The 57671-nt window shown below is 64.4% G+C and carries 54 protein-coding genes (2 of these 54 only partly in view); 22 read left to right on the top strand and 32 right to left on the bottom strand.

What is annotated here, in order from left to right; genetic code table 11:
• The 8 genes from G6P88_RS02150 to G6P88_RS02115 form a co-directional block, all read right to left on the bottom strand.
• Positions 1-480: the 5' end (the start) of a carboxylesterase/lipase family protein gene (locus tag G6P88_RS02150; RefSeq protein WP_165321622.1), read on the bottom strand. Its footprint begins 1071 nt before the window's first position; the window shows 480 of its 1551 coding nt (coding positions 1-480); its start codon is at positions 478-480; its stop codon lies beyond the left edge, outside the window.
• 90 nt (positions 481-570) lie between these two features.
• Entirely contained in the window at positions 571-3063 is a 2493-nt protein-coding gene (locus G6P88_RS02145; RefSeq protein ID WP_165321621.1) for a TonB-dependent receptor, read from the bottom strand.
• Positions 3064-3207: 144 nt separating this feature from the next.
• Positions 3208-4143 (bottom strand): DUF1838 family protein, encoded by a 936-nt coding sequence (locus G6P88_RS02140; RefSeq protein WP_165321620.1) that lies wholly within the window; start codon positions 4141-4143, stop codon positions 3208-3210.
• A 141-nt stretch (positions 4144-4284) separates the two neighbouring features.
• Entirely contained in the window at positions 4285-5046 is a 762-nt protein-coding gene (locus tag G6P88_RS02135; RefSeq protein WP_165321619.1) for an SDR family NAD(P)-dependent oxidoreductase, read from the bottom strand.
• Complete coding sequence (locus G6P88_RS02130; RefSeq protein WP_165321618.1) at positions 5046-5681, bottom strand: isochorismatase family protein; 636 nt, start codon at positions 5679-5681, stop codon at positions 5046-5048. The genes G6P88_RS02135 and G6P88_RS02130 overlap by 1 nt, the downstream gene beginning before the upstream one ends.
• A complete protein-coding gene (leuD, locus tag G6P88_RS02125) occupies positions 5678-6301 on the bottom strand; it encodes a 3-isopropylmalate dehydratase small subunit (RefSeq protein WP_165321617.1) in 624 nt (207 codons plus the stop codon). Before leuD (G6P88_RS02125) ends, G6P88_RS02130 begins: the two co-directional genes overlap by 4 nt.
• Entirely contained in the window at positions 6298-7701 is a 1404-nt protein-coding gene (leuC, locus tag G6P88_RS02120) for a 3-isopropylmalate dehydratase large subunit (RefSeq protein WP_165321616.1), read from the bottom strand. Before leuC ends, leuD (G6P88_RS02125) begins: the two co-directional genes overlap by 4 nt.
• Positions 7698-8702: an alpha/beta fold hydrolase gene (locus G6P88_RS02115; RefSeq protein ID WP_165321615.1), complete on the bottom strand. Its 1005-nt coding sequence runs from the start codon at positions 8700-8702 to the stop codon at positions 7698-7700. The genes leuC and G6P88_RS02115 overlap by 4 nt, the downstream gene beginning before the upstream one ends.
• A 201-nt stretch (positions 8703-8903) precedes the next feature.
• On the opposite strand from G6P88_RS02115, the gene G6P88_RS02110 reads away from it, so the two are divergent.
• From G6P88_RS02110 to G6P88_RS02090, 5 genes are read left to right on the top strand one after another with little or no spacing between them, the layout of a single operon-like run.
• Positions 8904-10370 carry a flavin monoamine oxidase family protein gene (locus G6P88_RS02110; protein WP_165321614.1) on the top strand — a complete coding sequence of 489 codons (1467 nt, stop codon included), beginning with the start codon at positions 8904-8906 and terminating at the stop codon, positions 10368-10370.
• 56 nt (positions 10371-10426) lie between these two features.
• A complete protein-coding gene (locus G6P88_RS02105) occupies positions 10427-11353 on the top strand; it encodes a polysaccharide deacetylase family protein (protein WP_165321613.1) in 927 nt (308 codons plus the stop codon).
• Positions 11350-12501: an FAD-dependent monooxygenase gene (locus G6P88_RS02100; RefSeq protein ID WP_165321612.1), complete on the top strand. Its 1152-nt coding sequence runs from the start codon at positions 11350-11352 to the stop codon at positions 12499-12501. Before G6P88_RS02105 ends, G6P88_RS02100 begins: the two co-directional genes overlap by 4 nt.
• Positions 12498-14006 (top strand): aldehyde dehydrogenase family protein, encoded by a 1509-nt coding sequence (locus G6P88_RS02095; protein WP_165321611.1) that lies wholly within the window; start codon positions 12498-12500, stop codon positions 14004-14006. The genes G6P88_RS02100 and G6P88_RS02095 overlap by 4 nt, the downstream gene beginning before the upstream one ends.
• Positions 14007-14041: 35 nt before the next feature.
• Positions 14042-14377 carry a hypothetical protein gene (locus G6P88_RS02090; protein ID WP_165321610.1) on the top strand — a complete coding sequence of 112 codons (336 nt, stop codon included), beginning with the start codon at positions 14042-14044 and terminating at the stop codon, positions 14375-14377.
• Here the strand turns inward: G6P88_RS02090 and G6P88_RS02085 are convergent, their stop codons facing one another.
• From G6P88_RS02085 to G6P88_RS02065, 5 genes are all read right to left on the bottom strand, one after another.
• Positions 14378-15169, bottom strand: a complete 792-nt coding sequence (locus G6P88_RS02085; RefSeq protein ID WP_165321609.1) for an IclR family transcriptional regulator — start codon at positions 15167-15169, stop codon at positions 14378-14380.
• Between the two features lie 133 nt (positions 15170-15302).
• Complete coding sequence (locus G6P88_RS02080) at positions 15303-16436, bottom strand: zinc-binding dehydrogenase (protein ID WP_165321608.1); 1134 nt, start codon at positions 16434-16436, stop codon at positions 15303-15305.
• Positions 16436-17296 carry an isocitrate lyase/PEP mutase family protein gene (locus G6P88_RS02075; protein WP_165321607.1) on the bottom strand — a complete coding sequence of 287 codons (861 nt, stop codon included), beginning with the start codon at positions 17294-17296 and terminating at the stop codon, positions 16436-16438. The genes G6P88_RS02080 and G6P88_RS02075 overlap by 1 nt, the downstream gene beginning before the upstream one ends.
• A gap of 13 nt (positions 17297-17309) precedes the next feature.
• Complete coding sequence (locus tag G6P88_RS02070) at positions 17310-19169, bottom strand: hydantoinase B/oxoprolinase family protein (RefSeq protein WP_165321606.1); 1860 nt, start codon at positions 19167-19169, stop codon at positions 17310-17312.
• Between the two features lie 11 nt (positions 19170-19180).
• Complete coding sequence (locus G6P88_RS02065) at positions 19181-21229, bottom strand: hydantoinase/oxoprolinase family protein (RefSeq protein ID WP_165321605.1); 2049 nt, start codon at positions 21227-21229, stop codon at positions 19181-19183.
• Positions 21230-21547: 318 nt separating this feature from the next.
• Between G6P88_RS02065 and G6P88_RS02060 the strand changes: the two genes are divergently transcribed.
• From G6P88_RS02060 to G6P88_RS02045, 4 genes are all read left to right on the top strand, one after another.
• Positions 21548-21841, top strand: a complete 294-nt coding sequence (locus G6P88_RS02060; RefSeq protein WP_165321604.1) for a DUF1330 domain-containing protein — start codon at positions 21548-21550, stop codon at positions 21839-21841.
• A gap of 182 nt (positions 21842-22023) precedes the next feature.
• A complete protein-coding gene (locus G6P88_RS02055; protein WP_165321603.1) occupies positions 22024-23256 on the top strand; it encodes a class I SAM-dependent methyltransferase in 1233 nt (410 codons plus the stop codon).
• A complete protein-coding gene (locus G6P88_RS02050; protein ID WP_165321602.1) occupies positions 23253-23612 on the top strand; it encodes a hypothetical protein in 360 nt (119 codons plus the stop codon). The genes G6P88_RS02055 and G6P88_RS02050 overlap by 4 nt, the downstream gene beginning before the upstream one ends.
• Positions 23613-23657: 45 nt before the next feature.
• Entirely contained in the window at positions 23658-24335 is a 678-nt protein-coding gene (locus G6P88_RS02045) for a hypothetical protein (protein ID WP_206335839.1), read from the top strand.
• A gap of 62 nt (positions 24336-24397) precedes the next feature.
• Here G6P88_RS02045 and G6P88_RS02040 read toward each other — a convergent pair whose 3' ends face one another.
• The 10 genes from G6P88_RS02040 to G6P88_RS01995 form a co-directional block, all read right to left on the bottom strand.
• Positions 24398-25294: an MBL fold metallo-hydrolase gene (locus tag G6P88_RS02040; protein WP_165321601.1), complete on the bottom strand. Its 897-nt coding sequence runs from the start codon at positions 25292-25294 to the stop codon at positions 24398-24400.
• Entirely contained in the window at positions 25291-26202 is a 912-nt protein-coding gene (locus G6P88_RS02035) for a DUF1838 family protein (RefSeq protein WP_165321600.1), read from the bottom strand. The genes G6P88_RS02040 and G6P88_RS02035 overlap by 4 nt, the downstream gene beginning before the upstream one ends.
• Before the next feature lie 29 nt (positions 26203-26231).
• Positions 26232-27419 (bottom strand): CaiB/BaiF CoA transferase family protein, encoded by a 1188-nt coding sequence (locus G6P88_RS02030; RefSeq protein WP_226946689.1) that lies wholly within the window; start codon positions 27417-27419, stop codon positions 26232-26234.
• Positions 27416-28336 carry a hydroxymethylglutaryl-CoA lyase gene (locus G6P88_RS02025; protein ID WP_206335838.1) on the bottom strand — a complete coding sequence of 307 codons (921 nt, stop codon included), beginning with the start codon at positions 28334-28336 and terminating at the stop codon, positions 27416-27418. The genes G6P88_RS02030 and G6P88_RS02025 overlap by 4 nt, the downstream gene beginning before the upstream one ends.
• A complete protein-coding gene (leuD, locus tag G6P88_RS02020; RefSeq protein WP_165321599.1) occupies positions 28333-28938 on the bottom strand; it encodes a 3-isopropylmalate dehydratase small subunit in 606 nt (201 codons plus the stop codon). Before leuD (G6P88_RS02020) ends, G6P88_RS02025 begins: the two co-directional genes overlap by 4 nt.
• Positions 28935-30308 carry a 3-isopropylmalate dehydratase large subunit gene (locus tag G6P88_RS02015; RefSeq protein ID WP_206335837.1) on the bottom strand — a complete coding sequence of 458 codons (1374 nt, stop codon included), beginning with the start codon at positions 30306-30308 and terminating at the stop codon, positions 28935-28937. Before G6P88_RS02015 ends, leuD (G6P88_RS02020) begins: the two co-directional genes overlap by 4 nt.
• A 45-nt stretch (positions 30309-30353) precedes the next feature.
• Entirely contained in the window at positions 30354-31376 is a 1023-nt protein-coding gene (locus G6P88_RS02010; protein WP_226946688.1) for a zinc-binding dehydrogenase, read from the bottom strand.
• Between the two features lie 4 nt (positions 31377-31380).
• Positions 31381-32997, bottom strand: coding sequence for an FAD-binding oxidoreductase (locus G6P88_RS02005; protein ID WP_226946687.1), 1617 nt, complete (start codon positions 32995-32997; stop codon positions 31381-31383).
• Between the two features lie 162 nt (positions 32998-33159).
• Entirely contained in the window at positions 33160-33519 is a 360-nt protein-coding gene (locus tag G6P88_RS02000) for a hypothetical protein (protein WP_165321597.1), read from the bottom strand.
• A complete protein-coding gene (locus tag G6P88_RS01995) occupies positions 33516-34781 on the bottom strand; it encodes a class I SAM-dependent methyltransferase (RefSeq protein WP_165321596.1) in 1266 nt (421 codons plus the stop codon). The genes G6P88_RS02000 and G6P88_RS01995 overlap by 4 nt, the downstream gene beginning before the upstream one ends.
• 88 nt (positions 34782-34869) lie before the next feature.
• Here G6P88_RS01995 and G6P88_RS01990 point away from each other — a divergent pair, with 88 nt between their 5' ends.
• Genes G6P88_RS01990 through G6P88_RS01960 form a run of 7 tightly spaced genes read left to right on the top strand, consistent with a single transcriptional unit; the run spans position 34870 to position 40598 of the window.
• Positions 34870-35178 carry an REDY-like protein HapK gene (locus G6P88_RS01990; RefSeq protein WP_165321595.1) on the top strand — a complete coding sequence of 103 codons (309 nt, stop codon included), beginning with the start codon at positions 34870-34872 and terminating at the stop codon, positions 35176-35178.
• The gene (locus G6P88_RS01985) at positions 35175-35996 is read left to right on the top strand and encodes an SDR family NAD(P)-dependent oxidoreductase (RefSeq protein ID WP_165321594.1); all 822 of its coding nucleotides are present in this window, start codon (positions 35175-35177) and stop codon (positions 35994-35996) included. The genes G6P88_RS01990 and G6P88_RS01985 overlap by 4 nt, the downstream gene beginning before the upstream one ends.
• 2 nt (positions 35997-35998) lie before the next feature.
• Positions 35999-37375 carry an MmgE/PrpD family protein gene (locus G6P88_RS01980; protein WP_165321593.1) on the top strand — a complete coding sequence of 459 codons (1377 nt, stop codon included), beginning with the start codon at positions 35999-36001 and terminating at the stop codon, positions 37373-37375.
• A 58-nt stretch (positions 37376-37433) separates the two neighbouring features.
• Entirely contained in the window at positions 37434-38324 is an 891-nt protein-coding gene (locus G6P88_RS01975; protein ID WP_165321592.1) for a VOC family protein, read from the top strand.
• A complete protein-coding gene (locus tag G6P88_RS01970; protein ID WP_165321591.1) occupies positions 38324-39166 on the top strand; it encodes an alpha/beta fold hydrolase in 843 nt (280 codons plus the stop codon). Before G6P88_RS01975 ends, G6P88_RS01970 begins: the two co-directional genes overlap by 1 nt.
• A gap of 3 nt (positions 39167-39169) precedes the next feature.
• Positions 39170-39832: a hypothetical protein gene (locus tag G6P88_RS01965; RefSeq protein WP_165321590.1), complete on the top strand. Its 663-nt coding sequence runs from the start codon at positions 39170-39172 to the stop codon at positions 39830-39832.
• A 37-nt stretch (positions 39833-39869) separates the two neighbouring features.
• Positions 39870-40598: a DUF3108 domain-containing protein gene (locus G6P88_RS01960; RefSeq protein WP_165321589.1), complete on the top strand. Its 729-nt coding sequence runs from the start codon at positions 39870-39872 to the stop codon at positions 40596-40598.
• Positions 40599-40660: 62 nt separating this feature from the next.
• Here the strand turns inward: G6P88_RS01960 and G6P88_RS01955 are convergent, their stop codons facing one another.
• From G6P88_RS01955 to G6P88_RS01945, 3 genes are read right to left on the bottom strand one after another with little or no spacing between them, the layout of a single operon-like run.
• Positions 40661-41485 carry a cupin domain-containing protein gene (locus G6P88_RS01955; RefSeq protein ID WP_165321588.1) on the bottom strand — a complete coding sequence of 275 codons (825 nt, stop codon included), beginning with the start codon at positions 41483-41485 and terminating at the stop codon, positions 40661-40663.
• 17 nt (positions 41486-41502) lie between these two features.
• Positions 41503-42846, bottom strand: coding sequence for an MFS transporter (locus G6P88_RS01950; RefSeq protein ID WP_226946686.1), 1344 nt, complete (start codon positions 42844-42846; stop codon positions 41503-41505).
• Positions 42846-44561, bottom strand: a complete 1716-nt coding sequence (locus G6P88_RS01945; protein ID WP_165321586.1) for an alpha/beta fold hydrolase — start codon at positions 44559-44561, stop codon at positions 42846-42848. The genes G6P88_RS01950 and G6P88_RS01945 overlap by 1 nt, the downstream gene beginning before the upstream one ends.
• A gap of 103 nt (positions 44562-44664) precedes the next feature.
• Here G6P88_RS01945 and G6P88_RS01940 point away from each other — a divergent pair, with 103 nt between their 5' ends.
• Together G6P88_RS01940 and G6P88_RS01935 are read left to right on the top strand one after the other, a co-directional pair.
• The gene (locus G6P88_RS01940; RefSeq protein WP_165321585.1) at positions 44665-45930 is read left to right on the top strand and encodes an MFS transporter; all 1266 of its coding nucleotides are present in this window, start codon (positions 44665-44667) and stop codon (positions 45928-45930) included.
• Complete coding sequence (locus tag G6P88_RS01935) at positions 45927-46817, top strand: GntR family transcriptional regulator (protein WP_226946685.1); 891 nt, start codon at positions 45927-45929, stop codon at positions 46815-46817. The genes G6P88_RS01940 and G6P88_RS01935 overlap by 4 nt, the downstream gene beginning before the upstream one ends.
• Before the next feature lie 99 nt (positions 46818-46916).
• Here G6P88_RS01935 and G6P88_RS01930 read toward each other — a convergent pair whose 3' ends face one another.
• From G6P88_RS01930 to G6P88_RS01905, 6 genes are all read right to left on the bottom strand, one after another.
• The gene (locus G6P88_RS01930) at positions 46917-47930 is read right to left on the bottom strand and encodes a zinc-dependent alcohol dehydrogenase family protein (protein WP_165321584.1); all 1014 of its coding nucleotides are present in this window, start codon (positions 47928-47930) and stop codon (positions 46917-46919) included.
• The gene (locus G6P88_RS01925) at positions 47927-48844 is read right to left on the bottom strand and encodes a polysaccharide deacetylase family protein (RefSeq protein ID WP_165321583.1); all 918 of its coding nucleotides are present in this window, start codon (positions 48842-48844) and stop codon (positions 47927-47929) included. Before G6P88_RS01925 ends, G6P88_RS01930 begins: the two co-directional genes overlap by 4 nt.
• Complete coding sequence (locus tag G6P88_RS01920; protein ID WP_165321582.1) at positions 48841-49728, bottom strand: polysaccharide deacetylase family protein; 888 nt, start codon at positions 49726-49728, stop codon at positions 48841-48843. Before G6P88_RS01920 ends, G6P88_RS01925 begins: the two co-directional genes overlap by 4 nt.
• Positions 49728-50408, bottom strand: a complete 681-nt coding sequence (locus G6P88_RS01915) for an isochorismatase family protein (RefSeq protein ID WP_165324838.1) — start codon at positions 50406-50408, stop codon at positions 49728-49730. Before G6P88_RS01915 ends, G6P88_RS01920 begins: the two co-directional genes overlap by 1 nt.
• A gap of 131 nt (positions 50409-50539) precedes the next feature.
• Positions 50540-52762, bottom strand: a complete 2223-nt coding sequence (locus tag G6P88_RS01910; RefSeq protein ID WP_165321581.1) for a TonB-dependent receptor — start codon at positions 52760-52762, stop codon at positions 50540-50542.
• Between the two features lie 86 nt (positions 52763-52848).
• Positions 52849-54135 (bottom strand): MFS transporter, encoded by a 1287-nt coding sequence (locus G6P88_RS01905; RefSeq protein WP_165321580.1) that lies wholly within the window; start codon positions 54133-54135, stop codon positions 52849-52851.
• A gap of 138 nt (positions 54136-54273) precedes the next feature.
• On the opposite strand from G6P88_RS01905, the gene G6P88_RS01900 reads away from it, so the two are divergent.
• From G6P88_RS01900 to G6P88_RS01885, 4 genes are all read left to right on the top strand, one after another.
• Entirely contained in the window at positions 54274-54927 is a 654-nt protein-coding gene (locus tag G6P88_RS01900; protein ID WP_165321579.1) for a cytochrome b, read from the top strand.
• A 47-nt stretch (positions 54928-54974) separates the two neighbouring features.
• On the top strand, positions 54975-55931 hold the full coding sequence (locus G6P88_RS01895) for a hypothetical protein (protein WP_165321578.1): 957 nt from the start codon (positions 54975-54977) through the stop codon (positions 55929-55931).
• 141 nt (positions 55932-56072) lie between these two features.
• Entirely contained in the window at positions 56073-57578 is a 1506-nt protein-coding gene (locus tag G6P88_RS01890; RefSeq protein ID WP_165321577.1) for an aldehyde dehydrogenase family protein, read from the top strand.
• Between the two features lie 48 nt (positions 57579-57626).
• Positions 57627-57671, top strand: the 5' portion of a protein-coding gene (locus G6P88_RS01885) for an MFS transporter (RefSeq protein ID WP_165321576.1). 1341 nt of this gene lie beyond the right edge of the window; 45 of the gene's 1386 nt are visible here — the first part of the coding sequence; its start codon is at positions 57627-57629; the stop codon falls past the right edge of the window.

Genomic DNA, 57671 nt, shown 5'->3' with positions numbered 1-57671 from the left:
GCCAAAACGGCCAAGGCGATAGTTGAAGCTGACAAACACCACGCCATCCCGTGCGAAGGCCGAACCGTCGTAGATGGCTGGCGAGGTACCGCCGGTGACGAAGGCGCCGCCATGGATCCAAACAAGAACCGGCAGCTTGGCACCGGCCTTTACGGCGGCGGGCTTCCAGACGTTGAGATAGAGGCAGTCCTCGGCGGGCGTCGTGCGCAACGGAGCCTCATCGCGGGCGAAGGGGTTCTGCATGCAATCGTGCCCGAAGGCGGTCGCCTCGCGAACGCCCTGCCACGGCACCACTGGCTGGGGACTGCGCCAGCGCTTCTCGCCGAGCGGCGGCGCGGCATAGGGAATACCTCGGAAAATGACCACATCGCCTTCGAGCGAGCCTGCGACCTTTCCGCTCGTGGTAGGCGCCTCGGCTGATCGGGCATCGAGATTGGCGGGCAGGCCGAGCGCAGCGAGTGCGAGGACAAGTGTTTTCATCCGGAAATGCTCCCTTGCTGAAACGAAAGAGGGCCGGGCGCTTGCACGCCCGGCCCCATATTCTTCTGATCGATGGGCTGACCCTTTGGATCAGAAGGCCACCTTCATCTGAATGCCCGCCGTGCGCAGTTCCGGCAGGCCGACGAGGACTGCGGAGAAATTGCCGAGGCGCGACAGCGTCTGGTCGATGACGTAATTGTCGGCGATGCTCGTGTAGGTCTTGTTGTTGAACACGTTGTTTACGAAGACCTCGAAGCTGACCTTGCCCTTGCTGACGCCGGTGCGCAGGTTGAACAGGTGCAGGTCGGCGGTCCGCGTCGTGTTGGCTTGGTTCGACCACATGCCCGACTTGAAGTTCCAGTCGCCACGCAGGAACCAGCTGGCATCGTCGAACCCACGGAGATCGCCGGCAAACTGGACGCCGACATTGGCCGACCATTTCGAGGTGTTCGGCATTTCCTTGCCGGAATAGTCGAAGATACCCGTCAGCTTGCTGACCTGCGTGCTGCGGAAGTCCTTGATCTTGGTATCGGTATAGGCGCCTGCAGCGTCGATCGTGATGAGATCGCTCAGCTTGAGGCTGGTCTCGATCTCGAGACCCTTGATGTCGACGGTGCCCGAGTTCGAGAAACCGTTGACGAAGCTGGTCCCGGTCGCACTGCCTGCATCCGGAATGGTGAGCAGGATCGCGTTGATCTGGTTGCGCCACTGAGCAAAATAGGCGGCCGCGGTGTAGCGCAGCCTGCCGTCCAGTGCGCGGCCCTTGATGCCCGCCTCATAGTTGGTGATTTTCTCCGGGTCGACCGTCAGCGTCACGCCCGCGTCCACGGCGGCCTGCTGGACGCGCGCGGTCTGTGCGATGATGCTGCTGTTGAACTGCGACGGGTTCACGCCTTTCGAGAAGGAGGCGTAGATCATCGTGCTGGGCGTCGCCTGCCAGTTCGCGATCACGCGGGGCAGGAAGTTCTTGAACTTCTTCTTCGCGAGCAGCTGGCCTGGCGCATAGGTCCCAGCAGGAACGAACGCACTGCTCGCAACGACTTGGCCGGTCGGCGCCGCATGCGCCTCGAGCGTGTCGATCTGATAACGGCCTTCGACGCTGAGCGACAGTGTGTCGGTGAAGTCGTAGGTCAGGCCGTAGAAAGCGCCGATCGTCTTGTTGATGTTCTTGCCGCCTGGAGTAAGCACGGCTTGCGTCAACGCGCCGATACCGCCGCCCTGGCCCTGAATCAGATAGGCATTGAGATAGCTGACGCCGACGACGCCCCGAAGCGCGCCGGTGTCGAGCGAGAGGCGTCCTTCGGCCGAATAGTCGCGGGTGCGGCGCTCGATCAGGAAGGGGAAATCGAAATAGCCGCGAGGATTGGTCGTCGACGCGATGGCACTGGTGTCATTGCCGTCGAGGTCGATCATCGTCGTCCATTCCTCGTAATTGTAACCGGCGAGGACCGACGCGCTCAAAATGTCGCTGAGTTCATAATCGATGGCCGCGTGCAGATGATGATAGTTGCGCAGCAAGCCATAGCCGTCGACGCCATCCTTGGCAGGCACGGTGCGGCGCTGCGGGATGGCCAGGAAATTGCTCGTGATGGAATCGTTGACCGTGTTCGCCGACACAGGGTTAACGAGGCCGGGGAGCGTGCCGCAGATGAACGGGTTGCTGGTCGCCGTGCCGAAACCCTGCACGCCGACGCTGTTGCCGGTGAGCGTGCAGTTGGACTGGCTCTTGTACAACACATTGCCCGCCGCATCCTTGATGTCATAGGCGAGCAGGCGGGTCTGCGCGGATGGACCGTCCTTGTCCTGCGAGACGAGGCCGAACGCCTTGATCGTCAGCTTTTCGGTCGGTTTGGCGACGATCAGCAGCGAACCGCTGTTGGTCGACTGGTCGCCCAGCGTGCTGCCGTCCGCAGCGTTTTTCCAAGAACCGCTCTTCGAGAACCGCTCGCCGCTCAGGCGGAAAGTCAGCGCGTCGCCGATGATCGAACCCTCGACCTCGCCGCGCAGACGATAATTGTCACGCGTACCGACCATGCCGGTCAGTTCGCCCGCCCATTCGCCCGACGGGGTCTTGTTCACGACGTTGATCGCGCCGGCAAAGGTGTTGCGGCCGAAATAGGCGCTCTGCGGGCCCTTCAGTATCTCGATCCGCTCGGGAGCCGAGATGGCGGTGAAAGCCGAAGGGGACGATACCGCGACACCATCGATGAACAGCGACGTCGTGGTGGCCAGCGTCGTCGACGGCGTGAAGCCGCGCAGCACGATCTGCTGGAAAGAGCGGTCGGCATGGCCGGAGGAGTTGTTGTTGATGTTCAGCGCCGGGGTCGACGAAGCCAGGTCCTGCATCGAGACGACGCCGCGCTTCTCCAGCGTCTCCGACGTCAGTGCGGTCACGGTGACCGGGACCTTGAGCAGGTTTTCCTCGCGCTTACGCGCCGTAACCACGATCTCGCCCGCCACCTGCGGAGCGTCCGCTTCTGCGGCACCCTGGGCATGAGCCGGCATGGCGACGCTGAGCGCCGCCATCATCGAAATAGCCGAAACCGAAGCGACCGAACGCTTCAGGATAGCCTCCCTCATCATAATTCCCCTTCGTTGAAAGTCGGGCCGCGCCATCGCGCCCGGGTTCGTTCCTGCTGCGGCGCTTTCCGCGCTCTTGATCCGCTCGGGACGAGCGATGTCATCCGCTCGAGACGAACGGCTTCTTGTTCTCCAAAAAAGCAACGATTACTGTGGGTTGGTCGCCATATAGTCGAGCGTGTCGAAGCGCAGCTTCGTCCAGCTCTTCCGGTCGAATATCTCGGGGGTGTAGTCCTGCAGACCCTTGAGCGCCTTGACCGGTATGTCGTCCAGCGAGCGGACCTTTACACCGGCCGCTCGGCCATGCGTGCGGCCGGGCCGCGATCCCATGGCGAGCCATGGATGCCACGAGCCGAGATTCTGGAAATGGTGGAATGCGTCGGCCGAGCTCACGCTATCGTCGAACGCCTGGGCGACCGGGGCGCCCGTGGTCGAGACCGTGTCCCAATAGGCGATCGGGCCCGAGGAGAATTTCGGATATTTTTCCGGGCTGACCGGATTGGGTCGTGCCATGTCCGCCATGGCGCCCACGAACAACATGCCACCAAAAGCTTCCATCCGCATCGGCCTCGGGGTCAGCTCCGCACCCATGGCGACCATTCCATCAGGTCCATGGGTCACGGTGAAGGGGCCGCCGAGAAACTGGAACGGCTTGCGCACCTCACCCGTGATCGGGTTTTTCCATTCCTCGAGAACGTCATCCGTATCGAACGCGCAGTAGACGCCGCATTCGAAGGTCTTCGCCTGGTAGCGGTTGCCGGACAGCGGAGTCCATTCGTTAACGCTCAGATGGTTCAGCGTGAAGAAGGGCACCAGATTGCCGTCGCCGGTAAAACCATAGATGTTGAGCCGATAGAAGATGTTCACCGTCTCCTGCTCGCAGGATCCGGCGACGCGGGCCCGAACGCGGGCCCGGGTGGCGGGATCGGCCAGGCGCGCCATGGCCTCGGCATCCGAGATGGCTGGAGATACTGGTCGAGCCTGTTTGCCACCCGCAGCTTCGGCGAGCGAGGGAACGGCGGCCAGACCGGCCGCAAGCGGCAGAGCGGACATCAGGGAACGACGAGTCAGGTCAGCGGTCATCTGGCTAAGTCCCTCGATACGGCGCCGAAAAGCAGCTCTTATTTGTTATAGAATGACGACATTTGCGCGCCGGGGACTGACATAATGCGCCTCTGTCCGCCTGTCGGAACAGTTCGCCCTGATTCCGGCCGGCAGCGCGGTTCAGCGTCCGCCGGTAACGTCGAGCGTAGTCCCGGTGATATAGCTTGCCTCGTCGGATGACAGGAACAGCACGGCGTCCGCCACTTCGCGCGCCGTGCCCAGGCGGTGCAGGGGGGTCATCCGGATCGGCGAATATTCCAGACCGTCCTCATGCATCTTGCGGAGATAGGGGCCGGCCAGTTCGGTATCGATCGGTCCCGGCGCGACCGCATTGACGGTGATGCCGTCATCCGCGAGTTCGATCGCGAGCGCGCGTATAAAGCCGGTGACTCCCGCCTTCGCCGTCGAATAGGCGCTCGCCCCGACATGGAAGGCGTTCCACACGGTTCCGTTGCGCGCACCCGACGACAGACAGACGATGCGACCATAGCCCCGTTCCCGCATCCCGGGTACGAACGCTCGCGTGCACAGGAACATGGAACGCAGCGACAGGGTCATTGTGTGATCCCAGTCGGCGACCGTCAGGTCGGTGATCCGACCGCTGCGGCCGCCACCCACATTGTTCACGAGGATCGAGACCGGGCCGAGCGAGGCTGCCGCCTCGGCCAAATTCGCAACGCTCCGTTCGTCGGTGACATCGCACGCCACCGCCAGGCATGGGCGACCGGCATCGTGCAGCAGGGCATCGACGTCCGCCAGACGCGCTTCATCGCGCTCGGCAAGCACGACCTGCGCGCCTTCCTCGGCCAGGCGAAGCGCGGTTGCCTTGCCGATGCCCAGGCCAGCGCCCGTCACGACCGCCACCCGTCCGGCGAGCCTCATCAGGCCGCGAGCCCCCGGAGAAAGGCGATCGCCTCGTCTTCGCCGACGACATCGGCATATTTGGCGTTCATGTCGAACAGATTGGCCTCGTGCGGGGCCGCATGGCGGTCGCCGCAGGCCTCGGCAATCACGGCGGTCCGGAAACCGTGGCTCATCGCATCCACGCACGAGGCGCGGACGCAGCCGGACGTCGTCAGGCCGGTGAGCAGGACCGAGTCGACGCCCATTGCGGTGAGGGTGGAGGCGAGTGAGGTCCCAAAGAAGGCGCTGGGATATTGCTTCGATATGACGAGTTCGTCTTCGAACGGCTCCAGCCCGGGGCCCCAGGCTCCCATAGGATGGCCTTTGACGAAATTCTTGAGCGGCGCAGCCTTCTCGAAGAAGCGGCCGCCATCGATCGCCATGGGGTGATAGACTACGTTGGTCAGAATGACCGGAACGCCGGCCGCACGCGCTGCCGCGCGGACCCGCAGCGCCGAGGCGATCGCATCTTCGACACCCGCATAGAGCTCGCAGCCCGGGTCGAAATAGCCCATGCAGAAGTCGATCAGGATCAGGGCCGGGCGGCGCCCGAAACCCACGCGACGGTCATAGGCTTTCTTGTAATTCGCCAGCAGGTCGTCGTTGTCGCTCATGCTTCGCTCTCCTCGGGGTAGAGCCATGGCTGAAGGGCGCGCTGGCCCGCTTCGAAGCTTGCGATGTCGTCGGCGAAGCGGGCGAGGACGAGGTCTGTCTCGTCCCAGCCATTGAGCAGAGCGAGGCGCCTTTCGGGCGCGATCGCGAAGTCTATGGGCGCGCGGTCGCCGACGCTTACGGTCTGTGTCTCGAGATCGACGGTGAACCGGAGACCCGCCGCCGCAGAGGCGAGCATTTCACCGACAATCTCTGAAGGCAGGATTATCGGGACGATGCCGTTGCGCAGACAGTTATTGTGGAAAATCTCGCCGAGGGCGGGGGCGATAACCGCGCGAACACCGAGCCCATGGAGCGCCCAGACCGCCTGTTCGCGGCTCGAGCCGGAACCGAAATTCGCGCCGGCCACGATCACCGGCGGATTGCGGAAGGGGTCGCTGTTGAGAACATAGCCCGCAACCTCGCTGCCATCGGGATGATAGCGACGATCGTGGAAGGCGTGCTGGCCGAGCCCCTCTCTGGCGGTAAGCAGCAGGAAGCGGGCCGGAAAGATGATATCGGTGTCGATATTCTCTTCCGGCATCGCCGCGGCATGGCCGGTCACGGTCGTGAAGGGCGTCATGCGATATAATCCCGTGCATCGGCAATTCGGCCCGCGATGGCGGCAGCGGCGGCCATCGCGGGGCTCATGAGATGCGTCCGCCCGCCTGCGCCTTGGCGGCCTTCGAAGTTGCGATTGCTGGTGGAGGCGCAGCGGTCGCCCGGAGACAGACGGTCGTCGTTCATTGCGACGCACATCGAACAGCCGGCAAAGCGCCATTCGAATCCCGCATCCATCAGGATCCGGTCGAGCCCTTCGCGCTCGGCCGCGGCGCGCGTCGCCATGCTTCCCGGCACGACGATGGCCTTCACGCCGGGGGCGATCTTGCGGCCCAGCGCGATCGCGGCAGCGGCGCGGAGATCCTCGATCCGGCCATTGGTGCAGGATCCGATGAAGACATGGCTGATCGGGATTCCGAGCAGCGCCGCGCCAGGTTCGAGGCCCATATAGGCCAGCGCCTTTTCCGCCTCGCGTCGTTCGGCGGCATCCGCGATATGGGCGGGATCGGGCAGGCTGGCGTTGACCGGCAGGGTCTGGTTGGGGCTCGTACCCCAACTGACCTGGGGAATGATGGCGCCGAGGTCGAGGGTCACGACCCGGTCATAGGTCGCGCCCGGATCGCTGGGCAGCCTGTCCCAATAGGCGCAGGCCTGCGCGAAGCGCTCGCCCCGGGGCGCAAGCCGGCGCCCCTTGATGAAGGCATAGGTCGTCTCGTCGGGCGCGACGAGGCCGATGCGGCTGCCGGCCTCGATGGTCATGTTGCACAGGGTCATGCGCTCGGCCATCGACATGGCGGAAACAGCCGGGCCGACATATTCGACCGCATGGCCGACAGCGCCATTGGCGCCGATCCGGGCGATCAGGGCGAGGGCGATATCCTTGGCGAAGACCAGGGGATGGCGTTCGCCGACCAGTTCGACCTTCATCGTCTTCGCGCGGGTCTGGCGCAGCGCCTGTGCCGCCATCACGGTCGACTGCTCGCTCGCCCCAATGCCGAAGGCGAGCGCACCGAACGCACCATGGGTCGTGGTATGGCTGTCGCCGCAGACGATCGTCGTGCCGGGCAGGGTAAAGCCCGTTTCCGGCCCGATGACATGGACGATCCCCTGCTCGGGCCCGTCGACCGCTGCATAGGGCACACCAAATTCGCGGACATTGGCCTCGAGCTCGGCGATCTGCGATGCGGCCAGAGGGTCGTCGATGGAGTCCCGCTGGATGGTCGGTATCGCATGGTCGGCAACGGCCAGGTGCGTTTCCGGCCGCCGCAGTCTGCGCCCCTTGCTGCGCAGTGCGACGAAGGACTGCGGGCTCGACACTTCATGGACGATGTGGCGGTCGATATAGAGCAGGGCTTCGCCATCGCCGATCTCGGCGACGACATGGGAGTCCCACAACTTCTCGTAGAGCGTCCTGGCGGTCATCGCGCCTTGTCCCCGGCCAGCGGCACGCCCGCCTCCACATAGGTTTCGATCCAGCGCGCGAAGCGGTCGGGGACTTCGAGCGGCGGATAATGGCCGACGTCGGGCATCAACACCTTCGATATGGTGGCGTTCGACAGATAGCGGGTGATGGCTTTGACGGCGGCCTCGGGCAGCAACGGGTCGCCAGCGCCCCAGACGAGGAAGGTCGGCGTCTTGATCTTCGCCATTTCGATCGCGGCCTGCTTACCGTCACCGATCCGGGCGACCATCGCGATCGGATAGGGCTCGGGCGCGCGGCGGTTGAAGTCCCAATATTCCGCTCTCGTCCTTGCGCTGATCCGCGCGGGATCGCCCGAAAAAAAGGAGAGATATTGGTTCCAGAAGTCGAGGTCCTGATAGCCGGTTTTCCGCACGCGGTCCTGCGCGGCAAGGAAGGCCGGCGTCTGGACCATGTGGCTGGTGTCGACGGGGTCCGACGGCGTGTTGGACAGGATCAGCCGCTCGACCATTTCGGGGCGCTTGGCCGCGAGGTACATCGCCATCGTCCCGCCGCTCGATACACCCACGGCAGCGGCGAGGCGCTTCACGCCCAGCTGCTCGAGCAGACCCTCGGTAACCTCGACCGGCTTCACACTGCGCGCCGCCTCGTCTGTCGCCGGGGAGGACAGGCCGTAGCCGGGTATGTCGAAGCGGATGATCCGGTAGCGCTTCTTGAGCAGAACCGTGATCCGGTCCCAGGTGCGCAGGCTGCTTTGCGAACCGTGGATCAGCAGCAGGACCGGGGCGTTGCGTGGTCCTTCGTCCTTATAATGGATCTCCATGCCCTTTACCGTCATGTAGCGGCTCTGCCCGTCGCCATAGCGCGCGCGCAGTTGGTCAACCGTCAGCCGCGGCGTCTGCGGCGAATCGGGCGCGGTGGCGGCAAGCTGCGCCAGCCCCGGCGCGGCATGGGTCGATAGCGCTATGGCGGCCGCGCATATCAGCAGGTGCAGCGGTTTCATGACATCTCCGACGCAGGCGGTTAACATCAGGCAGTACCCCCCAGCTATCTGCCAATGGCGCATTTTCCGAAAGCCATGCATCTCTATCCGACTGGTGGTGAGCACCGGGCAGTGGATCGACAGGGCAGCGCAGCCTGTGGCGTCTGACAGGATGAACGGGCCTGAAGTGCGGCCACAATCCGGGGGTTAAGGGCAAGGCAGATGATGATCGACCGGCGCACATTCTCCCTGGGCGGGCTGGGCCTTGCAGCCCTCGCGGCTGTCCCTGCGCTTGGCGCCGACAGGCGCAAGGCAACTGCCCCGTCGGCTACCGGCTTGCGCAAGCCGGGACAAAGCGACGTGATCGTTCTGGGGGCGGGTGTGTCCGGCCTTCAGGCCGCCTGGATGCTCGAGCAGGAGGGCAAGAGCGTCACCATATTGGAAGCGCGCGAGCGGGTCGGTGGACGGATCTGGACGCTGCTCGACCAGCCCGGCTATCCCGAGATGGGCTTCAACTCGATGGCCGAGGGCTATGGCCGCGGGATAGACGCGGCCCATCGTGCAGGCGTGGCGCTGCAGGAAGTTGGCGCGCGCTATCGCTTTGGCGCGCCGCCGCTGCTGTGGATCAACGGCAAGCCGCTGACACGGGCGGAATGGGCCACTTTCCCGGGCAATCCCTTCCCCGAGAAATTCAAGATGCTCCTGCCCGGCGAACTCGTCGGAAAGATCGTCTCTGACAAGAACCGTCTCACCGACTGGACGAGTTGGCACGATCCGGCCAACGCCGCGCTCGACATCTCGCTGTACGACTATCTGAAGGCCCAGGGGCTGTCTGATGCAGCGATCCATCTGTGCCACGATCTGGCGCCCTATTATGGCATCGACGCCTGGGGCGTTTCGTCTCTGATGATGGAATATAATGACGGCTTCATCAAAGCCCAGATGGGGGCGGGGACGGGTTCGCTGTCGGTCAAGGGCGGCAATATCCACCTTGCTACGGGCATGGCGAAATTGCTCAAGGGCGACGTGCTGCTCGGGCGCGAGGCGGTAGCGATCGACCAGGATGCGACGGGCGTGACGGTGCATTGCGCCGATGGGTCGAGTTTCAGCGCCGCGCGGCTGATCTGCTCCTTGCCCTTCTCGGCGCTGCGCAACGTCAAGCTGCTGCCCGCCCTCGAAGGCGTGCAGGCGCGCGCCGTCGCCCAGCTCGGCTACCAGCCCATCTCGATGGTGTTCGTCACGGCGAACGCGCCCTTCTGGGAGGAGGACAAGCTCGCCCCCGGCATGTGGACCGACGGACTGCTCGGCAATGTGATGCCGCAACGCTATGGCGCAACGCCCGAGGAGGTCACGGGCTTCATCGTCCAGGCGCGCGGCAATCTCGCGCTCCACTGGGATCGCATGGGGCCGGAGATGGCAAAGGCAATGGTCGTGCGCCAGCTGGAGAAACTGCGTCCCGCCGCCAAGGGCAAGGTTGCAGCGCACAGCTATTTCAGCTGGGCGGGCGAACGCTTCAATGGTGGCGACGTGTCCTATTTCGGCCCGGGGCAGGTGAGCTGGGTTGACGAGATGATCCGTCCCGCCGGCCGCATGCATTTCTGCGGCGAACATACCGCACTCGCCGCGCGGGGCCTGGAAGGCGCGCTGGAGTCGGCCGAACGTGTCGCGTTGGAAGTTTTGACGGCCTAAAGAATTTGATCGGATAAGGCTGCCACCGGTGGCGAGAAGTCGAAGGTAAGTGACTGATGGAATATGATTATGTCCCGTTGCCGCAGCGCAATCCCCTGGTCTGGCCGAACGGCGCACGGGTTGCGCTGATCCTGACGTTCAATCTCGAAACCTGGGACCTGACCAAGGATACGGACAAGCCCTATTATGCAGGCGGACCGGCGATTCTGCCCGATGTGCTTCCGGGCAACACCCCCGACTTCCCCAATTTTACCTGGCGCGAATATGGCCAGCGCGTGGGCCTGTGGCGGCTGATCGACCTGTTCGACGAGCTGGGCGTCAAGGCGAGCTGCACGACCAATGCGGTCACCTTCGAACGGCGCAAGGCGATGACCGACGCCGTGCTCGAACGCGGCTGGGAATTGCTGACGCACAATTGGGAGCAGGGGGAACTACTTTCGAGCTTCGCCCATGAACCCGACAAAGAGCGCGACATCATCCTGCGCAGCCTCGACCAGTTCGAGAAGTTCACCGGGCGCAAGTCGAAGGGCTGGCTCTCCTCGTCGCTGCGCGGCACGCTGCAGACGGCGGACATCCTCGCCGAATATGGCTGCACCTTCTACTGCGACATCATGAACGACGATCAGCCCTATCTGCTGCGGACCCCGCACGGTCCGATCGTTTCGGTTCCCTATTCGAACGAGATCAATGACTTCACCTTCATCACTCGCAAAAATTATACGACCGACGAATATCGCGATGCGCTGATCGAAGAACTCGATGTACTCCACGCCGAGGGCGCGAAGACCGGCCGGATCATGAACCTCGGCCTTCACCCGCACGTGTCTGGCCGTGCGCATCGCATCCGCGCGCTGCGTGAGTTCATCGAGCATGCCAAGTCGCTGCCCGGCGTGTGGTGGGCGACCCGCGAGGAGATCGCGGACTGGTATCTCGCCAACCATGAGAGCCATATTCCCGGCCAGCTTCAGGGCGGCACCAAGTGAGCAAGCCCCGCACGATCCTGGTCGTCGGAGGCGGCGTGGCGGGCATGACCGCTTCGGCCGCGCTCGCCCAGCAGGGCTTCGAGGTGACGCTGCTTGAATCCGCTCCCCAGTTCGGGGAGATCGGCGCCGGGCTGACATTGACGCCCAATGCGATGAAGGGCCTCGACTTCATCGGTATCTGCGAGGAAGCGGCCGCGGTCGCGGTGGAACCGAGCCGCCAGCGCATCCAGCATTGGCAGGATGGACGGACGCTGGTCGCCATGGACCGCTCAACCCAGCGTGAAAAATATGGCGCGCCCTATATCACCGTGCATCGCGCCGACCTCCACGGCGTAATGACCCGCGCGGCCGAGCGGGCCGGAGTTCGGATGATCGCCGGGGCTCCGGTGATATCGAGCGAGGGGACGACGGTGACCCTGGCCGACGGACGGACTTTCGGCGCGGACGTGCTGGTCGGCGCCGATGGCGTGAAGAGCGTCATCCGCCAGCGCTTCGGCGACGACAGCCCGCACTTCACCGGCCATGTCGCTTGGCGCTGCCTGGTGCCGGTTACCGCAGACATACAGGATCTTTCCGACTTTCCGGGTGTCATCATCGGCCCCGGCGCGATGATGAACCGCTACAATGTACGCGGCAGCAAGGTGATGAACTTCGTGTTCTTCGCGCGGCAGGAGGGCTGGAACGAGGAAGGCTGGACGACCCCCGCAGATCCCGCCGAACTGCAGTCGATCTTCGGCCATTGGTGCGCCGATGCCCAGCGTTTGCTCAAGGCTGCGAACACGCAACCTCTGTTCAAATGGGCCATCAATGCCCGCAAGCCGATGCCGAGCTGGGTACTCGACGGCAATGTCACGCTGATCGGCGATGCGGCGCATGCGATGACGCCTTTCCTCGGTCATGGCGCGGCCTGTGGGATCGAGGATGCCGTGGTTCTGGCACGAGCGCTGGCGGCATCGGACAGTGCCGCCGAAGGTCTGGCGCGCTACGAGAAGGCCCGCCACGAACGCGCCACCTTCATCCAGCAGGAATCGAATGCCAATGCGGACCGCATGCAGGGGCAGGATACCGATCTGTTCGGACTCGGCGAAATGAAGGATGAGGAATCGCTCGGCTTGTTCACCTATGATCCGAGGACCGTCGAGATATGAGCGGCAGCCCGGTTCCTTTCGACGGCAACAGCATCGCTACCGAGACCGACGCCTTCCTCAAGGAAAGGCACAGGCTGCTGATCGGCGGCGACTGGGTGGACGGCTCGGGCGAGATGGAGACGCGCGACCCGGCGACGGGTCTGGTCCTCACGCGCTTCCACATCGGCGGGGCGGAAGAGGTCGACCGGGCAGTCAAGGCTGCGCGCGCCGCGTTCGAGGGTCCCTGGGGCCGGATGACGGTCGCCGAGCGCACTGCGCTGATGCACCGGCTCGCCCGGGTCATGGACAGCCATGCGACGCTGCTGACCGAACTCGACATCATCGACAACGGCATGCCGCGCTTCATCGCTGGCCTGACCACCGCCAACTGCGTCGAGATGATCGACTATTATGCCGGCGCGATCATGCGGATCGAGGGCACCACCACCGCCCCGCCGCGTCATATCGCGTCCGAGACTGAGGCGCTGACCTATACGCTGCGCGAGCCGATCGGCGTCGCGGGACAGATCATGCCGTGGAACGTGCCGCTGTCGACCGCGATCCTCAAGCTCGCGCCGGCGCTGGCCGCCGGCTGCACGGTTGTGGTGAAGCCTTCGGAGGAAACCCCTCTGTCCGCGCTCGCGCTTGGCCGGATGATCCTCGAAGCCGGCATTCCGGCGGGTGTGGTCAACATCGTCAATGGCGTGGGCGCGCAGGCCGGTCAGGCGCTGGCCGAGCATCCGGGTGTCGACAAGATCTCGTTCACCGGGTCGACCGCCACCGGCAGGCGGATCATCCAGGCCGCGCTCGGCAACCTGAAGAAGGTCAGCTTGGAACTGGGCGGCAAGAGCCCGGTGGTGGTGATGCCCGATGCCGACCTGTCGCTCGCCATACCCGGCGTGGCGATGGCGACCTTCTTCCTGCAGGGCCAGAATTGCATGGCCGGCACGCGCGTCTTTGCCCATGCCGCGGTCCATGACGCGCTGATGGAGGGCGTCGCTGCCTTCGCCGGCCAGATGAGGCTGGGCCACGGGCTCGATCCGGCGACAATGCAGGGACCGATGATCTCCGACGCGCACAGCGCCAAGGTCATGTCTTATATCGATCGCGCCAAGGCCGACGGGCTGACGCTGGTTGCGGGCGGCAACAAGCTCGATCGGCCCGGCAATTTCATTCAGCCGACCGTCTTCGCCGGTTGCGACAATGGCATGGCGCTGATGCGCGAGGAGATATTCGGCCCGGTCATGGCGGTGCAGAGGTTCGAGAGCGACGATCTCGACGCGATCGCGCGGTTCGCCAATGATACGCCCTATGGCCTGTCGGGCAGCGTGTGGACGCGCGATCTTTCCACCGCCCATCGCCTGGTGCGGCGGATCCGCGCGGGGCAGGTGTCGATCAACTGTCATGGTGCGGTGGGCACCAACATTCCGTTCGGGGGCTATGGCCAGTCGGGCTGGGGCCGCGAGTTCGGGCAGGAGGGGCTCGACGCCTATCTCGAGACCAAGGCTGTGACGGCGCGGCTCTGATTGCGTTGGTTGCGCCATGCTGTAAGGCATGACCCATGGCCCGCAAACGCTCCCGCTACGATTATGATGACGAGCCCGCTGCCGACGAGGCACCGAAGCCGGTCGTTCACTGCTGGCTGTGCGGTCGCCCCACCGGCAGCACGATCATCTGGCACCACCCGATCCCGAAGAGCCGGGGCGGGCGTGACGTGGTGCCGATGCATGGCATCTGCCAGCAGACGCTGACGGTGAACTTCACCAATTCCGAGCTTCAGCGCGCCGGCATGGATGTCCAGCAGCTGCTGGACAATCCGGCCGTGAAGAAGTTCGTCGACTGGGTCGCCAATAAGGATCCCGATTTCACCGCGACGATCGCGAAGAAGCAGCGCTGATCAGGCGCTGCCCATCGGAGCGTTGGACAGGTCGTAGCTGATAGCGGCTGCCGTCGCCTTCAGATCGTCGAGATAGGCCTCCAGCGCGGCCGACAGCTTCATCGCTGCGACGAAGAACACCATCGTCATGGCCGCTTCGAAATGGCCGTTGCGGAAGATCGGCACCGCGATCGACGAGGTCTTGCCCGGCGTCAGGTTGAAATGGTTGCGCCCCTGTACCGCATAGCCGTCCGCACGGATGCGATCGACATCGAGACTGACCTCGGCCGTGGCGAGATAGTTGAGGTTGATGTCCTGCGAGACGCGCATGAAGCGCAGGATCATCTCGCGCTCTTCCGGATCGGCGAAGGCCATCGACACCTTCCCCGACGCGCTGTCGAGGATCGGCAGGGTGAAACCCGGATAATAATGCTCGAAGGTCAGCGAGGAATTGGCGTGGGTGCTGTCGCGCAGCATCATCTCTCGCCCGACGCGTATCGCGATCGAAACCGGCCAGCCCACGCGCGCGGTGAGCCCGACAATGTGCGGTCGGGCGATGCGGACCAGTTCGTCATCATGCTGGAAGCCGGTGGCCAGTGTCTGGACCAGAGCAGTCGGCCGGTAGCGCTTGCGTGCCGGCTCCTGTTCGATGAGGCCCTCGTAGAGCAGAGTCTGCACGATCCGGCAGGCGGTGGGGTAGGGGACTTCGGCAGACTTCGCGATCTCCATCATGGAGAGCGAACCGTGGCGGTTGATCGCCTTCAGAGCGGCAATGGACCGTGTGATCGAACGGATAGGAACGCCTTTTTCCATGTGAACGACTCCCCTTGGCACCCAGATGTCGCGAGAGTGCCAAGAGAATGTCATATGACCGATTTGTTCAACAAATTATTCGCCTGTCGGATAAATGTCTCCGCAGATCGGAACGCATCGGCCGGGCCGCCAATCACCAACCCGGCACGATGACCTGTCGTACTGCCTTGCCCTCGGCGAGCTTGTCCATCAGCTCGTTGATCTCCTCGAGGGGCCCGACCGAAGTAAGCAGTTTCTCCACCGGCAGGCGGCCCGACCGCCACAAGGCAATGTAGCGCGGAATGTCGCGCGTCGGGATCGACGAGCCCATATAGCTGCCCATCAGCGTCTTGCCCTCGGCGACCAGAGACAATGCGTTGATCTCGAGCTTTTCCGACGGGTTGGGCAGGCCGACCGTGACGATGCGTCCACCGCGCCGTGCCGCCCGGTAGGCCTGGGCGAGCACGGCGGCCTTGCCGACGGTCTCGATCACGACGTCGGTGCCGAACAGCACCTCGTCCTCGCCCGGGGCGACCGCTGCCGCCGCGCCGAGTTCGAGCGCAAGCGCGCGCTTTTCAGGAGCAGGGTCGACCGCGACGACGGGTTGTGCACCAGACGCAAGGGCGCCAATCAGCGCTGCGAGTCCGACGCCGCCCAAGCCGTAGATCAGCACGCTCTCGCCCGGCCGGACCTGCGCCGTGTTCATGACCGCACCGACACCGGTCAGCACGGCACAACCGAACAATGCCGCGATCTCGGGAGAAATATCCTTGTCGATCTTCACCACCGAACGGCGATCGACCACAGCCTGCGTCGCGAAGGCGGACACGCCGAGGTGATGATGCACCGCCGTACCGGCTTCGGCGTCGGTGCAGGACAGGCGCGATCCGCCGCGCAGGAGCTCGCCCTTGCCGTTGGCCGTCGCTGCGTTGGCGCAGAGATACCCCTCGCCCGACGCGCAGGCGACGCAATATCCGCAGGACGGGAGAAAAACCAGCACCACCCGGTCCCCGATCGACAGGCTCCCGTCGCCCTCGTCACCCAGCGCAAGCACCGTCGCTGCGGCCTCATGACCTAGCGCCATCGGCATCGGGCGAGGGCGATCGCCATTGATCACCGAGAGATCGGAATGGCACAGTCCCGCGGCGTCGATCCGAACCAGGACTTCGCCCGGACGAGGATCGGCGAGTTCGAGGGTCTTCACCTCCAGCGGCCTCGTCTGCGCATAAGGCGCGGGGTTTTCGCCGCTCCGGGACAGAACGGCGGCGGCAATACGACGCGTCGGCATCAGTCCGCCTTGCCCCATTTGCGCTCGAACGCCCAGACGTCCTCGAAGCCGATCAGCGAACAGAACTCCGAGAAGTCGAAGAGGCCATCGGGCTGGCCGATGCCGTCAGTCTTCAGGTCGATCAGCGCCTTCTCCATCGCAGCGCAGGCCGCGAGGCTGGTTAGCGATGGATAAATGGCATAAGCATAACCGATCTCGGCCAGAACGGCGGCGGGCGGGACCGGTGTCTTGCCGTGGTTGGACATATTGGCCATGCAGGGCTTGTCGAGAGTCGAGCAGGCCTTGCGCATCTCCTCTTCGGAATGGAGCGCCTCCGGGAAGAGCACGTCGGCTCCGGCCTTCGAATAGGCCTCCATGCGTCGCAGAACGCCATCCAGCCCTTCGCTTTCGCGCGCATCGCTCCGCGCAATCACGACGAAGTCCTCCGACGAGCGCGCATCGACCGCGACCTTGATCTTCTCGACCATGTCTTCGGTGGAGATCAGTCGCTTATAGGGGGTGTGGCCGCACTTCTTCGGGAATTCCTGGTCCTCGATCTGGATTGCGGTGACGCCCGAGGCCTCATAGCCCTTCACCGTGTGGTGGACGTTGAGCAGCCCGCCATAGCCGGTGTCGCCATCGGCGATGACGGCGGCTTTGCTCGTGCGCGCCAGCGTCTCCATCCGATTGCGCATTTCAGTGTAGGTCGCGATGCCCGCGTCGGGCAGGCCCCATGCTGATGCAGTCAGCCAATAGCCGGTACCATAGACGATATCGAAGCCGACCTTGTTGGCGATGACAGCCGCCAGCATGTCCTGAATGCCGGGTACGACGAAGAACTGGCCCGCTTCGAGCTTCTGGCGAAAAATCGGATTTGCCACCTGTATATTGTCCTTATGCCTTGGCCCAGCGCGGAGGGGTCGGGGCGGGGAGGCCCGTTTCCGCGAGGCAGTTCTTGCGCAGCGTTTCGATGTCGGGGCCGAAGTTGAACACGCCGATCTCGCCGCGCTCGGCGCGCATCTTCGCGCGCAGATTCTCCGTTGCGGCGCTGTCCACCTCGCCTTTCACAAGTACGACACCGTAGCGCAATGCGCCTTTCTCGGTGACGAGGCCCTGCTTCAGTTCCTTGACCAGCAAGGACGGATCGCGGTCGAGCGGATCGCCCCATCCGCCCCCGCCCCAGGTCACGAAGTGCAGGCGGTCGCCCGGCTCGACGGGATAATCCTCGATCTTGTTGCCGACGACGATCTCGGTGCCGTCGGCCTTGATCAGCACCTTGCGGGCGCGGGCACCGGGTTCGCCACCATTGACGCCCCAGGGCGGCACGAACCAGCGGTCGTCGTGGATCGCGATCGTGCCGGGCTCGAGGAAGCGATAGACCATGTCGATACCGTTGCCGCCGCGATGGAGGCCGGCGCCGCCGCTGTCGGCTACGGTCTCGTAGCGCTCGATCACCAGCGGGAAATAGCGCTCCAGAAACTCGTTGGGGACATTGGTGAAGCCGGGGAACAGCGAGTGCCCGTCTGGCCCGTCGCCTAGCGGCCGGCCGGGGATGCCACCGAAGCCGATCTGGAACAGCTGGAACCACTTACCATTGCGGTCGGTGCCCGCGTAGAACAGGTGAGGACTGGAAGAGAAGCCGGCGGCGTTCAGGAATTCGGGGGTCTTCTGACCGAGCAGGCCCCCGAGGATATCGAACAGCCGGCCCAGCACATGGGTGCGCCCCGACAGGGCCGCCGGGAATCTCGGTTTCAGCAGCGAACCTTCCGGAATCCGGACGTCGATCAGGTCATAATAGCCATCGTTGAACAGGATCTGCGGATCGAAGACCATGATCATGTAGATGCCGAAGAACATCCTCATCATGTTCTCATTGAGGAACATGTTGATCGAGGCCTGGCTCTGCGGATCGGTACCGGCGAAGTCGAGCACGACCCGGCCGTCCTCGCGCCACATCGTGCACTTGATCTTGTAAGGACCGAAGCCCTTGCCGTCGTCGCAGATATAATCCTCGAAGCTGACCGGTTCCTCGCCGATCGAGCTCTCGATCAGCTGTTTCATCGCGCGGTGGTTGCGCTCCAGCAGCAGGTCGGTCGCAGAAACGAAGACATCGTCGCCGAAGCGCGCAGCCATCTCGATCACGCGACGCGCGGCCACGCGGCACGAGGCGATCAGCGCGTTGAGGTCCGCCTTGCACCAGTCCGGCGTCCGCGTCTGGTGCATGACCAGCTTGATCAGGTCCTCGTTATATTCGCCCTTCTTCCAGATCTTGACCGGCGGGATGCGCACGCCCTCCTGGAAGATCGACGAGGCGTGGATCGGCATCGAACCGGGCACCATGCCGCCGATGTCGGATTGGTGGCCGAACATCGAGGTATAGGCGATCAGCCGTCCGTCCTTGAACACCGGCAGCAGCACCAGCCAGTCGTTGGAATGGCTGATGGCGCCGCCGACCGAATAGGGATCGGACAGGAAGATCAGATCGCCATCCTCGACGGTGCCGTCGAACCCGTCGAGAAACGGGCCGATATAGGAGCCGAACTGGCCGACGATCATCTTGCCGCTATGGTCGGCTATGAGGGGAAAGGCGTCGCCCTGCTCGCGGATGCCTGGAGACATGGCGGTGCGGACGAGCGTCGCATCCATCTCGATGCGGGCGTTGCGGAGGGCATTCTCGATGATGTCGAGCGTTACCGGATCGACCGATACGGTGGCGAAGGGGGTCTGATTGGCCTGGATGATCTGTGCGGGCATGGTGCTTGTCCTCAGGCGAGATGGATCAGGATGTTGCCGACATGGTCCACCGTGCCGGTGCAGCCGGCTTCGATCAGCGTGGTGGAGTCCATCTCCACGACGATCGCGGGGCCAGGGATGACGTCGCCGGCGCGCAGGCGGGAGCGCTCGTAGATCACCGCAGGCACCATGGCGCCGTCGGCCCATAATTCATGGTCGCGGATCTTCGCGGCCGACGGATCGCCATTGCCCTGTTCGAGCGGCGGGGCCGGCAGGTCGAGCGCCGGGCCCATCGCCACCGCGCGCAGGTTCACCAGTTCATGGGCGCTGTCCATGTTGAAGGTGAAAAGGCGCTTATGCTCGGCATCGAAGCGATCGGTAACGCCCTTGAGCCCGTCGCGGCGAAGAACCTCCGCGTCGATCGACAGCGGCACTTCGAAGGCCTGGCCCTCATAGCGGATGTCGAGTTCGAACTGGCTGGTGACATCGGCATCGGAAATGCCCTCGGCAGTAAGCTCTGCGCGGGTCTGCGCGGCCATCTCGTCGAGCAGCGCGATAACTTCGGCCTCGTCGGTCTGGTCGACCCTGCGGCTGAAGGAGCGGGCGGTTTCGGTGCGCATGCGGGTGGTCGCATCGCCCAGTGCACAGAGCACGCCGGGGCTCACCGGCGAGATGGCGGGCCAGCTGCCCATCAGCTTTGCGACCGCGTTGACATGGAGCGGACCGGCCCCGCCGAAGCCCATCACCGCAAAGTCGCGCGGATCATAGCCTTGCTGGACGGAGATCATGCGCAGCGCGCCGAACATATTCTCGTTGACGATATCGATGATGCCGCGTGCGGCTTCCATCAGGCCGATGCCGAGCGCGTCGGCGATCGTCTGGACCGCCTTCTTGGCGCCCTCGCGGTCCAGCTTGAACGTGCCGCCGAGCAGGTTCTCCGGCAGATAGCCGAGCACGACATTGGCGTCGGTCACGGTCGGCAGCGTGCCGCCTTTGCTGTAGGCTACGGGCCCAGGAACCGCCCCCGCCGATTGCGGGCCGACGCGCAGCGCGCCGGTCAGTTCGGGCACATAGGCGATCGAGCCGCCGCCGGCACCGACTGTTTTGACGTCGAGCGCCGAGGCGCGAACCGACAGATGGCCGACTTCGGTGGTGCGCTGGCGCCGCGCCTCCAGATTCTCGATCAGCGCCACGTCGGTCGAGGTGCCACCGACATCGAGCGTGAGGATGTTCTTGATACCGGCATTGCGGCCGACCCAGATCGCCCCGGTGACGCCGCCCGCCGGACCTGACATGAGCAGCGACACGGGATGCTCCTCGGACTTTTCCGACGACATCAGACCACCATCCGACCGCAGCAGCGAGAGCGAACCGGCCATGCCCGCACCACGCAGGCGGTCGCGGAGGTTGCGGACATATTTGCCCACGACCGGCCGAACCGCGGCGTTGGCGACGGTCGTCAGCGTGCGCTCATATTCCTGCATTTCGGGCAGGACCTGGTGCGACAGCGAGATTGGCACGCCGGGCATGATCTCGGCGGCGAGTTCGCCGATGCGGCTCTCATGCGCTCCGTTGAGATAGGCGTTGATCAGGCTGACGGTCAGCGCCTCGACACCATTGTCGCGCAACGCGATGAGCGCCGTACGAACCTGCTCCTCGTCGAGCGGTACAAGCTCGCGTCCCTGGGCATCCATGCGACCGCGGACCTCGATCGTGTCCTCCAGCGCGGCCAGGGGCTGCGGCTTGGGCCACACGATCCACCCGGCCAGGCCGCCCGGCACGAAGCTGCGCGCGATCTGCATCACCTGGCGGTAGCCATCGGTGGTGATCAGGCCGACCCGCGCGCCCTTGCCTTCGAGAACCGCGTTGGTGGCAACGGTGGTGCCATGCAGGAAGAATTCAACGTCGGAGGGGCTGATCCCGGCCTTCTCGCAGATCGCCGTGACGCCGTTGAGAATGCCTTCCGAGCTGTCATGTGGCGTCGAAGGTGTCTTGTTGCGCCAGAACTCGCCGCTGCTCTGGTTGAACAACAGCAGGTCGGTGAAGGTGCCGCCCACGTCCACGCCCAGTCGATAGGTCATGTCATCCCCGATGGCTTGTCTCACGGCGGAATCGCCGCCTTGGTTCCAGGCCTTGGTGCTAAGGGTCTGTCCGGGGCGCCGGACGTTTTCGGACAGACTTATCCGCCAAGCGGCTTTTCTTGCCTGCCGTCCACCCCCCGCGAGCGGCTCCGGAAGCAGCTGGCGCACACAAAGGGCTGCGTTCAACAACCGTGGCTTCGGGCCAGAAGCGCAAGGCGATAGCCTGCCATCCGCAGACCGGATATGTCGGTGATATCCCCGTCACGGCGGCGAGCCCCGCGTGCATTGCCCATTCCGACAAGGAAAAGGAGCGTCATCATGGCCGCATGGCTCGTCATAACCGCGAAGATCAGGGATCGCGATGCCTTCATGGCCTGCGGCTATTCCCAGAAGGCTGCGGCCATATTGGAGGCGCATGGCGGCCGCTATGTCATCCGCGCTCCCGGCGCCGCCGTTCTCGAAGGCAGCGGACCGGCAGGCGCATCCGTGGTCGTTTCGGAATGGCCGAACCGGGAAGCGGCATTGTCCTTCTACAATTCGCCTGACTATGCGGAGGCCAAGCGCCTGCGCGAAGGGCTGGCGGACATCGACATTCTGCTCGTGGGCGCATGATCGGCTCGGCAAGCTCCCGGGCCGTGGCCTCATAAGATGACGCCATCCTGCCTCGGAAATGTTATGTTCTAATATTGATACAAATCAATCATTCCTGGCCCCGGTCCTGTGAGGTTTCCGTCGTCGTGGCGTCCGCGCTGATGCGCCGGCCCGCGAACGACCTTCCGAACCAAGGAGGCCCCATGAAGGACAAGCTACCGCCACCCTATACCGCCCTGAAGCGCCATCCGATGATGCCGGAGGCCAGCCATGACGAGGCCGCGCGGTTCAACTTTCTCACTCTGTTCAACCGCTATCTTTCCGGGGACATAGGCCGGGGCAACCGGATCGCTTACGAGAAGCGGGTTCTGCCGGCCTTCAGGGAAATCCATCGGCGCGATCCCGAGGACCGCGAAGAAATCCGCGTGGCGATGAACCAGGACCCGTTTCATCGGACATGGTCGGCCCTGAAACGCAACTCGATGGAAATGCGCCAGCAGAATGGCCGGCAGATCGTGCTGCGCCAGTTGGACGCGCTCGATGCCAGGGCCAGGGCCTTCAATGAGGCATCGGGCCTCCTCGAACTGAACCCAGGCATTGAGCAACCAGTCTATGCTGCCTGCGTGGACATCCATTGCCAGCCCGGCGGTTATCATGGCGGCGAGCACCCTGACGACGTGACGGTCGGGGCGAATTACGACGTGGGCCTTTTTGCGACGACAGGCGGCGCGCTCGGCAGTCTCAACGACGGGGGTGGCCAGGCCGTGGTCGCCTGGGTCAAGGCCAACCGGCCTGACTGGTACCCCGAACGCATCCTCGACGTCGGCTGCACGGTCGGCCACAACGCGGTGCCCTTCGCGCAGCATTTCCCCAACGCCGAAGTGATCGCGATCGACACGGCAGCGGCTTCTCTACGCTATGGCGCGGCACGCGCGGCAGGGCTGGGTGTGAAGAACATCCGGTTCATTCAGGCGAGTGGCGAGGATCTGTCGCGCTTTCCCGACGGTCATTTCGACTGGGTGCAGACCACGATGTTCCTGCACGAACTTTCGGCCGACTCCATGCCCAGGATCTTGGCCGAGTGTCAGCGGGTGCTGAAGCCCGGCGGCCTGCTACTCCACGTCGAGCAGCCGCAATATGGTCCCGACATGCCGCTCTACGAGCAGTTCATCCGCGACTGGGATGCCTATAACAATAACGAGCCCTTCTGGTCGGCGATGCACGGGATCGATCTCAAGGCGGTCATGGAAGAGGCCGGATTCCCGATCGATCATCAATTTGTGACCGGTGTGCGAGCAGTTCCAGATAAAAGCCTGTTCCGTGGATCGCCCGATGGCGAGGAGGAGGATTACGGACGCGCTGCGATCTGGAACGCCTACGGGGCATGGAAACCCCAGGTGACAAGCCAGGCAGCAGCAAAGGAGATTTCGGCATGACGCAGGAAATCGACTGGATCGCGCGTTCGGGCGCACGCGCCAAGGGCGGGCGGCCGGCCTTCTTCGACGAGATGGCTGTCGACCGCCTTTATTCACTGGCGTTGTCGCTGACGGCGGAACTGGCCGTGACGCGGGAACGCCTGGACACAGTTGAACGGCTGCTGGAGGCGCAAGGCTCCCTCAGCCGGGGTGCCATCGAGAACTTCAAGCCGGGCGCGAGTGCCGGCGAGGAACGAGGCATCGCCATGAGGGCGTATATCGCCCGCGTCATGCGCGGCTTCCAGCAGGAGGTCGAAGCCATGGAGGATCCCGATCCACCGGTCACCGACTGGGTGGAGCGGCTCTCCCGAGGCTGACGCGCAGTGGCTTAGTGGCGGCTTCCACATATAAGGGGAAAGTCGTTGTTGGAAGAAGTACTGATCCTGCGCTGGGTCCACATCGTCTCCATGGTCTATTGGCTGGGCGGCGAGTGGGGGGTCTTCCAGACCAGCTACAACATCATCAACCGGAAGCTCTCGATGGAGGAGCGCAGGCGGCACATGGAAACCGCCTATCGCATCGACATCCTGGCGCGGACCGGCATCATCCTGTTGCTCCCGCTGGGGCTGCATATGGGCCATATCTACGGCCTGCAGCCCTATGGCGGGAATTTCCTGACCGCGATGTGGGTGTTTGTGGCTGGCTGGCTTGCCCTGTGCTGGAGCGCTTTCATCAAGCGCGAAACCGATACGGGCGTGATGCTGACCAAGCTCGACGAGAAGATCCGCTGGGTTCTGATTCCGGTGATCTTCGTGGTCGGGATCTCCTCGCTGCTCGGCCACGGACCGCTGGAGGCGGGCGAAGGTTCGCGCTGGTATGCCACGAAGCTGACGCTCTATGGCTTTACCCTGTGCATCGGCCTCGGCCTGCGCTGGATCATGCGCCTGTGGACAGTTCGCTTCCGCCGTCTGGCCGAAGGTCCGAACCCGGCCGAAGAAGCCGCGCTCGAGCGGGAATTCCTGTACGGTCGCCTGATGGCTTATGTGTACTGGATCACCATCTCGGGGATCTGCTTCCTGGGAACGGTCAAGCCGTTCTGAGCAAGACGAAATCGAACAAGGGAAGGGCGGTCCTGTCGGGCCGCCCTTTTCGTTCTAGCGCCTTACTTTAAGAGCGCGTCCTCACGGGCGAGTTGGGCGTCGAGCAGAGCGGCATATCTGTCCGCCATAGCCTTGCAGGCAGCGGGAGCGCGCATCGGATCGGGCGTCGCGCCGCTGCGTCTCGCCATCGCGCGCAGGTCCGCCCCCGAATGCTCCGCGTGGTTGGACAGAAGGACATCGCAAGCTTCTTCGCGCAGCATGGCCAGGCTGCGCCGGAAAGCGGCAACGAGCTCGGGATGATCCCGATAGCGATAGGTGCCGGCCGTCAGGGAGTTGAGACTGGCCGCGAAAAATACGGGCATGCAGCCGGATGCCGCGCTGCAGGACCGCCAAGACCAGCCCATCGATCCCGGCGTGTGCCCCGGCATCGCGCGCGCCGTGATCGTGACCGGGCCGAAGCGCAGTTGCTGCCCGTCCTTCACCACAGTGACCTTCGCGACCGGAGGGTAGGCAATCAGGCTGGCCCGCTGCGGGTCTTCGTCGCCGCTTATGCCGCGTTGCAGGACGGTCGCGGTGGCTTCCGAGGCATAGACGCGGGCGCCGCTTTCGCGGACGACAGCGGCGATTGCCCCGGCATGATCATAATGCGGCTCGGTGACCAGCAGCCATCTGACCTGCTCGAGACGATAGCCGAGCTCGGCCAGATGCGCGCGCAGGATGGGAATTCCTTCGGGCAGGCCGGCGTCGATCAGGACGAGTCCCTTGCCGGTATCGACCACGCCCTGCTTGATACGCCTGGGTCCGATATAGCCAAGGTCCGGAAAGACCCGCAGCGGCGCGTCCGGCTCAAGCCAGCGCGCCGCGTCGGTTCCGGTGATCGGCCGGGTCAGCGGGTCATCTCCATTGGCAACCCCCATCAGGAGGCCGGCCGCAAGGACAAGACCCAGTGCGCGGATCAATTGCGATATTCTTCCTGCTTGAGCGCAAGCAGCTTCATCGGATCGCGCGCGCCTTCGGGATTGACGCGCGCGAGCATTTCGACCCAGTCCTTGGGCATGCCCGAATAGCTGGTTTCCTTGCGGCCCACGCTGCGCAGGCACTGATTGCCCATGCCCGCCGGCATCTTCCACCAGCGCGCATAGTCGCCGAGGTCGGTGCCATAGCCCGTGGCGCTCGCACAGTGCACGCGAGGATCAAGCGCTTCCTTGGCCGGGCTCGTTATCATCGACATGTCGTTCAGGCGGCGAGAGGGCAGGCCGGGCGTTTCGGTGACGGCGGCGGTATGCGTCTGGAAGCTGATCTGATCGCCGATATGGTAGAACAGCTCGGGCACATGCTCGACCGTGAATTTGGTGTTGGCGATGGCGCCATCGAAGATCAGGTCGTTGTTCGGCGTATAGCGCACCGTAGTGGGGCCGACCGGTACGAAGGGCACGTCTACCATCTCTCCGGTCAGCGGATTGCGGAGCTGGTCGGTGCGCTCGCTGCTGCCCGGCGCAGTGCGGAAGCCGAGCTCGTACTGCGTGGTTTCGAGGCCACCGTCGGGCAGAGGCGTGACCTTCATCACCGCACCGAAAACGAGTTCGCAGAGCGGCGTCAGCTTCGCGCCCTGCTGCGCATAGTTGCGGCCGCGGAACCACCAATAGACGATGCCGGGATCAGTGCGCAGGCGCATGCGGCGCATCATCGCGATCCGGGCCGCAGGGTCGGTCGGAATGCCTTCCTCCCGGGCAAGGGGAGCGGCAAGTGTCGGCGCGGCGCCGAGCAAACCGGCTCCGGCAAGCCCGGCACTGGTCAGTCCCACCCCCGTCAACAGGGTGCGCCGGCTGAGGAGGAAGGTCTCGTCGCTGGTGTCGGACTCGGTCATATTCGTACTCCCCTCGATTTCGGGCTGCGTCAGGCCGTCTCCACGGCACCCTGTTCGATCAATGTCTCGATCCGCTGCGCCGGGTAGCCCAGCCCCTCCAGGATCGCGCGTGAATCGGCACCGGGGCGCGGCAGAACCACGCTGCTGCCGGGGCGCTTTCCATCCATCTCCAGCGGGACGGTCGGAAGTCTGGTCGGCTTGCCATCGTCGAGCACGACCTCCTCGAGCCCGCCGGTTGCGAGTTGCGGATCGTCGAACATATCCTCCGGTCGGCCGATCGGTGCGAAGGGCAGTCCGGTACCTTCTAGCTTTGCGACGATTTCCGACCGGGTCATCGAGGCCATCAGGTCGCGGATGCGCGGCAGGATCCGGTCGCGGGCCAGGACACGTTCGTTGTTGGTCCGGATCGCCTCGTCCGCCCACAGATCGTCGAGCGCGAACAGGACGCAGAACTTCTCCCACAAACTGTCCGACACCACGCCGATGAATACGGGTTCGTCCTTCGTCTCGAACACGTCGTAGATCGCCCAGGCCGAAATGCGCGCGGGCATCGGTGCCGCCGCCTTTCCGGTGACGGCGAACTGCGCCATGTGCTGGCCGACGAGGTAGACCGTCGTTTCGAACAGGCTGGCGACGACCTTCTGGCCCTTGCCCGTGCGGTGACGCTCTTCGAGCGCGGCGAGGATGCCGATCACGCCGAACATGCCGCCGGTCACGTCGACCACGCTGGATCCCGCCCGCAGCGGGCGTCCGGGAGGCCCGGTCATATAGGCGAGGCCGCCCATCATCTGCGCCACTTCGTCCAGCGCGGTGCGATCTTCATAAGGGCCGGGGAGAAACCCCTTTTCCGAGCAGTAGATCAGGCGCGGATTGGCCGCCGACAGGGCCTCGAACGACAAGCCCAGCCGATCGAGTGCTCCGGGACGGAAATTTTCGACCAGTATATCGGCATCGACGCACAGATCGCGCGCAACGGCCTTGCCTTCGTCCGACTTGAGGTCGAGGCAGATCGAGCGCTTGCCCCGGTTGTACATCGGGAAATAGCCCGCGCCGGAACCGAGCAGGCGGCGCGTGCGATCCCCACCCAGAGGTTCGACGCGGATCACATCCGCGCCAAGGCCGGCGAGGATATGGCCGACGGTAGGCCCCATGACCATATGGGTGAATTCGATGACCTTGATCCCCGCGAGCGGGGTAGGTCCGGTCGCGCCGGTCAACGGGCAATCCTTTCCGCATAGTCGAGCATCGGGCCCGCGTCAGGCGTAAAGCCATAGAGCGGCTCCCCGGGCAGGGCCTCTGCCAGGATCGTCCGAACAGCGAGCAATTTTTCGAGATCGATCCCGGTTCGCAGTCCCATCGAATTGAGCATCAGGACCAGATCTTCGGTTACGAGATTGCCCGAAGCACCGGGCGCATAGGGGCAGCCGCCCAGGCCGCCCAGCGAGGAATCGAGTGTGGTGATCCCTTCCTCCAGTCCGGCCACCGCATTGGCGAGGCCGAGGCCGCGGGTGTTGTGCAGATGAAGCGTCGTCAGCTTATCCGCGCCGACCGCCGCCCTGACCTTGCGGACGAGGCGCCGGACCTGGGCGGGATCGGCATAGCCGGTGGTGTCGGAGAGGCTGAACTCCTGGGCTCCGGCTTCGGCGGCCGCGACAGCGAGGCGCACGACCTGATCCTCCGGCACCGCCCCTTCGATGGTGCAGCCGAAGGCGGTGGAGAGGCCGACGGCGAAGTGCACGCCGCCATCGCGCGCGATGCGGGCGACCTCGGCGATTTCAGCCAGCATCGCCGGATGGTCCTTGCGGACGTTCCGAAGCGAATGCGTTTCCGACATCGAGAAGGGGATCGAAATGCCGTGAACCCCTGCCTCGACCGCACGGACTGCCCCCTTGGCATTGGGGACGAGGGCGACGACGTTCAGCCCTTCTATGCCGCGCGCAAATGCAACAAGCTCGGCCGTGTCCGCCATCTGCGGCAACAAGCTGGGCGGCACGAAACTACCGACCTCGATCTCGCGCACGCCGGCCGCCGCCTCTGCCGCGATCCACGCCTTCTTGGCCTGGGTCGGCAGCACGGTCTTGATCGATTGCAGCCCGTCGCGCGGGCCCACTTCGGAAACGAGGATGTCGGTCATGCGGATTGTCCGGCGTAGATCCATGGGCGGCGGGCGCGGTCGGCTGCCGTCCAGGCGTCGATTTCTGGGAAGGATTTGAGCGTCAGCGAAATGGCATCCAGCGCTTCGAGGAGCATCTGGCGCGGCTCCTCCTCAATGGCGAACGCTGTCGTCCGATTGCCGGCGGTGACGGTCTGCGCCGTGAGGTCGACTTCGACGCGCTGCCAGGCGAGACTGTCCACGAGCGCGCGCTCGAGACCGATGGGCAGGATGCCGTTGCGGATGCAATTGGCCCGGAAGATCGGTGCAAAACTTTCCGCGATGATGCAGCGGATGCCATATTCGGCCAAGGCCCAGACGGCATGTTCCCGGCTCGATCCACAGCCGAAATTGGCGCCACCAAGCAGGAGCTGTGCGTCCTGCGCTTCGGGTCGGCTAAGCGGAAAAGCGGGGTCCGGCACCCGCGCCGCCACGTCGGTGTAGCGCCACGGCGCGAACAGCCCTTCGGCCAGCCCGGTGCGCCCGGTGCTCTTCATCTCGCGGCTCGGGATTATCGCGTCGGTGTCGACATTGTCGCGCAGCAGCGGAACGGCGATCGACGAGAGGGTGGTGAACGGAGTCATCGGGCAAGCTCGCGCGGATCGGCGATGGCACCGGCGATGGCGCTCGCAGCGACGGTCTCCGGGCTGGCGATGTGGGTGCGGATGCCGGGGCCCTGGCGACCCTCGAAATTGCGGTTGGTGCTACTGATCGTGCGAGAGCCCGGCGGGAAACTCTCCCCGCCGGCGAAGAAGCAGAGCGAGCAACCGCTGGCGCGCCATTCGAAGCCGGCGTCGGTGAATATCCTGTCCAGCCCCTCGGCCTCGGCCGCACGTTTGACGGCTGAGCTGCCCGGAACGACCAGCGCCTTGCGGATCGAAGGCGCGATACGCCGTCCCCGCAGAAGATCCGCCGCGCGGCGCAGGTCCGACAGACGCGCATTGGTGCAGGATCCGATGAAGGCTGCGTCGATGGGTATGCCAGCTATGGCTTGCCCTGCTTGAAGGCCAATATAGAGGTGGGCACGCTCGGGCCCCTCCGGCACGGAACCGGTGACCGCAATGCTGTGCTCCGGGCTGGTGCCCCAGCTGACCATTGGCGCGACGGTAGCGGCATCGATCAGGATTTCCCGATCGAAGGTCGCGCCCTCGTCGGTGGAGAGCGAGCTCCAATAAGGCGCGTCGAAGCGCGCGGGGGCATAACGGCGGCCAGCCAGATAGGCATAGGTCTTGTCGTCCGGCGCGATGATCGCCGTCATGGCCGAGAATTCGGTCGCCATGTTGCAAAGGGTCATGCGCCCCTCGATGTCGAGGCCTGCAACCGCTTCTCCGGCAAACTCGACGACATGGCCGGCCCCGCCGCCGGCGCCATGTTCTGCGAGCAGGTGGAGTGCCAGATCCTTTGGCGTGACACCCGGAGCAAGCCGGCCCGTCACAGTGATACGCATCGTCTTCGGCCTGTCGAGGCGCAGGACACCGGTAGCCATGGCATGCTCGGCTTCGGACGATCCGATGCCCCAGGCCAAGGCCCCCAGGGCGCCCTGCGTACAGGTGTGGCTGTCGGGAGCGACCAGCGTCGCTCCGGGAAGAACGATGCCCAGTTCGGGGGAAATGACGTGGGTGATGCCCTGATCGCGATCGTTGACGTCGAACAGCGTTATCCCCGCCGCCTGCGAAGCCGCACGGGTTTCCGTTATGAAGGCGCTTCCGCCCGGCATCAGCGTGTCGTCGCCGCGCCCGATCCGGGTGTCGACAATATGGTCCATGACCGCAAAGACCCGCGCGGGATCGCGCACTGCACGACCGCTCGCCGCCAGCGACTTGAGCGCGGATGCGCCAGTCCGTTCATGCAGGAATATGCGATCGATCGCGATCAGATGCGCACCACCGGCGGTCTGCGCGACATGGTGCGTATCCCAGATCTTCTCGAAGAGCGTCTTGGGCAAATCTGTCATCAACATTCTCGCCGGGCGCGGAGACGCAGCGTCCCCACGACGGCTTCACCCCCTGTTATGCTCGAGATCGACGATGACCTTGCCCATCGACTTGCCCGAGAGCAGCCGTTCGATCCCGTCGTAGATTCCTTCGATGCCGATGTTCGGCTGGCTGTCGACCTGCACGCGGAGCAGACCCCGGGCGTACAGATCGAACAGGCGCTTGCGTGCGTCGTCCCAATGGGGGATCAGCAATCCGTTCATGAAGCCGCGCACCGACGCGCCCTTATAGTAGATCGCATGCGCGATGCGTGGAGCGTTCACTATCTCCGGCTTGCCCTCCAGGTCGGCTGCGGCGCCGCCGACCACGAGGCGTCCATGATTGGCGAGGTTCGCGAGGAAGGCATCGAAGATCGTGCCGCTCACCGTATCGACGGCGACGTCGACACCGCGCGGATATTCGGCGGCGAGAACCGCGCCGACATCCTCCGACCGATAGTCGATCACGCGCTCGGCCCCGAGCGAGGAAACGAAGGCGCATTTCTCCGCGCCGCCGGCGACACCGATCACGCGGCAGCCCTTGAGCAAAGCCAGCTGCACCAGAAGATGCCCCAGGCCGCCTGCCGCTGCCGAGATCGCGACGGTTTCGCCGCTCTTCACCTCTCCGATCCGTTCGAGCGCGACCAGCGCCGAAACGCCGGTCGAGGCGAGAGCGAGATAGTCTGGCGTGGCTGCGGGAGCGGGAGCGAAACTGGCGACGGGGCCGGTGTTCTGCTCGCGATAGCCGCCCGTGAAGCGCACGGTGACCGCAGCATCGCCCGGAGCGAAGCTGCTAACCCCTTCGCCGACCGCGTCGACCACGCCGATCGCCTCGACGCCGGTGAAGGTCGGCAGGCTGATCTTCACATAATCGACCGCGTTGCGTGCAATCTGCGTGTCGAAGATCGCGTTTACGCCGCAATGCAGGTTGCGGACCCGTATCTCGCCGCGCGCCGGTGGCTCGACCGGAAGTTCGACGATGTCGGCGCCCTCGCGGAAGGAGGGCGCGATCCGCATCAGCCGGATCGCGCGGTAGGTTTGTTTCGTCACGCGCTCAGTTCCGGCCTTCGCGCACCGGGAATCCAAGGCATCCGGGATTGAAGATGCCGCGCGGGTCGACCACGCCCTTCACGGCATCCAGCACATCCTTGAAGGCCTCGTCGCGGCTCTCGCGATAGGCGGTATAGGCCCGCCCGATCTGGAAATGGGCAGCGCCATATGTCTTGCAGATCGCCTTGACCTTCTCGCGCGCCTCATTGACGACTGCCGTCGCCTCCGCATTGGGGCCAAGCTGCTTGAGATTCTTGAGGTGCGCAGGCTCGACCATCGATTCATGGATCGGGCGGTAGCCTTCAGGCCAGAAGAACACCGGCTCGATCACCAATGCCGTCGTCGAGAGCGATGAGAAGAGAAAGCCGTTGAAAATCCCGTGCTTGTCGAACGTCTCCTGCATGGAGTCGAAATAGGCGCGGATTTCGGCGAACATGGCTGCTGCGGTGGAAAGCGAAGCCTGGCCGTGGACCGGCACCCAGCTTTCGCCTTCCGGGCCCAGGATCGAATTGGGGGCGGGGAAGGGCATCGCGCGGATGACCTTGGCGATCGAATTCTCGATCTCGACCCCTTCGAACCTGGCTGCGATTTCCCGGGCGGTGGCAATGTCTGCGGCGACCGCTTCCTTGCAGCGTCCTTCCGCCGTTATGTGCAGCGGATATTCTTCCTCGGGAATGAAATTGCGGCCGCCGATCGCAATCTTGGCGGCAGCCAGCAACCCCTTCCCGAAGGACTTTTCCTTGGCGATGACCTTACCGAGCGTCTTCACGTCGCTCGCCATGGACATGCGCTTCATACGCACCCGCGTCAGCCCGGGATCGAAACCGCAGCTTTCGGAGGCGATGCCGGCGCGGGTCATCTCGGCGAGTGCTTCGAGCATCGCCTCGCCGGTCTTGAACGAGAAGGATGCCGAATCCTCGAACGCCGGCGTCCGGATGAGGCGCAGGGTGATTTCGGCCTTGATGCCCAGCGTGCCGGAATCGCCCATGAACAGCCCTGCGAGATCCGGGCCGTAGTGACGATAATGCGGCGTGTCGCCATCCGGCCCCCGCGCGCCGGTGCGTAGGGTCCGGCCATCGGCGAGAACCATCGTGATCGCGACGACGCTTTCACTCGACGTGCCATAATGGCCCGCGCCGAACATGGCGTTGAGCTGCGACAGACCGCCGCCGATGGTCGAATAGATGCCCGACATCGGACCCCAGAAAGGCGTGCGCAGATTGTGCGCCTTCACGGCCTCGTTGAGCGCGAGCCAGGTGCAGCCGGCCTCGACCGTGACCGTCATGTCTTCGGGACTGACCCGCAACACCCGGTTCATCCGGCGCATGTCGAGGGTAATGGTGTTGCCGGTCGCGGGGATATAGCTGCCGGTGTAGCTCATGCCGGCGCCACGCGGTGCGATATCGACGCCGGCATCATTGGCAGCGGTCACGACGGCCGCGAGTTCAGACGTGTTGGTGGGCGCAACCGACAGCATCGTGACATGTTCGCTGCGCGACCAGATGTCCTCGCTGAACAGGCGCAAGGTCTTCTCGTCGGACGTCACGTGCCCGGCCCCGACAATGGCTTCCAGTCGGCTGCGCAGATCTGCGGGGGCGGGGGCAATGCGGCTGAGGGTCATGCTGTCTGACATCGATGATCTTCCGCTTCTGGTCTGAGAGCGGCCTGCCATTGCCGCAGTCAATTGGTATTGAAATATGTCAAAAAGGGCGCGGAGACATGTCGGCTTGCTCCGGCCTTATCCGGCTGTCGGGCAATGCAGCGCCCGGCACAGCCAATGCGGTCATCCGTCGCGCGCCAGCTCTTCGCCCACGTCGCCCGAGGCAACGTCGTGAGACGTAGTCACGGCCTCGTTCTCCTGCTGGACGATGCGGAGGATGCGGGCGATGAATTCCTGGTTCCACATCTGGCGCTCCGCCGATGCGCCGCGATCCGGCACATAGGCGTCGATCTCGCCTTGCGTCAGCACGCCCTTGGACAGCAGCAGGCGCTCGAGCGTGTCATTGCGCTGGCGGACGACCGCGAGTTCCTGCGCGATCGACATCGTGATCGCCAGGACGCGCTCGACCTGGGGCTCGAGGAAATAGGGGCGCTTGCCCGCAGGCTTGGCGCCGGCTCCGGCGAGGGCATCGGAAAAGCTCATGCGACGGCTCCGATCACGTGCCAGGCCGCCTTGCGGCCATAATCTTCGGTATCATCCTCTTCCGCATCCGGGAAAAGTTCGCGATCGACCACGCCGGTGACGCCGCCATGGATGAGCTTGTCCGCGTCGAAGCCCGCCGCGACCATCTCGGCGTCGAGATCCATCTCGTGCATGCGGCTCCAGAAGGGCTCATTGTTGTAGAACGCATCCCAGTCGCGCATCGCCTGCTCGAACAGCGGCATGTCGGGCGCATATTGCGGCTGCTCGACGTGCAGCACGATGCCACCGGGCTTCAGCAGACGGCGCGTCTCGGCGAAGATCGCGCGCAGCGCCTTGGTCGACAGTTCGTGCAGGAACATCGTCGTCTGGATCCAGTCGAAGCTGGCATCGGGATAGATCGACAGATCCTCGCCGCTGGCCTGTACGAAGCTGATATTGTCCACGCCGAGCGACTTGGCCCGGGCGAGGCCATAACGGAGCACCGGCGCACCCAGATCGACGATCGTCATCTCCGCTTCGGGGAAGGCCTGCGCCAAAGGGAGGGAGGAGTGGCCGACGGTGCCGCCGATTTCGAGGATCTTCTGCGGCTTGAAATCGGGCAGATTGCGCCGGACCCATTTGACCACGGCATGGCCGCCGCCATCGCTATATTTGCCGAGCAGGCCGCCCGTGGTGACGAAGCCGCCATGGTCGTAATTGGCGCCGTTGACGACATCGCCCGGGAAATATTCGCTGTGGTAGCTTCCGGGCATGCAGTGATGATCCACCGCAGAAACATAGCGCGGGATCGGCAGCGAAGGATCGAGCGACAGCCGCTGGTCGCCCTCGGTCAGCGCATGGGCCACTGCATTCAGCTGTTCGCGCTGGCGTAGCGCGGTCCAGCGGCCGGCCTGCTGGCGCTGTTCCATCGTCATGCGGCGAAGAGCCGACCAGGTCTGGAAGGCAGGATCTTCCAGAAGCGCGCGGCGGGCCTCGTGCCTGTCGGCCATCGCACGGCCATGCTGCGCCTCGAACGCCGGCACGACCCGGGTGTCGAACGCCGCCTTCACCCCGGGGACCACGCGCGCGGCCAGATGGCGGTTCATCTGGGCGAGGAAATTGATCCGCTCGATCTCGTCATGGCTGGTCTGCGGGAAAACCGCGTGGCGGCCAATCACGCGATAGTCGGGCGGCCCCTCATAGCCGGCGCTAGGGTCGTTCGCGACGGGGGTTTCCCCTGCGGGAGACGGGGTGTCTGATGAAGAGATCACGGCCTTCCTCATTTGTTATATTCATATGCTATATTGACGCGTGTGACGATGCAAGGTTCAAGAACCGGACTGACCGGCAGACGGTAAGAAGGACAGATCGATGCATATTTTCGCAGTGTTCAACCTGAAATCCGGCGTCTCGGAAGAGGATTACCTCGCCTGGGCGCGCAGCACCGATATTCCGACGGTCAACGCCTTGCCGTCGATCGCCAGTTTTCGCGTTTTCCGTACCACCGGTGTGCTGGGGAGCGATGCCAAGCCGCCCTTCGGCTATATCGAGGTGCTCGACGTCGCCGATATGGCGCAGTTCGAAAAGGACGTTTCGACGGCCGCGATGGGCGAGGTGGCAGCCGCGTTCAACAACATGGTCGACGTCACCTTCCTAACCACCGAGGAGGTGGAAGCATGAAGTTCGCCGGCAAGGTTGCGGTGATCACCGGATCGGGCCGCAGGCACGGTCTGGGCGAGGCGATTGCACGGCGCCTTTCGGAAGAAGGCGCAACCGTCGTGATCGCGGACATCGGCGGCTCGCGCGATTCGGCGACGCCCGATGCGATGATCGGCGCCGAGGCGGAGATGCGTGACGTGGCCGATTCGATGCCGGGTGCGGCATCGACTTTCTGCTGCGACGTGCGCGATCCGGATCAAGTCCAGGCGCTGGCGGCGCATGCCGTATCCGCGCATGGCGGGCTCGATATTTGGGTGAACAATGCCGGCATCGGCTACATCATGAAACCATTGGGGGAAGTCTCGCCCAGTGACTGGCGCGCGGTTATCGACGTGAACCTGACCGGGGCCTGGTTCGGCCTGCAGGCGGCGGCGGAGGTGATGATTGCGCAAGGCCGCGGCGGACGCATCATCAACATCGCGAGCCAGGCCGCGAAGTCAGGCTTCATGCACGCACAGGCTTACACCGCATCGAAACATGGCCTGGTTGGACTGGTGCGCTCGGCCTCGATCGAGCTCGGAGCCCACGGCATCACCGTGAACAATGTCTGCCCCAACCATGTCACGACCGGACTGGGCAAATGGCAGAACGAGCACTTTGCCGCAGTCCAGGGCATCAGCGTCGAACAATATCTGAAGAATATGGCAGCGCGCATTCCGCTCGGTCGCCCCGGTTTGCCCGAGGATACCGCCAATGCCGTGGCCTTCCTCTGCTCCCCCGAAGCCTCCTACATCACCGGCGAAAGCATGAACGTCTCCGGGGGTGAGGAGCCGCACTGAATATGGCCACCCCCGACGCTCCCAATCCGGCGCATGCGCTCATCGATCAGGCGCTGTCGCTGCGATGGGCCGGCATCCCCGAAGATGCCCGGCAGCGGGCGAAGATCTTTCTGCACGACTCGTTGGCCGTGGGCGTTGCGGGCCGCAATGCTGCGCACGCCGACGCGGTGCTGGCGATCGCGCAAGGATGGGGACGAGGTGACGATGCAGGCGTGCTTGGCCGCCCCGACATTCGCTTGCCCGCCGCATCGGCAGCCTTCGTCAATGCCTTCCAGATCCACGGGCAGGAGTTCGACTGCGTTCATGAACCCGCCGTCCTGCACCCTATGGCAACGGTGCTCGCGGCCCTGCTGGCCGAGGCCGCCCGCGGCGAAACGGTCGATGGCGAACGGTTCCTGACGGCGATCGTCGCGGGGGTCGACGTGGCGGTGACGCTGGGCATCGCTGCGCCCGGCGCGCTCAAATTCTTCCGCCCCGCGACCGCCGGTATCTTCGGGTGCGTTGCCGCGATAGCGGCGCTCCGCACCATGCCACGGGCACAGGCGCTCGATGCCTTCGGTCACGCCCTGGCGCTGGTATCGGGGACGATGCAGGCCCATGTCGAGGGCAAGCCTGCATTGCCGTTGCAGGTGGCCAATGCGGCGCGCGGCAGCCTGCTGGCCATCGACCTCGCCCGCAGCGGCATGCCGGGCGTTTCGCATCCTTTGGATGGGCCCTTCGGCTATTTCGCGCTGATGGAGGATCGCGAGGCGCTCGCTCCGGCGCTCGCCCAGTTGGGGCAGGGGCACCGGATCAGCGAAGTCAGCTGGAAGCCCTTTCCGACCGGACGGGCAGGGCATGGCGGGATCGTTGCGGCGCAGCAGTTGCGCGACAAGCAGGGGCTCACAGCCGACAATCTCGAAAGCTTCGCCTATCATGCACCACCGCTCATCCATCGCCTCGTCGGGCGCCCGGCGTACATGGGCATGGAGCCGGGCTATGCACGCTTATGCATGCAATATCTGGTCGCCGTGACTTTGCTGCGCGGGACGGTATCGCTGACCGACTTTACCGATGAGGCGCTGAACGATCAGGACGTGCTGGCACTGGCCGAGCGCATAAGCGTCGTCGCCGACGGCAATCCGGACATGGCGGCGTTCGTCCCTGCACGCGCCGTTGCGCGCACCAAGGACGGGCGCGAACTCGTCCAGGGCGTCACGGCGCAATTCGGGTCCCCGGCATGGCCGTTGAGCGATGCGCAGCATGCGGCAAAGGCGCTGGATTGCTTCAGATTTTCGGCGTTGCCCGACGCGCATGACACGCTCGGTCAAACGGTGCGAGGGCTCGAGCGGGAGCCGGATGCGCTCGCGGCAATCCGACGCAGCGGCGTGATCGCATAAACGCTTGTATTTGTATTATCATTATATCATTTAAAGTCGATACAGCGGGGGACTCGCAATGACCTTACTGAAGTGCGCCACGCACGTCGTCGCCGATCTCGACAATGCCATCGCTCGCTACGAAAGTTGGATGGACTATCGCACTGTCGAGCGGGGCGAAGTGCCGTCCGATCTGGCGGCAGCATGGGATGCTCCCGCCAGCGCGAACCGTTCTTATGCAGTGTTGCAGCCGGCGTCAGGCGCGGAGGTCTTTCTGCGCTTCGTCGAAGGCGATCCGGTACCGGACTATCTGCCGATCCGGACCTATGGATGGGCCGCCATCGAACTCTGCGTGACCGACGTCGAGGCGGTGAACGCGAAGATGCTGCAGAGCCCGTTCGAGGTCATCGGCCCACCCAAGCCGCTCGACGGCTTCGCGACGGTCAAGCCCATGCAGGTCCGCGGGGCCGACCTGGAAACCGTCTACCTCACGCAGATTCTGCAGCCGGGACCGGATACCGGCCTGCCGCAGCCACAATCGCTGATCGACCGCCCCTTCATCATGGTGCTGGCCTGTCCCGACCTGCGCAAGACGGCGCAATGGGTGAAGGACGTGCTTGACCTTCCGATGATCGACCCCGTTGCGATCCGCTATTCGATGATCGAGAAGGCGTTCGGCCTTCCTGAAACGACCAAGATCGAACTGACGACGGCGCGCGGAGGAGGGCAGGTCTTCCTCGAACTCGATCAATATCCGGATGCGGCAACCGAGCGCCCACGTCACGAAGGCGCTCTGCCGCCCGGTGTCGCCATCACCACGATGGTGTACCCCGACTTCGATCGCCTCGAAAGCCATTGGTCGAGCGCGCCGGTGGTCCGCGCCGGGGCAGTTTATGGCGGGCGCCGGACGGGCGTGTTGACGACTCCTGAAGGGGCGCTGCTTGAGGTCGTCGAAGGCGGGGAACTCTGATGACCGTTACGCCCATCAAGCGCGGGTTCGTCGATCTGCCGCACGGACAGATGCATTATCGCCAGGCAGGCGAGACGGGTGAGGCGCTGCTCATCCTGCATGCCTCGCCAGGCAGTTCGCGCCAGCAGGTGCGGACCATTGAGGATTTCGCGGCAGAGGCGCGGGTATTCGCGCCCGACACGCCCGGCAATGGCGACAGCGTCGCGCTCTTCGATCGGGAGCCGACCGTCCCCGAACTGGCCGCAGCGATGCTGGATTTCCTCGATGCCGTGGGCCTCGACCGGGTTCGCGTTTACGGATCGCACACCGGAGCGGCCATCGCCACCGAACTCGCCATCCTCGCGCCGCAGCGCGTGTCGGGGCTGGTTCTGGATGGGGTCAGCCTGATGCAGGGGGCGGAGCTGGAAGAGGTGCTCGATCGCTACGCCTTCCCGTTCGAACCGGACCTCGATGGCGCCTATCTGATGCGGCTATTCCAGTTCTGCCGCGATCAATATCTGTTCTTCCCCTGGTATCGCCGCACCCGCGCCGGACGGCGCGACGGCGGGCTGGGCAATGCGACCGACCTGCACGCCTGGCTGACCGAGGTGATGAAGGCCAGCACGACCTACCACCTCAACTATCGCGCGGCGTTCAAATGGCCCGCCGACGAGCGCCTGCCGCTTCTCCGTTGCCCCACGCTTGTGACCGCCGCCGTCAACGATCCCCTCTATGACTCCAGCGTCGAGCTCGAGAAGCTGCTGACCGACGGGAAGTTCGAAGAGCTTCCGCGCCTGGATGCCGAGGATTTCAGGGCAGCGCGCAAGGCGGCGATCGACAGCTTCTTCGGCACGTTGGCCTGATCGATGGAACTGGGGCTTTCCTTCCTGACGCTGCTGCACCTGCTGATCCCGATCTACTGGCTCGGTGGCGATCTCGGTGCTTTCTATGGATCGCGGTTCATGGTCGATCCGGCGCGCTCGGTGCCCGAACGGATGATGGCGCTGAAGATCCTCAACAACATCGACATGGCGCCGCGCACAACCCTGATCCTGGCGTTCCCCACCGGCTTCGGCCTGGCGGTCGCCAAGGGGTGGATCGAGGCACCGGCCGTGGCAGCCATCGGCGTGTGGGTGCTGGGTCTCGCCTGGCTGGCGCTCGCCTGGGCGGTGCACCTGAAACATGGTCCGGCGGGTGCGGGCTATAAGCGCGTCGACATGGCCGTCCGCTATGCGGTGCTGGTGGGGCTCATCGGCAGCGCAGTTGCGGGTCTGACTGGCGCGGTCACGCTGCCGCTGTTCATCTCCCTCAAACTGCTCGCGCTGGCCGTCTGTATTTCCATCGGCCTGCTGGTGCGTCGTCAGCTGGTACCGCTTTTCCCGGCCATCATCGCGCTGCGGGAGCACGGGCCGACGCCCGAAGGCGACCGCACCATCGCCGGGGTCATCGCAGTGACCCAGCCGACCGTCATCACGCTGTGGATCGTCGTCCTGATCGCCTGCCTGCTTGGGATAGCCACGCCGGTTTGAGCGCAACCAAATCATCTAAACAACCAGGAGATTTCCAGTGCAGAAGCATCGCACGATAAGCGGCAAGATCCTCTACACGTCGCGCAAGCCGGGCCGCGAAGGCGAAGAGCGGGGCCGCGAGGAATTCACCTGGACGCTGCACAGTGACGGCAAGCGCACCCTGCGCGCGCGCTGCGAAATCGACGAGCCGGCCCCGACCGTGCATCGCGACATCACCTACAGCCTCGATGCGAACGACCGTCCGATGGATTGCTTCGTCCGCCTCGTGATCGGTGACGCGTTCATGGGCGCGGGCCTGTTCATCATCCACGAAGACAGGGTGGAATGCGAAAGCTATGGCCCCTCCATCGGCCGCATCTCGCAGACGATGCCGATCGACGCGCCTTTCGACGGGTTCGGTACGCATCCGATCGTTGCGGATGCCTACATCACGCGCAAGATGGACCGCAGCAAGGGGCCGCATAAGCGCAAGTTCCCCTGCTTTCTGCCATCGCCCGACCATCGCGGCGCAACCCCGCCATTGATCTCGAAGTCGGAGATCAATCTGGCCTATGTCGGACAGGAAACGGTGACCGTCCCGGCGGGCACGTTCGACTGCTACAAATATGAATTCTCCGACGAGGACGCGAGCATGATCTCGGTCGGCGGCGAGGCGCATCCGCCTTATCAGGTGTGGGTGACCGCCGACGATGACTCGATCTTCGTACAGGGCGGCGTCGGCGGCTATATGCAGACCTGGTACGAGCTGGTCGAACTCAACCGCTGAGCCGATCGGAACGGACAGGGAAGGGCGCCTGCGCGAAAGTGCGGGCGCCCTTTTCAGTTTGGCTACCAGGCGGGTACGGGTTCGACCTCCCGAGCCCAGGATGCCGGCGTTCCTTCCGGCAGAACCGGGGCATATGCCGCACCGATGGGCAGCGAACTTGGCGTGTCGCTCCACTTGGTCACGATCGCATTTGCGCCGGGCGATCGCATGATCTGCAAAAAGCCGGTCTCCGATACATGCGGTCCGTGCAGGATGCCGGGCGGGCGATAGAAATAGGCGCCAGGCCCCATCCGGCCCTCGGGCGCCCACATCGCGCCCTGAAGCATGAACATTTCCTCGGCATGATCGTGCATCTCGGCCGCGAGCTTGGCGCCGTCCGTCGGCACGCCGTGCGCCATGCCCGTCAGCAGGAAAGTCCGGCCGCTGTCATTGGGGCCAAGCCGCAGCACCTTGCGAGCGAGCCGCAGGTGAGACAGCTTCGGATCATAGGTCGACACGTCCCAGGGCATCTCGGGCGTTGCGATAGCTATAGCGTCCGCTGTCCCGGCCTTGGCATTGCGATCGTCGCGTCCGTGGCGAAACACCAGAAGAACCGCGCCGGTTGCGGTCGTCCGCGAGCCGAGCCCGGAACCTTGCGGCAGGAACCCATAAGCATGATAGCCGCGCATAACGCCGTCGATCTCGATCGTGCCGTCGAGCACGAGAAATTCCTCGGCTTCGGCATCGACGCGATTGGGGCCGGCCGAAAAACCGGGCGGGTACCGCACGATCAGCGTCTGTTCGGTTCCCTCGGGATCCCAATTCAGCAGTTTCTCCTCGGCACCGTCGGGCCTGATGACCCAGTGCAGATTCTGCGCGTACACGAACTCGATATGCGGCCGCGCCATCTTATACCCCTCTCAGGTCAGGCGATGTCATTGGCTGCGACTGCTGCGCGGAAACTGCGTCGACTGGCCATGAGAATGAAGAAGGCGGCAAGACCGCAGCCCAGGAAGACACTGCCCAGCGACCAGGCGATCCCGGACGGCGATGTGAAGACGGTGTCCGACAGGAAGCCGACGATGAAATTGCCTGCCGTAAGCGCGATCAGCCCGGAGGCGATGGTCTGCAGGGCCATGATCTGGGCGCGCAGGGCATTGGGGGTAATCTGTGCGAAGCCACTGTAAACGGCGGAGGTGTTCCAGTTCAGGAACAGCGCATTCAACGCGTAGCCGAGCAACGCCAGATTGCCGCTGGGGGCGAGGCAGGCCAGCGTGCCGAAAATGAACATCGATGCCGAGCAGCCCATGGCGCAAAGGATCGGCGCGTCGGCATGCCCCCGCCGCTTCAGCCAGGCGATGACCCAACCGCTGTTGACCGCCGCGAAGATCGAGATCGGCAGCCCGACGGCGCCGAGGATCTTGCCCGTCTCCGCCGCCGTCCAGCCATGCGCGCGGATGAACAGCGCGGGAAACCAGCCGACGATCGCATAGACGCAGACGAGGTTGAGCACCGAACCGAGCATGAAAAGCCCGAACGCTCCGGGCCGCTCGACGAACAGGAGCAGCAGCGGCTTCAGACTGAGCGGAGGCGCTATCGCCGTACCGCCTTGCCGTGCCGGCTCGCGCGCCGTCAGGATGAGGATGACCGCCAGCAACAGGCCCGGCGTGCCGCAAAGAACGAACACGACTTGCCAAGCCTGCATCGCGCCGAACAGGCCCGGCATTCCGGCGATGAGCCTTTCCGCCCAATCGAGGAACAGGCCACCCAGCGCCATGGCGGTGGCCGTACCGAGCGAACTGCCGGTAACGAAGATGCCATAGGCCTTAGGGCGAATGTCGGGCTCGAAATAGTCGGCGATGAGCGAGGTGGCGACGGGGACGAGCGCCGCCTCGCCGACACCGACGAGCATGCGTGCGACGAACAATTCGTGGAAATTGCTCGCGAAAGAGCAGCCGATCGTGGCGGCACTCCACAGCATCAGGCCCCCGAAGAGCAGCGTCACACGCCGGCGGCGATCGGACAGCATCCCCAAGGGCAGACCCAGCACCGAATAGACGATGCTGAACGCCATGCCCTGGAGCAGACCGAACTGCGTGTCGTTGATCGCGAGTGCCGCTTTGAGCGGCTCGATCAACAGCGCGATCGACACCCGATCGAGAATGGCCAGCGCATAAGCGAGGGTGAGAAGCGACAGGACATACCACGCGTAGGAGCGCCTCGGCCATGTGCTCTGCTGCGGGGATTGGGTCATGTCAGCACTGGGCATCACGATATGGCCTCTGCCTGCGCCCGTCCGCTCGCCATGGCCAAGGCCTGATCCAGCGCCGCTGCCGCTATTGCGTGGTCCTGCGGAACCCTGAAGGCCTTCGCATCGGGCAAGAGTGCAAGAAGCGCCGTCGCACACGCCATGGATGGATCATCACCCACGGCAACAACGACAGGCACCTGCACCTCTTGCCAGTCGGAAGGCTGGTTGGCAGCCATGGCAGCGGCAATCGCCTGTCCATAGTCTATCCGCTGCTTGAGCATTCCGGTGAGCGCGCGGTGCAACTCGTCCGGATCGGCAATCTCGCCGGAACGCGCTGCCTCCGGTCGTGCGTCATGCCAGGGCCACTGCACGCACCCGTCGCGAAGCATGTGCCAGAAGCGGTGGAGGTGCGAGCCGCCAACGGGATCGAAGGCTATCTCGGGTATCAGCGCTGCGTCGGCCTCTGCCAATGCCGGCGCTCCCCAAGTCACAAGCGACGCCACCCGATCCGGCCAGCGTGCGGCCATCCGAGCGCCTATCGGCGCAGCAAGGCCGATGGCCATCACGTCGCACGCATCGCTCTCGAGCGCGTCGACCAGGGCCGCCAGCGCATCGGCGATCGCGTCTGCGGTCGCGCCGCCGGAGGGGAGGGGATCGGAATCGCCGAAGCCCGGCAGATCGGGGACGATGACCGGTCGGATGGGCGCGAATGCACGCGCCCATCTGCTGGCTTCCAGTGTCGAGGGGGCCGACAATATGAGCAGCGGGCGGCGCTCCTTAGCGGAGAGATGTCCGGAACGGCTCCAGTGCAGTTGACCATGGTCCAGCGCCAGATATCCTCTCGCATCGCTGGATCGCGTGTCGGCCGTGATGGCGGTTCGATCGCCGCTTGCCACGCCGGCTAGCGACTGCCCGATCCATTCGATCCACGCCGCGCGATCTGTGCCGAGGCGCTGGACCGAAAGCGCCGGGTTTCGGTCGCATGGCACCTTTGCGAGCTGTGGGAACAGGACGTCGTCCTCGCGCGCCCCGACAATGGTGGGGACCCGAACCGCGAGCAGGTCTTCCATCGGCGACCAACGCATCGCCGCACTATAGGCATCGGCATAGTGGGGACCGGCGCTGAACAGGTCGATGCCATAATCCTCCAGCCATAGGGGCGAGGGCGGCTCCGCTGCAATGCGCCGGTCGGGGGTGCAGGCAAACCACGGAAACCACCGCACCATGTCGCGCGTCCGGCTCCATTCTGCCGCAAGCCAGGCTCCGGTCGGTTCGGGCGCAAAGGGACGCATATAGGCTTTGATAAATTCATCATCGGCAGGCTGATCCGGAATCGACAGCCCGTCGAGCAACAGCATCGGCATGCGCCCGCCGCGCGCCGCCAATGCCAGCGCGATCTTGGCGCTGGTATGGGTCGCGTAGATCGGTGCTTCCGACAGACCAAGGGCCTCGAGTGCGGTGCCGAGCGCCTGGGCGAAATCGGGGATCGTCGGCGCTTCGATGTCGAGGGGATCGGAATTGCCATATCCGGGCGTGTCGAGCGCGAAGACGCGAAACCGACTGGCGAGCATTTTCATCAGCGGCAGGTGCAGGCGCGACGAGCGGGGGGAATCGTGCAGCAAAACGATGTTCGAGCCCGAACCTGCAACCCTGTAATGAACCATCCGGGGCGTACCCGCCGCAGGGACGCTGACATAGGATCGGGTGATAGACGCACTATAGCCTTCACGCATAAGGTCCGCTCGCCCGCTTTAATTGATATATTAATATACCTATTGATGTGCCATCATCCGGCCCTTGTCCAGCCCCGGATCACAACGCCAAGCAGGGAGCGCGATGACCGCCTTGACCGAAAGCTCAGCCCAGAAGCCTCTCGCTCCAAGAGACAGTCTGGCAGGATGGACCGTGGTCGCAGGTTCGATGGTGGGGCTGGCGCTCGGCCTCAGTCCCTTGCCCTTCTACACCATCGGCATGTTCGCACCCGAGCTGCAGCGCGAGTTCGGCTGGAGCTTTGCGGCACTGATGGGATCGATCACCGTGCAATCGGTGGTGGTGATGGCAACCGGACCAATCGCCGGCTTTGCCGTCGACCGGTACGGAGCAAAGCCGGTTGCGCTGATCTCGCTCGCCCTGTTCGGGCTCACGTTCATGAGCCTGGGTCTGAGCGGTGGTAATATCTGGGTCTATTATGGGCAGTGGGTGCTGATGTCGACGCTCGGGGCGGGCACCCTCACGGCAACCTGGATGCACAGCGTCAACGGCTGGTTCGACCGGCATCGCGGCCTGGCGATCGGCATTGCCAGCACCGGCACCGGGATCACCGGCTTCCTGATCAAGCCCTTCGCCGCCTGGCTGATCGGCAGCTATGGCTGGCGCACGGGGTTCTTCGTGATCGGGGCGCTGCCCATCCTGATCGGCATCCCTGTCGTTGCAGCTCTCTTCCGCGAGCGAACGAATGCGGCAACGGCAACGCTGAAGGCAGCCGCAGGGACGGTCGTGGAGTCCGGGCTGACCGTGCGGGAGGCCCTCCATGACCGCCGCTTCTGGATCATGACCTTCGCGTTTCTGCTGATCGCCTTCGCCCTGACCGCCCCCACGCCCAATCTCGAAAACATCTTGCGAACCCAGAAATTCACGCTGACCCAGATCGGCTCGATCACGGCCGGCTTCGGCCTGTCCGTCATCGCAGGACGGATCGCCGGCGGCTGGCTGCTCGATCGTTTCTGGGCTCCGGGATGCGCGCTCGCCATCCTGGTCCTGCCGATGATCGGCAGCTACATGCTGTCACGTCCCGAACTTGACGCGAGCCATGCGGCCATAGCCGTCGTCACGCTGGGGCTGGGCGCAGGGTTCGAGTTCGACCTCCTGGCCTATCTGATCGCGCGCTATTTCGGGCGGCGCGCCTATGGCATGATCTACGGCACCTTCTACACGGTTATCGCCTTTGGCGGCGGAATGGGGCCGGTGGTCTATGGCCGCGTGTTCGATGCGACCGGTCGCTACGATGTTGCGCTGCTCTCAGGGATTGGCTGCCTCCTCCTTGGGAGCCTGTCCTTGCTGGCCATGGGCCGATATCCCCGCTGGCCGCAGGACGCCGCGTGAGCAAGCTGATCGAAACCGCGAGTCTCGGTTATGTGCTGGGAGCAGCGGACTCCGCGAGCGACTTGACTAAGCGCGGTCGACCTCCGAAGAGCGGTGCGCCGGACCAGCGGAATGTCGCTTTCGCCACGTTGGCCGCCAGCAGGGGAGGCATAGTGCTCGATCGCCAAGGCGCAGTGCCGCTATACCACCAGATCTATCTTAGCCTGCGTGACGAAATCCTGAGCGGGCAGCGCCCTTGCGGCAGTGTCCTGCCGACCGAGCAGGAGCTTTCGGCGCATTATGGCGTATCTCGCATCACTGCTCGCCGTGTCCTGAACGATCTTGCCGACCAGCATTATGTCGAACGTCGCCGTCGGCTTGGCACGCGGGTCATCTTCAAGTCGCCGGCCAAACCCATCGAGGCGAACATAGATCAGGCCGTGGACAGCCTGATGGCCCTGGGAGAAGGCACGACCGTCAATGTCATCTCGGTCGAGCACCGAGCGGCGACAGACATCATTGCCAATGCACTCCGGATCGAGGAGGGGGCCGACGTTGTCCGCGCCGTACGCGTGCGGTGCCTCGAGGGGATTCCGATCGGCTATATTGTGAGCTATGTCCGCGGTGAGCTTGCCGACGTGATTTCCGAGAAAACATTGCCTCGGGCGCCGCTGCTCAAGCTGCTCGACGAGGCCGGCCTGCACGCCGAACGGGCAGAGCAGACGATCGGCGCAATGCTGGCGGACCCGTCCCTGGTCGAGGCGCTGAATGTCGAACCGCTTTCCGCCATCCTGCGCATCACGCGGACCGTTTACGATCGGAACGATACGCCGTTCCTGCGAACCTATGCGCATTATCGGTCAGACCGGTTTCACGTCAGGCTGGATCTGCAGACGCCTGCCGCCTGATCCTCGGGCTCTGCCAAACTGTGGCAGAGCCCTGCTTCAAATTGATGCCGAAGGCTGCCGGGCTCCAGCCTCTTAGATGCGAGGCTGCGCCGTGCCTCCTCAACCGACCTTGATCAACACCTTGCCAAGATGCGCGCCTGACTTGAGGTAGCGGCATGCCTCGGGCGCCTGGTCGAAGGTGAAGGTGCGGTCGATAACCGGCGCGAAGCCGGTGGCCTCCATCGCGCGGACAAGCCGGGCGAGCATCGCACGGCTGCCTTCGGCGATCCCCTTCAGCGTGATGTTCTTGCCAATGATCGAGCCATAATTGGGCAGCGGTTCGCCGGATCCGGTGACGCCGATGATGACGATGCGGGCGTTGACCGCGCAGGCGTCGATCGACTGGGCCAGTGTGTTCTGGCCTCCCGTCTCGACCACGATGTCGGCGCCGCGACGTCCGGTCTGGCGGTGAAGCTCGGCCGCCCAATCGGGGTGGGTGGAATAGTTGACGGTATAGTCCGCACCCAGCTTGCGCGCCTGTTCCAGCTTTGCATCGCTCGACGAGGTGATGGCGACGAAAGCGCCATTGGCCTTTGCGATCTGGAGGGCCGCCATGGCGACACCCCCGGTGCCCAGCGCCAAGACGAGGTCGCCGGCGCGAACCTGTCCCACTTCGACGACCGCATGCCATGCGGTGAGCGTCGCAGCGGCCAGAGGTGCCGCAGCCTCGTCGCTGAGGCTGTCGGGCACCTTCACCAGCGCAGCAGCCGGAACCTTGACATATTCAGCCATCCATCCGTCGAGGGTGGTGCCGAGGTCGGCGCCGAAATGGCGTATCTCGAACGGCCCATCGATCCACGAAACGAAGTGCGCGAGGATAGCGCGATCGCCGATCGCAATGCCCGATACGCCTTCGCCGAGCGACACCACTTCGCCCAGGCCCTCGGAAAAGGGGATGCGGTCTTCGGCTTTCTTCGCGCCATAGCGGCCTTCGAGGATCTGAAGGTCGCGATTGTTGAGGCAGACATAGCGGACCTTCAAGACCGCTTCGCCGGGGCCGGCGACAGGCATGGCGCGCTCGACGAGGTTCAGCGATTCGAGGCCGTTCTGCGGACCGAGTTGATAGGCTTTCACGATTGGCTCCTGTAGGAATCGAGGATGTCGCTCCCGCGCGCGAACCACGTCGCGGGGCTGGCTTTGAGGTCGGCAAGCAGGCGCTCGAAAGCGTCCATCCGGTAGGGCAGGCCGATGATATAGGGGGTGAGGTGCAGAGGCAGCAGGCGCCCGCCGCCGCCGGCCGCAGCTTCGCCCGCAAGCCAGTCCCGTGCGTCAAGCATCTGTTCGGCGTAGCTGTCGACCGACTGCTGCTGCACGTTGATGATCTGCCGGTCCGACAATTCGTGGTTCAGGGGCAGGTTGACCAGCCCGTTGGCGAAGCTCCACGGCATGTCGTCATTGGCCCAGTCGCAGCAATATTCGATCCCGGCCTCAACCAGCAGGTCCGGCGTGGCAAAGCTTTGCGAGCGGGCAATGGAATGCCAGCCACGCGGTGCCGTTCCAGCCGCCTCCGACAAGGTTGCGATGCTGTCGCGGATCAGCCTGCGCTCTTCTTCGACCGGCAGGGTCGAGGCGACCGTGCCGTTCATGTCGGTCGAATGGGCAATCAGCTCATGGCCGGCATCGACAATGTCGCGGATCACCGACGGATAGCGCTGCGCTATGGCGCCATTCGCCGCGACCGATACCTGCACGCCCGCTTTGGCGAAGGCGTCGAGCAGGCGATAGAAGCCGATGCGCGTGCCATATTCGCGCGCGGTATAGTGACGATAGTCGGGATAGGCCGTCTGCATGTGCCCCGGCGCGCGGAAAGGCGTGTCCGAGGGCGTGATCGGGAACCATTCGAGGCTGACCACGATCCAGACCGCCACGCCCTTGCCGCCCGGCCAGGCCAGCGGCTTGCGCGTCGGCAGCGCGGAATAGGCATAGAGATCATGATCATAGCCGAGCCGGCGACGCGGATAGTCGAGATAGCTGGGATCGAGGCTCATGCGTCGGCTCCTGCCTGCGCCGTCCGCCAGGCGTCGGCAATGTCGCCCGAGCGGGTGATCCACGCCCGGCCATCGGCGGCGATCTGGCGCAGCACCTCCTCGAAGGCGCCGATGCGATGCGGCTGACCGATCAGATAGGAGTGGAGCGGAATGCACATCACGGAGCCCGAAGGCTCGTCGGCGAGGCGTTCGAACTGCCGGATCAGCGTCCGGGCATAGTCGCGCGGGCTCATATTATAGATGAAGAAGCCATAATGGTCGTTGACCTCTAGGCTGTAGGGCATCGAGATCAGATCGCCGCTGGTGGTCTTCACGCGTTGCGGCTGATCGTCGTGATAGAGGTCGCAGGTATAGTCGAGCCCATATTCGGCGATCAGGTCGAGCGTGCGCGGCGTGTGGGTGAGGGCGGGGGCGAGCCAGCCGCGGATCGTCTGTCCGGTCGCGTCGTGCACGGTGCGGATCGAATCCTCGATGATCGCGCGCTCCTGCGCTTCGTCCATCCCGTAGGAGTAGCGGGTGTTGTAGATTCCGTGGCTGAAGAACTCCCATCCGCGCGCATTGGCATCGGCGACCACGTCCGGATGGTGCTGGCATAAAGCGACCGACAGGCTGACCGAGCCTGGAAAGCCATGCTTGCTCATCACCTCGGCCATGCGCCAATGTCCGACCCGATTGGCATAATCGCGATGCGCATAACCCACGACGTCGGGATGGGGCCTTGTCCATGAAGCGCGATGCGGGTTCTTCGGCGGGTCGATCTCATAATATTCGAGATTGGGGGACACCCAGACCGCGACCTTCTTGTCGCCCGGCCAGCTGAATGGCTTGCGCCCGCGATAGGGCGAGAAATCATAAAGCCCTGGATCTGCGCTGCCTTCCTGCATCAGCGCGCCTCCAGCCAGTCGATCACGGTCTGGACCGGTTCGACGTCGGCATATTTCAGCTGGAGGTCGGTCAGATTGGCGAAGTGATAGGACTCATGCTTGTCGGCGCAGGTCTCGATCGGAACGATCGTCCGATAGCCGCGGCTGAGGCTGTCGACGGCGGTCGCCCGGACGCAGCCGGAGGTCGAGCCACCCGTGATCACGACCGTGTCGACCTTGTGCCACACCAGCAGGCTCTGCAGCGGCGTCTCGAAGAAAGCCGACGGCATGCGCTTGGTGTAGATGGTATCGGCAGCATCGATCTCGCAGCGCTCGTCGAAGGCGTGGCGATCGGATTCATATTTGATGTTCTGCAGGCTGTCGGGCGTATTGGTGCGGGTGCCCCAGACGCCGGCATCGCTCGCATCCTCGGCATAGGCGACATGCGTCCAGATGACCGGCATGCCCTTGGCGCGGGCGAGGCGCGAGATGCTATTGGTGTGTTCGATCTGACGCGGATCGGTCTCATAGGCGGTCTTGTACCGGTCGATCCGCGTATAGGCATTCTGGAAGTCGACATTCACGATGGCCAGCTTCTCGCCGAAGCCGAATTTGGCGCGCGAAGGATTGGCCATCACTTCTTCGAAAATCTGGCGGGCCGTCCTGTCCTCACAGATCATTTTCGTCCCGACGATGCTCATATCGTTTTCATCCATGATCTCGTGTCGCCGAGGCCCGCATCCGCGCGGTGGCGAATGCGGGCCGTCGGTCCTTCATAGTTCGTGCGGCTGCACTGGCCATGGCCGGTCAACCGCATATGTCCGCTTAACGGTCAGATCTTCACGCGAAGACGACCGGTGAAGCGACGGGGATCGCCCGGGAACAGCGAGAGGAAGTTCGCCGTCACGGTGCGCTGGTCGGTCAGGTTGGATACCTCAAACGAGATGCGATAGCGGTCGTCGTCGGTCGTGAAGCTGATCGCTGCGTCGACGAAATCCTCGGTCGTGGTCTTGGTGGTGTTGAGGATGGCGACCCAGTAAGGCGAATTATGCCGCCAGTTGGTGCTGCCGGTGAAATAGCCGCCAAGGCTCGCAACCGGAACATCGTAGGACGCGCCGGCGCTGACTTGGAAGGTCGGCACGCGGACCGGAGTCAGAGCCGTAGTCAGCGTCGTCGCCAGCGGCGAGATGTAGGTATATCGGCCGTTCATGTAGGACGGGTTGGCAAACAGGCTGAGGTTACCGAACTTCGCGGTCGCTTCCACTTCGATGCCATAGACCCGGAAGGTGCCGGCATTGAACGGCAGGCTGGCGATGACACCCAGCGAGTTGGGAACGCCGGCGGTGACCTGCAGGTCGGTGGTGCGGGCATAATAGCCGGTCACGTTCAGGCGCAGCTTGCGATCGAACAGCTCGGACTTGATGCCGGTCTCATAGGACCAGGTCTTTTCGGGCCGGAAGGTCACCGCATTCTGCGGGAGCGAGGCGGTGCCGTTCCAGCCACCCGACTTGAAGCCATTGGTCGCCGATGCGAACAGCATGACTTCAGGGTTGACTTTGTAGTCGACCGCGACGCGCGGGGTGAAGCGCTTGACGGTCTGCTTGAGCGGGATGCCGAACGCCGTGACGGCGGCATTGCCATAGGAGAGCGTCGGGAACTGCGTCGACCGGATGAAATCGAGCTTCTTCTTTTCCCAGGTGTAGCGACCACCGAGGGTGAGGGTCAGCTGTTCGGTCGCATGGAAATCGGCCTGCGCATAATAAGCGGCGGTCTCCACGCTGTGCTTGTAGAGCGCGTCCTGGATCGGACGGAAGGCGGTGGTGCCGCCGGAGAAGCTCGTCTGACGATCGTCCGAGGTCTCCTTGAGGTAGAAAAGGCCCGTGACGAGGTCGACCTTCTCTCCGAAGGAATAGTTCAGCTTGAGCTCGTGGCTATGCTGCTCGTGGACGGCATTGTCCGTGAGGATGAAGCCGGCATATTTGTTGACGGCCGAGGCGTTATATTCGTTGATATAGCCCTGATCGAGGTGGCGGTAACCGAAGATATAGGTGATCGACCCATTCTCGATCTCGTAATTGGCATTGCCGCCGATCGCGAAATTCTCGGACAGGTTGCAGTTGCCCCGTTCGAGGGTCAGCAGCTTGGTGACATTGTCACCACCGCAGTTGGTCTGCGAAAGGCCGGCTGCGCTCTCATAGAAAACCGGACGCGTCGTCGCACCCTTGACGTAAGGATTGGTCCCCGGAACGTTGCGCAGACCGGTATAGGTGCTCCGGTTGCTCGTGAACTCGGCGGACAGGTCGATCGTCAGCGCGTCGGTCGGCAGGAAGCGGACATCGCCGCGGACGCCGTAGCTTTCCTCGCCGTTCAGCCAGTCGCCGTTGGTGATGTTCTTCAGATAACCCCGATCGTGCACCACGAAGCCGGACAGCTTGGTCAACACCTGATCGCTGACCGGGAGGTCGACGCTCGCCTTCATCGTGTAACGTTGATAAGAGCCGGCGGTCAGTTCGACCTTCAGGCCGGCTTCGGTCGACGGCTTGCGCATGATGACGGCGATCGCGCCGCCGGTGGTGTTGCGACCGAACAGCGTACCCTGCGGACCGCGCAGCACCTCCACCCGCTCGGTGTCGAAGAAAGCGTAGTTGTTGGCATTCTGGCGCGCGATGTAGATGTCGTCGACATAGGTCGTGACCGGCGCGTCGAAGGTTGCGGTCGACTGCGAGTTGCCGAGGCCGCGCAGATAATAGGCATTCGCGGTCGCGAGACCCGCATTATGCTGGGAAATCATGCCCGGCACGAACTTCGATGTGCTGATCGCATCGAAGACCGCCAGCCGTTCAATCATCTTCTCGCTGAACGCGGTGACCGTGACCGGCACCGACTGGAGCTTCTCGGCGCGGCGCTGCGAAGTGACGACAATCTCTTCGAGGCCCTGCACGGCGTCCGAACTGGCCTGCGGTGCGGTGGGGCTGGACGCCTGGGCGTAGACGGGACCCGCCGCAAGAACGATCGGGCCCATGAGCGAGGTAAGCAGCAAACGGTGGCTGGTCATGTCTTTCCCCTTTTTATGGTTGGCCGCATGCCGAGCACGCGCGCCGGCCGCTATTGTTATATTGATATACTCTTATGTCAAATGGATCAGTCGGCGTTGCCAGCTTCCGTAAGTCGCGGATATCGGCCGAGAAAAAGAAAAGCGGCCGAGCAGAGGGGAAGAATGACCGCCGAAGCCAACAAGGCCGGGGCGAAGTCCTGGGTGCGATCGCGAATCACGCCGAAGACCAGCGGGGCGAAGCCGGCTCCGGTCGCGAAGCACACGTAGAAGATGCTGTAGATCGCCGAATAGGCGCGCATCCCGAAGAAGCGCGAGGTCAGATAGGCGACGACGTCATATTCAATCCCCAGCGCAAAGCCGATGAGCAGGATCGCGAAGCGGGCCATACCCGGATCGAGCGTGCCACCCGCCAGGATGACGCACGATATCGCTGGCATGCCGAGCAATATGAAGGCGACCGCCGGCGCCCAGAAACGGTCGAGCAGCAGGCCCCCGATCAGACGCCCAGCAATCGACGCCAGTCCGATGAGCGGCGTGATCGTGAGGATCGTCTGCGCGTCGAGACCACGGTCGAGCAGGATCGGCTCGAGATTGGGAACGGCGCCGGCGAGCGCGAAGGAGATCGGAAAGAGGATGATGGCGATGAGCCAGAAGCGCCAGTGGCCAAGCGCTTGTTTCCGGCTTAATCCCGTCAGCGCTTCGACATTTCCGTCCTCCACAGCGGTGAGGGCGGGGGCAGCGGCCTTCTGTTCGCGGAACAGAAGCACGACCATCGGCAGCGCCACCAGCAGCGGGAGCAGGCCGAGCGCGAAATAGCCCGCGCGCCAGCCGTGAAGCCCGATGACCCAGGCGAGCAGCGGCTTGCAGACGATCCCGAAAAGGCCGGTCCCGGTCATCGCGATGCCGAGCGCCAGGCCCCGGTGACGGTCGAACCACTGGTTGACCGTCCGCGTGAAGGTGATCGGCAATGTGCCCGCCCCGAGCGCGGCCGCGACCGCCCAAGTCGCGTAGAATTGGACCAGCGAGTTGCCGAGGGCGGCCAGCGAGAGATAGGCGAGGCCGAAGCAGGCAAGCGAAGCGATCGCGATCGGACGGGTTCCATATCGGTCGCACAGCATGCCCGTCACGGGAGCCGCGACAACGACCGTCACGGTGGTGATCGTCAGACCCGCCATGATTTCGCCGAGCGACCAGCCGAACTCGCGCGCCAGATGCGGCGCGAACACGCCGGCCGTGTAGAAGGGCATGGCGGCCAGGCCGCAGCCTATGCCGAGAAGCGCCGCCAGGAGTATGGGCCATCCCCGCCGGAACTCGCTCTCGCGCGGGCCAGTGCCCCTGACATCGGCCGTATCACCATCAATTTCTGCCTGCATGCCGTGCACTCCAGTGGCCCCCGCGGTACAGGACCATCTTGCCGCCACCGAACCCACAGGAAGCGCCCAGTCTATCCGGCCAGTGGGCACGGGCGCGTTCGATATTGAGCGTAGCGAACGGTGGCGCATCACCGCAGGATGACCCGATCAGCAAATGAAAGCGCCCAGCGCGCGCGTGCCGCCCAAACAGCGACGCTGTGGACGCGCACCGCCCGGTGGCTGCATTGGAGCACCGCGCTCGCCGTTGTGGTGGAGGTCCCTGCGGGCTTCACCATGGCCTGGACCTATCTCGACGGGTTGAAAGGCGGACCGCTCGCGGGGCTCCACATCCGGGCAAGCCAGGTCCATCACACGCTGGGCATGATCCTGCTCTTTACGACGCTGTTCCGGCTCTGTTGGCGGTGGCGTCATCCGGCGCCGGCCCTGCCGCCCGAGGTCTCTGTTCACGGCCGGCTCCTCGCACGCACGGTGCAGGCCTCCTTATACGCACTGCTCCTGCTGATCCCCCTCAGCGGTTGGGCAGCGCTCTCGGCGCTGGCAGGCGGGGCGGACTTTCCGGCGCCCGAATTGTGGTTCTTCGGCCATGACGGCTTCGGCCCCAGCGGCCTCATTCCCCACCTCGTCGCCCCGCGTCCGTGGAATGACCCGCTCGGCTATGGCCTGTTCGCGCGCGCCCATGTGTGGATGTTGTGGGGAGGCGCTGCCTTGCTCGCGCTCCATGTCGGCGGTGCCATCAAGCATCATTTCGTCGATCGGGACAGGGTGCTGCTCCGCATGATCGGCCGGAAATAGGCCACATTCACCTTCTCCTCGATGCGATATATTGGCGGACCAGCACGATGCTCTCACTGGACAATGGCTTCGAAGAGGCGGTCGGCATCGTCGCCGACTGTCAGGCAAGCGCAAAGCGCCTCTGCGAGGCCCTCGGTTATGAGGTTCGGCATGACGGGGCTCTCCCCATGGCTGCCGGTCAATTGCTCGGCCTCGGTGGAGTGGCGGCCCGCGAAATCCTGATCGCGCATCCCGATGCGTCGCGCGGCGCGATCCGTCTCGTCACGCCGGATGGCAAGCCCGGAAGCCTCATGCGCGACGGCGCTCAGGCTTGGGACAGCGGAGGCATCTTCGACATCAACATTCGCGCGCTGGCGGGAATAGACGCGCTGCATCGCCAACTCGGCGCAGCAGGCTTCCGCGCACATGCCCCCATCGTGGATTGGGACTTCGGCGCGCTATCGGTTCGCGAGGTCGTGGAGAGCGATGCCGATGGGCTGTGCATCGCACTGATGGAGCGCATCCACCCGCCACTGACGGGCTATGACGGCCTTGGCGGCAATGCGTCCTGGGTGTTCAATTCGACCCAGGTCGTGCCGGACTTCGATACCGCGCGCGCGCTGTTGGTCGACCATCTGGGCTGGCTGGCTGTGCAAGAGACCGAAGGGCCGGCGGGAACCATAGGCGGGGCGAACTGCATGGGCCTGCCGGTCGGGCTGGCGGGGGAAATCCGCATGCGCATCGGCATCTATCACCCGCAAGGGCGCATGGAGGGGTCGGTCGAGATCATCGCCTATGATTGCGGCGGTACCGACTTCTCGGCGGCCCGCCCGCCTCAGCGGGGCTGGGCGACGGTGCGGCTTCCTGTGACCGACCTGTCAGCCTTTGCGGCCGCAATGACCGCAGCGCTTTGCGAGATCAGCGCGCCGGTGCGATTCCAATGGGCGCCGCATGGCGAGGTCGAGGCGCTGGCAGCGACCACGCCCTGGGGTGCGCGCTTCGAGGCGCTGCGCTTGCTCGACTGAGCGCTGCGGGACGCAAGCCGCGCTTTTCGGACAGACCTATCCGCCAAGCGGTTTTTCGGCCGTGGCGCCATGGCTGCCGCCGAGCCGAGCAGGCAGTCAGATTGCAACCAAAGGAGCATCCTCCAAGGAGCAATCACGGTCATGGCTTTCGATCCCTTCGCGCTGCGCCCCGCCAATCTCGCCTTTCTTGCCCGTCGTGCGGGCGGAGAGGGGCTGCTGATCGACGGAGAATGGCGCAAGGCCGAGGGCGGGGCGGACTTCGCCACGCTCGATCCGGCGAACGGCCGGGAGACAGGCCGAATTGCAGCGGCAAGCCCGGCCGATGTCGATGCCGCCGTCGGTGCGGCTCGCGCGGCGCTGTCCACCTGGCAGGCGACCATGCCGGTCGAGCGCGCCCGGATCTTGTGGCGCGTCGCCGATCTGATCGAAGCGAATATCGACGATCTCGCCGAGCTCGAAACCCTCGACCAGGGCAAGCCGCTGTTCATCGGCCGCTGGGCTGAAATACCGGGGGCGATCAACCAATTTCGCTTCTTTGCTGGGCAGGCGATGGCGATCGAAGGCAATTCGATCGAGAGCTCGATCAACTATCAGTCGGCTGGCCGGCAGATGCGCAGCTGGACCGTGCGAGAGCCGGTCGGCGTCGTCGCCGCAATCGTGCCGTGGAACTCGCCGCTGGTTTTGACCGCGATGAAGCTGGCGCCAGCGCTGGCGGCCGGTTGCACCGTGGTTCTAAAGCCGGCCGAGGACACGTCACTGAGCGCGCTGCGCCTCGCCGAGCTTATGATGGAAGCCGGCGTGCCCGCAGGCGTGCTCAACGTCGTCACGGGTCTCGGCGGCCAGACCGGCGCGACCCTCGCCGCGCATCCGCAGGTCGACAAGATCGCCTTTACCGGCTCGACGGCGACGGGCCGGGCCGTGCTCGATGCGGCGAAGACCAATTTCAAGCGGGTGACACTCGAACTGGGCGGGAAATCGCCCTCGATCGTTTTCCCCGATGCCGACATGGACATCGCCATTCCCGGCGTCGCCAATGCGATCTTCTTCAACGGCGGCCAGGTCTGCATTGCCGGCTCCCGTCTCTACGTTCATCGCTCGGTGCACGACCAGGTGGTCGATGGCGTCGTCGCCTATGCCAAGGGCCTGAAGATGGGCCATGGCCTCGCTGCCGATACGCAGCTCGGGCCGGTCGTGTCTGCCCGCCATGCCGAGCGGGTCGAGGGTTTCCTGCAGCGCGCGCGGAGCGAGGGCGCGACGATGCTGACGGGCGGGGAAAGGACCGGTGACGCCGGCACCTTCATCACCCCGACGGTGGTCGTCGACGTCAAGCCGGGCATGGAAATCGTGCGCGAAGAAGTGTTCGGACCGGTGCTCGTCGTGCAAGCCTTCGACGAAGCCGATGAGGTCATCGCGGCCGCCAATGACAGCGACTACGGCCTTGCCGCCAGTGTGTGGACCGAGAGCCTGTCGACCGCCCATCGCCTGTCCGGCGCGATCAAAGCAGGGACGGTGTGGATCAACTGCCATGCGATGTACGATGCGTCGCTCCCCATCGGCGGCATCAAGCAGTCCGGCTGGGGCCGCGACAGCGGCAAGCAGGCGCTGGAAAGCTATCTCGAATGGAAAACCATCTGCGCCTGCGTGTGATAGGCTGAACCACTCGCCTGACCGAATCCCTCTACTTCCGGGAACGCCATGACCGTCACGACCACCGCCACCGCACCCGCCAACCCGAACGAC

The sequence above is a fragment of the Rhizorhabdus phycosphaerae genome, from assembly GCF_011044255.1.
Classification (GTDB): Bacteria; Pseudomonadota; Alphaproteobacteria; order Sphingomonadales; family Sphingomonadaceae; genus Rhizorhabdus; species Rhizorhabdus phycosphaerae.
Note: the sequence above shows the minus strand (reverse complement) of the source record. Positions and strands in the feature narration are given on the sequence as shown.

Bases quoted from the DNA above. Each gene is read 5' to 3' on its own strand.
- G6P88_RS02145 (WP_165321621.1), bottom strand. From the start codon at position 3,063: ATGATGAGGGAGGCTATCCTGAAGCGTTCGGTCGCTTCGGTTTCGGCT.
- G6P88_RS02140 (WP_165321620.1), bottom strand. From the start codon at position 4,143: ATGACCGCTGACCTGACTCGTCGTTCCCTGATGTCCGCTCTGCCGCTT.
- G6P88_RS02135 (WP_165321619.1), bottom strand. From the start codon at position 5,046: ATGAGGCTCGCCGGACGGGTGGCGGTCGTGACGGGCGCTGGCCTGGGC.
- G6P88_RS02130 (WP_165321618.1), bottom strand. From the start codon at position 5,681: ATGAGCGACAACGACGACCTGCTGGCGAATTACAAGAAAGCCTATGAC.
- leuD (WP_165321617.1), bottom strand. From the start codon at position 6,301: ATGACGCCCTTCACGACCGTGACCGGCCATGCCGCGGCGATGCCGGAA.
- leuC (WP_165321616.1), bottom strand. From the start codon at position 7,701: ATGACCGCCAGGACGCTCTACGAGAAGTTGTGGGACTCCCATGTCGTC.
- G6P88_RS02115 (WP_165321615.1), bottom strand. From the start codon at position 8,702: ATGAAACCGCTGCACCTGCTGATATGCGCGGCCGCCATAGCGCTATCG.
- G6P88_RS02110 (WP_165321614.1), top strand. From the start codon at position 8,904: ATGATGATCGACCGGCGCACATTCTCCCTGGGCGGGCTGGGCCTTGCA.
- G6P88_RS02105 (WP_165321613.1), top strand. From the start codon at position 10,427: ATGGAATATGATTATGTCCCGTTGCCGCAGCGCAATCCCCTGGTCTGG.
- G6P88_RS02095 (WP_165321611.1), top strand. From the start codon at position 12,498: ATGAGCGGCAGCCCGGTTCCTTTCGACGGCAACAGCATCGCTACCGAG.
- G6P88_RS02090 (WP_165321610.1), top strand. From the start codon at position 14,042: ATGGCCCGCAAACGCTCCCGCTACGATTATGATGACGAGCCCGCTGCC.
- G6P88_RS02085 (WP_165321609.1), bottom strand. From the start codon at position 15,169: ATGGAAAAAGGCGTTCCTATCCGTTCGATCACACGGTCCATTGCCGCT.
- G6P88_RS02080 (WP_165321608.1), bottom strand. From the start codon at position 16,436: ATGCCGACGCGTCGTATTGCCGCCGCCGTTCTGTCCCGGAGCGGCGAA.
- G6P88_RS02070 (WP_165321606.1), bottom strand. From the start codon at position 19,169: ATGCCCGCACAGATCATCCAGGCCAATCAGACCCCCTTCGCCACCGTA.
- G6P88_RS02065 (WP_165321605.1), bottom strand. From the start codon at position 21,229: ATGACCTATCGACTGGGCGTGGACGTGGGCGGCACCTTCACCGACCTG.
- G6P88_RS02060 (WP_165321604.1), top strand. From the start codon at position 21,548: ATGGCCGCATGGCTCGTCATAACCGCGAAGATCAGGGATCGCGATGCC.
- G6P88_RS02055 (WP_165321603.1), top strand. From the start codon at position 22,024: ATGAAGGACAAGCTACCGCCACCCTATACCGCCCTGAAGCGCCATCCG.
- G6P88_RS02050 (WP_165321602.1), top strand. From the start codon at position 23,253: ATGACGCAGGAAATCGACTGGATCGCGCGTTCGGGCGCACGCGCCAAG.
- G6P88_RS02035 (WP_165321600.1), bottom strand. From the start codon at position 26,202: ATGACCGAGTCCGACACCAGCGACGAGACCTTCCTCCTCAGCCGGCGC.
- G6P88_RS02025 (WP_206335838.1), bottom strand. From the start codon at position 28,336: ATGACCGACATCCTCGTTTCCGAAGTGGGCCCGCGCGACGGGCTGCAA.
- leuD (WP_165321599.1), bottom strand. From the start codon at position 28,938: ATGACTCCGTTCACCACCCTCTCGTCGATCGCCGTTCCGCTGCTGCGC.
- G6P88_RS02015 (WP_206335837.1), bottom strand. From the start codon at position 30,308: ATGACAGATTTGCCCAAGACGCTCTTCGAGAAGATCTGGGATACGCAC.
- G6P88_RS02005 (WP_226946687.1), bottom strand. From the start codon at position 32,997: ATGACCCTCAGCCGCATTGCCCCCGCCCCCGCAGATCTGCGCAGCCGA.
- G6P88_RS02000 (WP_165321597.1), bottom strand. From the start codon at position 33,519: ATGAGCTTTTCCGATGCCCTCGCCGGAGCCGGCGCCAAGCCTGCGGGC.
- G6P88_RS01995 (WP_165321596.1), bottom strand. From the start codon at position 34,781: ATGAGGAAGGCCGTGATCTCTTCATCAGACACCCCGTCTCCCGCAGGG.
- G6P88_RS01990 (WP_165321595.1), top strand. From the start codon at position 34,870: ATGCATATTTTCGCAGTGTTCAACCTGAAATCCGGCGTCTCGGAAGAG.
- G6P88_RS01985 (WP_165321594.1), top strand. From the start codon at position 35,175: ATGAAGTTCGCCGGCAAGGTTGCGGTGATCACCGGATCGGGCCGCAGG.
- G6P88_RS01980 (WP_165321593.1), top strand. From the start codon at position 35,999: ATGGCCACCCCCGACGCTCCCAATCCGGCGCATGCGCTCATCGATCAG.
- G6P88_RS01975 (WP_165321592.1), top strand. From the start codon at position 37,434: ATGACCTTACTGAAGTGCGCCACGCACGTCGTCGCCGATCTCGACAAT.
- G6P88_RS01970 (WP_165321591.1), top strand. From the start codon at position 38,324: ATGACCGTTACGCCCATCAAGCGCGGGTTCGTCGATCTGCCGCACGGA.
- G6P88_RS01965 (WP_165321590.1), top strand. From the start codon at position 39,170: ATGGAACTGGGGCTTTCCTTCCTGACGCTGCTGCACCTGCTGATCCCG.
- G6P88_RS01955 (WP_165321588.1), bottom strand. From the start codon at position 41,485: ATGGCGCGGCCGCATATCGAGTTCGTGTACGCGCAGAATCTGCACTGG.
- G6P88_RS01950 (WP_226946686.1), bottom strand. From the start codon at position 42,846: ATGCCCAGTGCTGACATGACCCAATCCCCGCAGCAGAGCACATGGCCG.
- G6P88_RS01945 (WP_165321586.1), bottom strand. From the start codon at position 44,561: ATGCGTGAAGGCTATAGTGCGTCTATCACCCGATCCTATGTCAGCGTC.
- G6P88_RS01940 (WP_165321585.1), top strand. From the start codon at position 44,665: ATGACCGCCTTGACCGAAAGCTCAGCCCAGAAGCCTCTCGCTCCAAGA.
- G6P88_RS01925 (WP_165321583.1), bottom strand. From the start codon at position 48,844: ATGAGCCTCGATCCCAGCTATCTCGACTATCCGCGTCGCCGGCTCGGC.
- G6P88_RS01920 (WP_165321582.1), bottom strand. From the start codon at position 49,728: ATGCAGGAAGGCAGCGCAGATCCAGGGCTTTATGATTTCTCGCCCTAT.
- G6P88_RS01915 (WP_165324838.1), bottom strand. From the start codon at position 50,408: ATGAGCATCGTCGGGACGAAAATGATCTGTGAGGACAGGACGGCCCGC.
- G6P88_RS01910 (WP_165321581.1), bottom strand. From the start codon at position 52,762: ATGACCAGCCACCGTTTGCTGCTTACCTCGCTCATGGGCCCGATCGTT.
- G6P88_RS01905 (WP_165321580.1), bottom strand. From the start codon at position 54,135: ATGCAGGCAGAAATTGATGGTGATACGGCCGATGTCAGGGGCACTGGC.
- G6P88_RS01900 (WP_165321579.1), top strand. From the start codon at position 54,274: ATGACCCGATCAGCAAATGAAAGCGCCCAGCGCGCGCGTGCCGCCCAA.
- G6P88_RS01895 (WP_165321578.1), top strand. From the start codon at position 54,975: ATGCTCTCACTGGACAATGGCTTCGAAGAGGCGGTCGGCATCGTCGCC.
- G6P88_RS01890 (WP_165321577.1), top strand. From the start codon at position 56,073: ATGGCTTTCGATCCCTTCGCGCTGCGCCCCGCCAATCTCGCCTTTCTT.